Here is a 57,671-nt window from a genome sequence, read left to right as displayed (position 1 = left end):
TTCTCCGAGTCCCAATATTCTTCCTTGCCCTGCACCGGCGTGTTGATGCCGAACTCATACACAGGCCCATAAAGTCCATAGTTGGAAGACAGCGTAGCCGCCATCACCACGCGGGTGATGTGTGCCGGCTCGCCACCCGTCTGCAGCTCATGCGGCAGGATATCGGGCGTATTGGGCCAGAAATTAGGCCGGTAGAAGTCGCGCATCTCGGTCTGGGTGAGTTCGCGCATGTACTCCTTTATCTCATCGGCCGTGTTGCGCCACGTGAAGTAGGAATAGGATTGCGTGAAGCCGATTTTGCCGAGCCGCTCCATCACGCGCGGACGCGTGAAGGCCTCCGCCAGGAAAATCACCTGCGGGTACTGCTGCCGCACCTCACGTATGAGCCACTCCCAAAAATGGAACGGCTTGGTGTGCGGGTTGTCCACTCGGAACACGTATACCCCCTGCTCTATCCAATGCAGGACGATGCTCTTCAACTCTTGCCACAGGTTCTGCCAGTCCTCTGTCTCGAAGTTGACGGGCAGCACGTCCTGGTACTTCTTGGGTGGGTTCTCGGCATACTGCACCGTCCCGTCTGGCCGCCACTTGAACCAAGCTGGATGCTCTTTCACATAAGGGTGGTCCGGGGAACATTGGATGGCAAAATCCAACGCGACCTCAATGCCATGCTCACGTGCGGCATGCACAAAGCGACGGAAGTCATCCAGACTGCCCAGTTCCGGCAGGATGGCTTTGTGCCCTCCCGACTCGGCGCCAATGGCCCAGGGGGAGCCAGGCTCTCCCGGCTGTGAGGTGACAGAGTTGTTCTTGCCCTTGCGGAAAGCGTAGCCAATGGGGTGGATAGGCGGCAGGTAGATGGTGTCGAAGCCCATCTCGGCGATGCGAGGCAGCAGGCGCTCACAATCCTGGAAGGTGCCGTGCCGCCCGGCCTCCTGCGCCGCCGACCTCGGGAAAAACTCATACCAGGTGCTGAAAAGCGCCTTCTGACGCTCTACTTCTACTTGTAGGATTTTGTGGTAGGTAGTCACGTTTTGGCGGTCGCAGCAGGCATGCATCAGGTCTGAAACATCCTCGCTAGTGGCTAGCGCCACGGCATCGGCAACGGAGCCAGGATGGTTCAACTGCTCGGCCCACTTGCGCAGGCGCTTCTGCTGTCCAGGCTTAGCCGTGGCCGCCGACTCTTGCAGCAGCTGCGCGCCAATCTGCAGTTCTACGGTGATGTCCTGGTTGGCTTCAAACTTCTTCTTGAGGCCTTTCTGCCAGGTATAGAAATGGTCAATCCAACCCTGCAGGGTATACTCGTAGCTGCCCATGCTCTCCGGTGTAAAGCTGACCTGCCAGCGGTCGTTGCCCAGGAACTGCATCGGGAGTTCGTTCCATTTCTTCTTTTTGGAGTGGCGGTAAAGCAGCACGGCCTTCACCTCATCATGGCCATCCCCGAACACATCTGCGGTCACCGTTACCTCTTCCCCCACCACCCGTTTAATGGGGTATTGCCCACAGTTCACTTGCGGCTTCACATTTTCGATGATGACCCGTTTGGTTCCTTCCAGTGCTTCCATGTATGGTTTTTCCTGAGTTATTTATGATAGCTAATAGGTACTGAAAGGGCCGGTATTATGTTACGGACGGACCTGCGCCTCAGCCTCCGGAGAAACTGGAAAAACGGCTTTACGCTCTGTTACCGCCTGACTTGCAAGCTATACCTCCTACATTCTACCAGAAAAGAACAACCTTAACCACGGGAAGGGAGTTAAAAATTCTGCATTACTAAAATTGAATCAATGAGCATAACCCGTGAAGTTGGAGCGCACTTTACCTCAGGCCGTGGCACCACGTTTACCGTGTGGTCACCCGATGCCGAGCAGGTCGAGGTAGTCATAAAAGATAACGATAAGATAATCCCCCTGCAGCGGGAGGCTTTTGGGTACTGGACGGCACTGGCAGAGGAGGCAGGACCGGGAAGCCGCTACCTATACCGCCTTGATGGTGAGACGGAGCGGCCTGACCCTGCCTCCCACTCGCAGCCCGACGGGCCGCACGAAGCCTCTGAAGTAGTCGGCCACGCTGATTTTGGCTGGACCGACCAATATTGGGCCCCGCTGCCCTTGGAGCAGTACATCATTTACGAGCTGCATGTGGGTACCTTTACCGAGGAGGGCACCTTTCAGGGCATTATCCAAAAGCTGCCCGAGCTGCAGGATTTAGGCATAACCGCTATCGAAATTATGCCGGTGGCACAGTTTCCGGGCAGCCGCAACTGGGGCTACGACGGGGTATACCCTTCGGCGGTACAGAACTCCTACGGCGGGCCGCTGGGGCTGAAGGAACTGGTGGACGCCTGCCACGCAGCAGGTATAGCCGTGATTTTGGACGTAGTGTACAACCACCTTGGTCCGGAAGGAAACTACCTCAACGACTTCGGCCCTTACTTCACCGACAAGTACAACACCCCCTGGGGGAAGGCACTCAACTTTGACGACGCCCACAGCGACCACGTACGCAACTACTTTATACAAAATGCGCTAATGTGGTTCCGCGATTACCATTTCGATGCCCTGCGCCTGGACGCCGTGCATGCCATCCTAGACACAGGAGCCAAGCATTTTCTGCAGGAACTGCAAGAGCATGTGGAGCACCTGGAACAGCAACTCGGGCGACCTTTCCTGCTCATAGCGGAGAGCGACCTGAACGATGTGCGCATCATCAACCCCAGGGAGAAGGGCGGCTACGGACTGACAGCGCAATGGAGCGATGATTTTCACCATGCCGTACACGCTTTGGTGACACAAGAGGAGACCGGCTATTACCAGGATTTTGGGAGATTGGAGCAACTACAGAAAGTGATGCAGCAAGGCTTTGTGTACGATGGCCTGTACTCGGAGCACCGCAAGCGCACCTTCGGCAGCGATCCTTCTGCAAACCTGGCCCGGCAGTTCGTGGTCTGCTCCCAAAACCACGACCAGGTGGGCAACCGCATGCTGGGCGAGCGCCTCACACAGCTGGTCTCGTTTGATATGTTGAAAGTGGTGGCTGGAATGGTGCTGCTGTCGCCCTACACCCCGATGCTGTTCATGGGCGAAGAGTATGGGGAGGAGAACCCCTTCCTGTACTTTGTGAGCCACACCGATAAGGAACTGGCGGAGGCGGTACGCAAAGGTCGCAAAGAGGAATTCTCCGCCTTCGCCTGGCAGGGCGAGGCACCGGACCCACAGGCAGAGGAAACCTTCATCCAATCCAGGCTGACGCGCAGCTACGAGCATAACGAGCAGCACCGGCAGCTGCGGGAGTTCTACAAAGACCTTATCCAACTGAGAAAGACGGCTCTGGCCAAAACAGACAAGCAGCGGCCGCACGTGGAGGTGAACAAAGACTCCCAGGTGCTGCATCTCATCCACTCAGGTGGAGACCCCTATACCTATTGCTTGTTTAACATAAGCGACCAACCGCAGACAACAATCCTGAACACGCAGGTGGAGGCGCACTGGAAGCTGCTGCTCCAATCATCTGATGCAAGGTATGGCGGCACAGGTATGGGCGTGCAGCAGGAATCCCAGACCAATCAGGAGATAGAGCTGCCTCCGGCTTCGTTCACCGTTTTCCAAAGTAAGTAATCTGTATGAACCAGTACATCTGCATCCACGGCCATTTCTACCAGCCGCCCCGGGAGAACCCCTGGCTAAATGAGGTGGAGCTACAGGAGTCGGCGCGCCCTTACCACGACTGGAACGAGCGCATCACAGCCGAGTGCTATGCCCGAAACTCCGCCTCCCGCATCCAGAACGACAAGGGGCAGATTGTGGACATCATGAACAACTATGCCCGCATGAGCTTTAACTTCGGGGCCACTCTGCTGGAGTGGATGGAGAAGAAGGCCCCGGACATCTACCAGTCCATACTGGATGCGGACAAGGAAAGCCAGAGGCGCTTCTCGGGACACGGTTCTGCCCTGGCCCAGGTATACAACCACATGATTATGCCGCTCGCCAACGAGCGCGACCGGCACACGCAAGTCATCTGGGGCATCTATGATTTTAGGAAACGCTTCGGCCGCGACCCGGAAGGTATGTGGCTGGGCGAGACGGCCGCCAACACTGCCACCCTGGAGGTACTGGCGGAGCACGGCATCAAGTTCACCATTCTGTCGCCTTACCAGGCGCTCCGCTTCCGGAAGCTAGACGATAAGGAGTGGCAAGACGCCACCGGGGCAAGGATAGACCCGCGCAGGCCATACCTCAGTAATCTGCCTTCCGGACGCACCATTACACTTTTCTTCTATGACGCCCCCGTGTCACAGGCCATTGCTTTTGAAGGATTGCTGGAGAGCGGCCAGAAGTTTGCTCAGCGTCTCACCAGCACCTTCGACCAGGACAGTAAGGAACCCCAACTCATGCACATCGCCACGGATGGGGAGACGTACGGCCACCACCACCGCTTCGGGGAGATGGCCCTCTCCTACGCGCTGCACCACATCGAACAGGAACAGCTGGCCAAAATCACCATCTATGGCGAATACCTGGAGCTGCACCCTCCCCAATATGAGGCGGAAATCATAGAGGACACCTCCTGGAGTTGCTTTCATGGGGTGGAGCGCTGGCGCAGCGACTGCGGTTGCCACACAGGCGGTCACCCGGAATGGAACCAGGCCTGGCGTGCGCCCCTGCGCAAAGCCTTCGATTGGGTACGCGATACGCTGGAGCCGCTTTACGCGCAGGAAATGCATGCCCTGGGAGCCAACCCTTGGCAGACCCGCGACAATTACATACAGGTCATCATGGACCGGTCGGAGGAGCAAGTGCTAGAGTTCATCCGGACACACTGCAATCGAGAGTTGAGTAACTCAGAGCAGGTCAAGTTCCTGAAGCTGCTGGAGATGCAGTACCATGCCATGCTCATGTACACGAGCTGCGGCTGGTTCTTTGACGAGGTGACAGGTATAGAGACTATGCAGGACATCTTTTATGCGGCGCGGGCGCTGCAACTGGCACAGGACCTGAACGGGACAGATTACGAGGAGTACTTCCTGGAGCTGCTGGGGGAGGCGAAGAGCAACACACGCGATTTTCCTGACGCCGCAGCTGCCTACCGCCAAGTCGTCAAGACCACCATGCTGGACCTGTTGCGGGTAGGAGCCCATTATGCGGTTTCTTCTCTTTTCTCAGACCACTCCGAAAATCTGGATTTGTACAGTTACAAAGCCACCTCTGAGTATTATGAGCTGCAGGAGGCAGGACGTCAGAAACTAGCCATCGGCAAAGCGCTCATCCGCTCTCGCATCACGTGGGAGGAGGTGGATGTCTCTTTCAGCGTGCTGCACATCGGTGACCACCAGTTGTTTGGCGGCGTGCGCAAGTATGTGAGTGCAGAGGCCTTCGCTGCCCTGCACCACGAGCTGACCAACGCGTTCGATAAAGGCAACATCACCGAGGTCATCATGTTGTTCGACAAGCACTTCCAATCTCACAACTACTCCTTCTGGCACCTTTTCCGGGACGACCAGAAAAAAATACTGGACCAGGTGATGGAACAAACCATCCAGGCTCTGGAGCACGATTTCCAGCAGGTATACGATAACAACTACCCGCTCATGGCAGCCATCAAAAGCGTAGGTATGCGACTGCCACGCCCCCTGCAAATCTCCATCGACTACATTGTGAGCGCGCGTCTGCTGGCGGCTCTGGAGGCGCCCACTGTAGACCTGGATGCTATACAGAGGCTGCTCAAGGAAGTAGAGCGCATGAACGTGAAGCTGGACCTAGATGCGTTGAACTACGCCGCCACCCTTCACGTGGAGTCTACCATGGAGTATCTGGAGAACATGCCGGATGACACTTCGCGCATGGAGTACCTGACAGACCTGCTCACGCTGCAGCACGACTCCATGCTGATGCCGGAGTACTGGCAGGCACAGAACATCGCTTTCCGCATGCGTCAGACGGTATACCAGGAGTACCAGGAGAAGATGGCCCAGCAAGACGAGCATGCCACCGATTGGTGTAAAAAATTTGAAGCGTTGTACAAGAGTTTAAACCTGATTCCTTAAAATCCTTATGGTATACATCCCTTCGTCGACTTACAGACTACAGATATCCCCTAAATTCAAACTCAACGAAGTCAAGCAGCTTATCCCATACCTGAAAGAACTGGGTATAAGCACCGTCTATGCAGCACCCTTTTTCACGGCGCGGCCAGAGAGCGAACACGGGTATGATGTGGTGGACCCACATCAGATTAATCCCGATGTGGGAACGTTGGAGGAGCTACAAGAGATAGCCGACGAGTTGAAGGCCCATGGCATGGGTTGGCTGCAGGACATCGTGCCCAACCACATGGCCTTTCACCCGCACAACTTCTGGCTGATGGATGTGCTCGAGAAAGGCCAGAAATCCAGGTTCTATACCTTCTTCGACATTAACTTCGGCCACCCGGACTTCAAGGGCAGGGTGATGGTGCCCTTTCTGGGTGAGCCCTTGGAAGAGGTCGTGCAACAGCAGCAACTGAAGCTGTCTCTCGACGAAAATGGTTTTCACATCAGCTACTTCGACAATGCCTATCCCCTCAGCATCGACAGTTACGCGGACCTGCTGCAGCAAATCAGCCAACAGGTAAGCCAAGACGAAGCCAAAAATAAACTCGAAGCGCTCCTGCAGCAGTTGCTAACCAACACAGCCCAGGACGAAATCGACCACGAGGCCTGGCAGCAGTTCAAGCACTCCCTGTGGCAGACACTGGAGCAGCAGGCACAGCTGAAAAAGGCAGCAGAGCAGGTGGTGGAAGGCATCAACCAAGATTCCCAGGTGCTGACTGAGCTATTGGAGCAGCAGTACTACCTCCTCTGTCATTGGCAGGAGACCGAAAAGCGAATCAACTACCGCCGCTTCTTCACCGTCAACGACCTCATATGCTTGGGTATGGAGCACCAGGAGGTGTTCGAACACTACCACCGGTTCATCAAAGAACTTTGCGTGCGCCAACTGGTGCAGGGACTGCGGGTAGACCACGTGGACGGCCTCTTCGACCCAGACACTTACCTGGAGCGCCTGCGCGAGCGGATGGGTGAGGAGGTATACCTGGTCGTCGAGAAAATCCTGGAAGGGGAAGAAAATATGCCTGAGTATTGGCCCATACAGGGCAACAGCGGCTACGACTTCTTGGCCTGGGTCAGCAACCTCTACACCGATGCCGAAGGAGAACGCAAGCTCACACGCCTGTACCGCCGCCTGGTGCCCGACGCCCCCATCGACTACGAGAAACTGGTGTATGAGAAGAAACTCTTCATTCTGGAGCACCACATGCAGGGCGAACTGAAGAACCTGCTGCGCCTACTCCGCGACTCAGACCTGCTCCCTAGCGGCGCCGACGAAAAGAAATGGGCCGATGCCTTGTCGGCACTGCTGGCCTCCTTCCCGGTATACCGCATCTATGGCCATACCTTCCCCCTGGCTCCTGCCGCCATGGAGGTCGTGGAGGAAGCCTTTAAAGTAGCAAACAGACGTGCGCCAGAGGCCAAAGCTGAGTTGCAGCACCTCCGCAGCCTGTTTGAGTCTGATGACCAGGATTCAGAGGAGCTCCGGCGCCACAAGCTATACTTTGTGATGCGCAGCCAACAGTTCACAGGGCCATTGGCAGCGAAAGGCGTGGAAGACACCACGTTTTACAACTATAACCGGCTGATTTCGCTCAACGAGGTAGGCAACAGTCCGGATGTGTTCAACATCGCCCGCCGCGATTTCCACCAGCTCATGGAGTACCGGCTCCAGACCTACCCGCACTCCATCAACGCCACCTCCACCCACGACACCAAACGCGGCGAAGGCTCCCGTATGCGTCTGGAGGTGCTGAGCGAGTTACCCGACGAGTGGGAAAAGTACGTGACCGAGTGGATGGATTTGGCCCGAAAGCACAGCACTTCAGCCGGGCCAACGGCCAACGACTTGTATTTCATCCTACAGACGCTGGTAGGTGTGATGCCCCTAGAAGGCGCAGTAGACGACACCTTGGTGGAGCGTGTGCAGGAGTACTTGGTGAAGGCCTTCCGGGAGGCCAAGGAGAATACGAACTGGTCCGAGCCGAACGAAGCCTACGAGGAAGCCGCCAAGAACCTGGTGCAGAAACTGCTTCTGGAGGATGAGGCCTTCCTGGATTCCTTCATGCCGTTCTTCAGCAGGGCGGCGCACCTCGGCTGGATTTATTCCCTCTGCCAGACGCTACTGAAAACCACCTGCCCCGGTGTGCCCGATGTATACCAGGGATGTGAGCTCTGGGATTTCAGCCTAGTAGACCCTGACAACCGCCGCCCCGTGGATTACGATTTGCGCCGTGAATTCCTGCAGGACATCCAGGCCCGGGAAAATCAGGATACACAAGCGCTGTTAGCGGAAATGCTCCAGTCTCCTGAAGACGCGAAGGTCAAGCTATACCTGCTGTACAAGGTGCTCCACCTGCGCCAGGAACAAAAGGCACTCTTCGACAAGGGAAACTACATTCCGTTAACACTCAGTGGAAAGCACCGGAACCACGCCATCGCTTTTGCCCGCCAGCAGGAAGGGGCCTGGTGCCTGGTGGTGGTACCGCGCCTGCTTGCCTCGCTGGTTTCCGAAAGCGAGTTGCCGCTCGGGGAGCAGGTATGGGAGGACACGGCTGTTGTGTTGCCATCCGAGGCGCCGCAGCAATGGCAGCACCTGTTCAGCAACCACCAGGTAGAGGGGCAGCAGGAGATTCCGCTTGCCACCTTGTTCAAATCTTTTCCGGTAGCACTAATAACGTCTAAAACAGCATGATTATAAAAAAACGAAGCAGTGGTATACTGCTCCACATCACCTCTCTCCCCTCCCCCTATGGCATCGGGGATTTGGGTCCGGAGGCCTATCGGTTTGCAGACCTGCTGGAAGAGGCAGGGCAGCGCTACTGGCAGATTCTTCCGCTCAACCCAACCGAAATCGGCACTGGCAACTCCCCATACAGTAGCCACTCCGCCTTCGCAGGCAACCCCCTGCTCATCAGCCCGGACTTGCTGGTAGAGGATGGCCTGCTCATCAAAAAGGATATCAAACCGAATACCTCTTTCGATGACAGGAAAGTAGAGTTTGAGAAGGTGGCTGAGTATAAGAAACAGGTGCTGTACAAGGCGTACCAGAAATTCAAGGCGGGACAGGGCAGCCAGCTGAACGGTGCGTTCATCCGGTTTCAGGAAAAACACAAGGCCTGGCTGCCGGACTTCGCCCGCTTTGTGGTCTTCAAGCATCATTTTGGGCAACAGGCCTGGACACAGTGGCCTGCTGAGCTGAAGAACCGTGAGCATGAAGCTGTGGAGGAACTGGCCGCCGAACTGGCCGAGGAGATTGAGCGGGAAATATTCCTGCAGTTTCTCTTCTACCACCAGTGGGAAAGACTGAAAACCTACTGCAATTCCAAAGGAATCAGCTTCATCGGCGACATGCCCTTCTATGTCAGCCATGACAGCGCCGATGTGTGGTCACACCCTACTATTTTCAAGCTGGACAAAAAAGGTATGCCCACAGCCGTCTCCGGCGTACCGCCCGACTATTTCAGCGAAACGGGGCAATTGTGGGGCACGCCCGTCTTCAACTGGAAGGTGCTGCAAGAAGATGATTTTAGCTGGTGGATACAGCGCATCGCCCACAACCTGGAGCTGTTCGGCTTATTGCGCCTCGACCACTTCCGGGCCTTTTCGGCTTACTGGCAGGTGGCTGCAGGCGAAGAAACCGCCATTCATGGCAAATGGGTGAAAACCCCCGGAGCAGAACTACTCAGCCTTGTCAAGGAGAAGTTCCCTGAGATGCCCATCATAGCGGAAGACTTGGGAGAGATAGACCAGCCGGTGCGGGACCTGATGGCGCAGTTCGACCTGCCCGGTATGCGGGTGCTGCTGTTCGCCTTTGGGGAGGACCTGCCCAACAGCCTGTACGCACCGCACAACCACAGCCAGAACGCCATTGTGTATACCGGCACCCACGACAACAGCACCACACGGGCGTGGTTTGAGCAGGATGCCAGCAAAGAAGACCGCAAGCGCCTGAGTGATTACAGCGCACAGCAACTGACAAAGGAAAATGTGCATGAAGCCATGAACCGGCTGGCCTACATGTCGGTGTCGCAGTTGACTGTCATACCGATGCAGGACATTCTGGGACTAGGTAAAGAGGCCATCATGAACAAACCCTCGACCTCCAATGGCAACTGGCTCTGGCGCCTGGAGCCCGGCATGTTCACCAAACCGGTAGCCCACAAGCTCAGGAAAGAAGTGCAATTGTACGGCAGGTTGTAAGGTATTTCACGCGTCCGCGCCTGCTTAATAACAGCCGGCGCGAACGCGTGAAGCAAAACAGGTATATATCTTTTAAATATATAGCTTTTCTGTATATTGTTCTGCGTATAGGTACACCTCTGACAATAGCCACATGAAAAACAAATTCTCCCTTCCCCTACTGTTGGTTTTACTTCTCATTTCTACTCCACTTCTTGCTCAGGAAGTGAGTCAGACAGTGGTGCGAAACGGACTGAGCACCGGCACAGCGATAGGCGTGTCTATTGCCGTGGTCACTTCCTGGACGCGCAATCGTTCCATTTTGTGGGCTATCCTCCACGGCTTCTTCAACTGGTTTTACGTGATTTACTTCTCTCTGACCCGCTTGGAAGATGAGCGGTAAATAGGCATTAGGACTATACCTCCAGTTGGGTTTTCCCTGCGATTCTTCCTCCATATTTTTAAAAGCAACACTCTAGACGGGAGCTTGTTCTGTGTCACGTTCGGGTTCCGTAATAAGCTCCTGTCTTCTTTTTTATTTCCTCCGAAAATCTTACATTGATTCAGCTTTCGGGTATAGCCCGTGATACGTTTCACCCTAATCTACAGCAGCATGCCATTAGCTTCCACAGCATTACCACTGGGCACTGTAGCACCCAACTTCGCCCTCCTCGACACCGTTTCCGACAAGTTGGTCTCGCTGCAGGATGTGGTTTCCAGCAGGGCCACTGTCATCATGTTTTTGTGCAACCACTGCCCTTACGTCAGGCATATTCTGGATGAACTAGTAGCGTTGGCGCGGGAATACCAGCAGAAAGGAGTAAATTTCGTGGCCATCAGCGCCAACAATGCCGATGCCTACCCGGAAGATGGGCCGCAGCAGATGAAGGCTTTGGCCACTGAAAAAGGCTTTCCGTTTCCATACCTCTACGACCAGACGCAACAGGTAGCCCGTGCCTTCCACGCTGCCTGCACCCCCGAGTTCTATGTGTTTGACCGGAGCATGCGCTTGGCCTACCACGGCCAGTTTGATGACTCCCGGCCCCGTAGCCAGACTCCTGTCACGGGCCAGGATTTGCGCCAGGCGTTGGATGCCTTACTGGCAGGGCAAAGGGTGAGTAATGAGCAGAAGCCAAGCACAGGCTGCGGCATCAAATGGAAGCCACAGGCGGAGGCAGTGGATTAGGCTGCCCTTCCTCAATAAGCCCGGCCATGGCGTTGGCGTGGTCCAGGTACTGCGAGGTATAGGCATCGTTGGAGGCATGTATGTAGAGGGCCGTGTTTTCCTTCACCGTGTCGATGATGCCTTCATGCTCTCCCATCGGCAGCGCCGGACAACCCAGGCTCCTGCCCAGCCGACCATACTCCTCAATAAAATCCTCTGTGGCATACTCGGCCCCATGCATCACAATGCAGCGGTCCAGCGCGTTGGTGTTGAAATTCTCGTCCACCCCGTTCAGCTTCAGCGATTTACCATGTTTGCCGTAGTAAATGCCTTCCGTCACATAAAAGCCAATGCTGCTCATGTTGGACTTATGCTCATTGGAGAAATTCTCAGCCATCACTTCGCCGGAGTTTCGGCCATGCGCCACATAGGTATTATATAGCACGGTCTTGTTATCCAGGTCCACCACCCACAGCCGCTTCTCGTTCGATGACTTGGTGAAGTCCACAATAGTCAATATGCCTTTATCGGAGAGCTTGCCCTCGTGCTTCAGGCTGTAATAGCCCATTAGGGCCTTGTTGAACACTTCGTAGCGCAGGTCCGCGTCGTGGAGGTTCATCTGGTTGTAAAGGTCAAACGACACCTGCTCAAACCGCATGATTTTGAGTGTGCCTATCCGTCCCTTCGATTTCTTGTCCACCGTCACGAACTTACCTGCGGCCTGCGAGGCGATGGGTGATAGTATCAGTGGTGCGAACAAGGGCAACAGCTTTTTGGCTACCCGCTTCCGCTTGTTTTTCCATCTAGTTCGTATGTTTTTCCTTCTCACAATTGAAATCCCATTGGTACACAACCTGTTGTACGTATGGCACACCGCTCCGTTCTAACAGCACCTACTCTCAGACCTGATGACATAATGCATTCTCTATCAACCAAAAGGAATCAATATGGGTATTGTTTTTGTATCAATTGGAGAGACCACAGCATACCTTACTCAATTGAAAATGAGCAAATCAGGATACTTTCAGCTTTTGTATTTCTTTGTGGCTGTTGCGCTGCTGTCAGGCTGTGGCAGCCGAGAGGCCTTGCGCGGGGTGTTCAAGAATGAGTCGCCGTATGAGCGCTATGCCTCTTCGCTCAAAGCAGCCAAACTGGACCAGACAGCCATTGGGCGCGACTGGCTGGCCGCCGGAGAAAAGGCGCTGCAGACGGCCAACCCTGTCACATTGCCCTTCAAGGAGACAGGCTATTTCCCGGCCGATAATCCCAAGGCGCTGGGCTATCGTGTGGAGGCCAAACGAGGCGAAAAAATTGTGGTGAACCTGGAGGTGAAAGCGCGCGAGACCTACCGGGTGTTCATGGATTTTTTCGAGGCTTCGGCTGACCCTGCCCAGTCACCCAAGCCTGTAGCCCACGCCGATACGCTCACCACGGTGCTGAGCTATGTGGTGGACGAGGACCTGCCCCACATCTTGCGCGTGCAGCCGGAGCTGCTGCGCAGCGGGCAGTATACCATCACCATCCAGGCGCAGCCTACCATGGCCTTTCCTATACCTGGCAAGAGCAGCCGGAACATCGCCAGCATCTGGGGCGACCCGCGCGATGCCGGCGCCCGCAGCCATGAAGGTATCGATATCTTCGCACCCCGCGGAACACCCGTAATCGCCTCTGTGGCGGGAGTCGTCTCCAGCGTGCGGGAAACTCCCCGTGGTGGCAAAGTAGTGTGGCTCTCGGATGTAGACAGGGGCCAGAACCTGTATTACGCGCACCTCGACGAGCAACTTGTTTCAACGGGACAGCGCGTGGCAGTGGGCGATACCTTGGGACTGGTCGGCAACACCGGCAACGCTAAGGGCACCGGCCCGCACCTGCATTTCGGGGTATACCGCTACGGCCACGGCGCCACCAACCCCTACCCCTACGTGCATACGTCTGCCAAGCCTATACCTGCCGTCAAAGTAGACGCCAGCCACATTGGCAACTGGGTACGCGTGGCCTCCAAAATGGCGAATGTGCGCCTTCAGCCTTCCACCAAATCAAGCGTCTACAGCACCTTGAAACGGCATACGCCCCTGCAGGTAACGGGAGCGGCAGACAGTTGGTACCGTGTGCGTCTGCCCGATAATACGGAGGCGTATGTTGCCAGTACGCTGGTGGAAGGTATAGCCAAGCCCATTGCCGTCAAGAACCTGAAACAGGAGCAGCCCCTCCTGGACGACGCTCACCCACAAGCCGCGCAAATGGACAGTTTGCCTAGCGGTGCCGCAGTGCCTGTGGTGGCCTCATATGAACAGTTTCTGATGGTGCGGCCTGAAGGCGGGCGCTTGGGCTGGATACACGCGAACGAGTGATTTTTCTATAATTAAGACGCTTCAAAAACAGCAGCGGCCGGTTTTCTGCGTACAGCATTTATACCTATATTTGGACTATCATGCATGTTGTACACACATATTCAGGAAATATTTGAAGCTAGCGGCTATTGATATCGGTTCAAACGCGGTCAGATGCCAAATCTCCAGTGTGCTGAACCAGAACGGGAACGTCATTTTCAAACGAATAGAGTACATCCGCTACGCCATACGCTTCGGTGAGGATGTCTTCAGTGCTGGGTTTATCAGTGAAGTCAAAATCCAGAAGTTCATCAAGCTGATGCACGCTTTCCAGCTCCTGCTGGACGTGCACGACGTGGACTATTTCATGGTATGCGCTACCTCCGCTATGCGTACCTCTCAAAACGCCCCTGAGATTCTGGAACGTGTGCGGCAGGCCGTCGGTATGGAGATTCAGGTGATTGACGGCGAGGCGGAGGCCGACCTAATCAACAAAGTCATCGTCAATTTTCTGGACGAGCGCAATTACCTGCACATTGATGTGGGTGGGGGCAGCACCGAGTTTAACATCTATGTAAACCGCGAGAAGATGGCTTCGCATTCATTTGAGCAGGGATCCATCCGTCACATGCACGGCGTGGACTCGCAGGAGCTCTGGAATAACATGCGCCTCTGGATTGAGGAGAACTCGCGCAAATACCACCTGACCCGCGCCATCGGTACCGGTGGCAACATCAACAAAATATACGACCTTTCAGGCAAGCCAGTAGGCAAGCCCATCTTCCGGAAACAGATTGAGGAGATTGTGGCCAAAGTAGCTTCCCTGACCATGGAGGAACGCCTCACGGAGCTCCTCCTGAACCCTGACCGCGCCGACGTGATTCTGCCTGCCGCTGAGATATACCTGTCTGCCATGAAATGGGCTAAACTGGAGAGCATGATGGTACCGGCCGTTGGTCTGAAGGATGGCATGATTCACGCCCTCTACGAGCAACACCACCAGGAGCGGTTTGTGATAAGCCAGATAAGTAGGTAGTTCTGGCTAATGCTTGCTTGTGTAGCGGCGGCTATTGCTTCTCGCTCGTTTAATTGTTGTATAGCTTGCCCTGTCCGGGCGGGCCTTACTTTTTTTCTTGATGAAAATCGAGGGCCCCTACCCCCCAAAGTAAGCAAAAAATCAAGACGATTTTAAACTCGCTGACGCTCAGACACAAAATCGTCGGTAGGTGCACCGGGCCGATGCCGCCGCTCTGTTGCTACAGGGCAACTCTCCCCTTGAGGGGAGCCAGAGGGGTGTTAAGGCTATACCCGCCAGTGTTATGTGCTACAGTGCCTATTCCTGGGAATAGGCGATGGCAGAAAGTCCCCCTTTGAAGGGGGCAGGGGGGGGTTCATAGCGGTGGATATTCCCCTCATGAGAGGGACAGGGGTGTGTCAATTGTGAGCAGGTGCCATACCTGCTCATGCTCCAGTCATTCCCATACACGCTCTGTCATTCCGACGAAAGGAGGAATCTGTTACCACAGCCACTGCCGGTTCGAGCGGAGCGGGAACCGGCAGTGAAAGATGGGGATTATTTTGCACCTGGTGATTTCCTCTGCCCCTTGACTTTCTATAGAAAAGCCGCATCTGCGCTGGCGCTGGATGTGCGGCCCAGAAGGCGTGAGATTCCTCCTTTCGTCGGAATGACATAAAGAGGAATGACAAGAATGAAGCATTCTCTGAATTTCTGAACTCTAAGAATCCTAATCCAGGCAGGTATAGGTCGGAGAGTTAGATACCTATATCAACTCAACCTCTTCCTTCACCTCCTCAAACACCTTCTTGTAAAACACCTTGTGCACATCCACGATCTCCTCATTGACGGCGGGGCGCTTGCGGGCATACGTGCCGTCCTCGCGCATGATATAGGAGTTCTGGTTGTCGAGCAGGTTGTAGTGCAGAATGTTGATTGCCTCTTTCTTCAGCTCTTCGTTCACAATCAGGAACAGCGCCTCGATGCGGCGGTCAAAGCTGCGCACCATGATATCGGCGCTGCCGCCGTATACCAAGGGTTCGCCGTTGTTGTGGAAGTAGTAGATGCGGCTGTGCTCCAGGTACTCTCCTACTATCGACTTCACAGTGATGTTCTCGCTCAATTCCTCCCGGCCCGGACGCAGGCAGCAGATACCACGCACGATGAGTTTGATAGGCACGCCTGCCTTGGAAGCCTTGTAGAACTCATCAATCACCTCTTTGTCCTCCAGTGAGTTTATCTTGATGACGATGCCACTCTTCAGGCCTTTCTTGGCGTTGCGGGCCTCCTGGCGGATGAGCTCAATGAGTTGCGAGCGCATGCTTTTGGGGGACGTGAGCAGGTACTTGTACTCGTTTGGACGCGAGTGGCCGGTGATGACGTTGAAAAATTCCGATACGTCGTGGGCATACACATCGTTAGTGGTCAGCAGGCTCACGTCGGTATACAGGCGGGCCGTCTGCTCGTTGTAGTTGCCGCTGCCGATGTGCACGTAGCGCGTCACCTTCTCCCCTTCCTTCCGGATAATCATGAGCATCTTGGTATGCGTCTTGTACTTACTGATGCCGTAGATGACGAAGCAGCCAGCCTTCTCCAGTCGCTCTCCCTCCCGCAGATTGCGTTCTTCGTCAAATCGCGCCTTCACCTCAAACAGCACCGACACGTGCTTGCCATTCTCGGCAGCCTTCAGCAAGGCGGCCGTCACCCGCGACTGGTCGGCCAGGCGATAGATGGTCTGCTTGATGCCCAGCACGTAAGGGTCCTCGGCGGCGCGCTCCAGCAGTTGCACCACAGGCTCCATGTTGTTGTAGGGGTGGTGCAGCAGCACGTCGTGCTCCTTCAGGTACTGGAACATGTCCACTGATTCGCTTGGCAGACTGAGGGGCGTCACCGGCGCCGGCTGCTTGAAACCCTTATCTCGGAACTGGCGGTGGTTGATGATTTGCCACAGGCCTCTCAGGTCTATCATGCTGCTGATGGTGAACACATTGGCGTTGTCAATGGTCCAGCGTTCTTTCAGCACCTTCATCATGAAGGCCGATGGATTGCGCTCAATCTCAAGCCTCACCACGCGCCCTTTCTTGCGGGTCTTCAGCTTCGATTTAATCTCCTGCACGAAGTCCGCCTCGATGTCGTCCGATTCCTCCAGCGTGAAATCGCCGTTGCGGGTGATGCGGAAGAGGTTCACCGACACGATGTCCACGTTGCGGAAGAGTTTTTTGATTTTCCAGCGGATAATCTCCTCTATCGGAACGAAGATGATTTTGTCCTTGCGGTTGATTTCATAGAAACGGGCCAGGTTCTGCGGTATCTGCACAAACGTCACACGGTCCTGCGCCTTCTGCTCCTCGGTGGTGCGGGTCACCACACCAAAGGTGAGCAGCTGGTTCATGAGCAGCGGGAAGCCGTGGTAGTTGTCGTACACCATGGGCGTGAGCAGCGGGTATATCGTGTTCTTGAAGTAACCGTCCACTTTCTTCTGCTCTATCTCGGTCAGTTCGCCTACCTTGAGTATGTCGAAGCCGCTCTTGTCAAAGAGTTCCGCCAGCTCGTTGTTGAAGGTCAGGTACTGGTCATTGACGAAGCGGTGGGCGTAGTCCAGCAGTTTCTTACGGAAAGGCAGCTCCCGCAGCCCCGAATAGTCGAGTCGCTCCTTGCCGTAGTCAATGTAATTGTACAAGCTGCCCAACCGAATCATGAAAAACTCATCGAGGTTGGAGGCGGTGATGGCCATGAACTTAAGCCGGTCGAAGAGACTCCGGCTGGTGTCGCGGGCCTGGTCGAGCACGCGGTAATTGAAACGCAGCCAGCTCAGGTCGCGGCTGATGTACTTACTTCTCTTTATCTGGTCAGAGACCTTATTGACTAGCATGTTTTCAGGTGTTATGGGGCTGCCTCGCATGACTTCAAAAGTTGTGCCCAAAGGCGGACGAAGGTATAGGCACGGGTTGGCCGGCCCTAACTGCTAATATAGATTTTGTATATGAATTTGTCACGTGTTTTGCTGAAAGCTTGCACAATTGTTTTCAGGATTCCGAAGCGCTTCCATTTCCATTTGGCAGGTATAGCAGCAGGTATACGGCAAAAGCGCAAAACCTATCACTCGCCAGGTGGTATAAAATAAGTGCAGGCTCAAATTTTGCGAGCAGACTTAAAATCAGTCAGCAACTATTCAGGTATTTCTCCCCCATAACCGGTATAAAAGAAGTGACTTATAGCTCCAGACTGATTCACTGACAGAGAGTTTGAGTTAAATGGAAGAACCGCTGGACGTGCAGGTGAAGATGCGGGAGTAGGTATAGCTTTTAAATGATTGCGGCGGCATGAGCAGAAGGAGTCATAAGTGTACTCGATTTTCAGGTATAGCGGCCATCATGCTACTGCTTTTCCTTTCCGCGCCTTCATCGGCCGCTGTTTCTTTCAACCCAGATTCCTCCCGAGCGGCTATCAATTTGGGTTTAACGGGACACACTGGTTTCATCATTCCGCACTCCCGCGACATCCGGCACCTATCCAAATCTTACCCTTGGGGTATTGAGGCTGACCTGAGTCTGCATTTCACTAACGACAGGGCCTGGCTATACCTGCATGGCTACCCTCGTCTGGGAGCTTCGGTGGCCTTCTACAACTTTGACAACCCTGAGGTGCTGGGCAATGCCTATACCTTGTTGCTATACGTAGAGCCTTTCCTGTCGGCGCACAGACGATTCAGTCTGTCTTTCCGCTTGGGGGGAGGTCTGGCTTATATGGACAATACCTACCACCCAACCGATAATCCAGATAACCTTTTTTACAGCACCGCCATCAGTTTTCCGCTGGAGATTAGCCTGCTGGGCAACTACCGGCTTAGTGAGCGCTGGATACTGCGCGCCGGAGGCACCTATAAGCACATCTCCAATGGCGGACTCAGGCAGCCGAACAAGGGTATCAACTTTCCGTCGGCCACGCTAGGTATAAACTACGCACTGCGGCCGGCCACGTTCCCGGAGCGGCACCTGACGCAGGCGCGGGCAGTGCAACAGGAGCGGAATTTCCTGGTGGCGGTTTTCGGAACGGGCAAAGACCGTAAGGAGTTATCTTCCAAGAGGCTCGCTTTGGTGGGTATAGCCGCGAACGTGAGCCAGCCCATCGGGCGGCTGAGCGCACTGACCGGCGGGGCAGAATGGGTGGCAGATTACGCCCTGCGGCGGCAGCTGCAAAACAAGGGAGAAGACAAGGATTTCCAGCGCGGCGCCCTGCTGGCAGGCCACGAATTCCGGATTGGGAGGTTCCGGTTCAGTCAGCAATTGGGCGTGTATGTGTACGCTCCCGTCAAAGCCCGCGACCCGGTCTACCAGCGTTGGGGACTGGAGTACCACACCAGCAGCATGCCGTTCTTTGGCCTCAACCTGAAAGCGCACCGCCACGTGGCTGACTTTCTGGACGTGCGGGCAGGGGTGCGGTTTTAATGACAACATACCAAACCAAACAGCTACAGAACATGAATATGACGAAAAATCTGATTCTACTTATTGCCGCTTTCATGTTGAACATCAATTTGGCAGCAGGGCAGGCACTCCCGGAGGAGAAGACAATCACCAGCCTCAGCTCTTTCGGGGTGGAAGAAACACTTGACAGGCTTCGTGCCTCGCTGCAGGACTTGGGCATCAACCTAGTGGCGGAGGTGGATCATGCCAAAGCCGCCGCTGACAAAGGGCTGAAGTTGCGCCCTACCCACCTGCTCATCTTTGGTAACCCTTTGGTAGGCACCAGCCTGATGCAGGCCGACCAGCGCACTGGCTTGGAACTGCCCTTAAAACTGCTGGTATGGCAAGATGAAAATGGCCAGGTATACCTGAGCTACCATCAGCCAAATGACCTGAAACGTGATTATAAGTTGAGTGAGCAGCAAGCCGTGCTGGACAAAATGGGGAAGGTGTATGAGCAGCTGAAGCAGGCGGTGGAGAAGTGACGAGCTTTATACCACGTATCGAATGATATCGTACTCGGTGCTAACTCTATACTTTTTGTCTCTGCTTCTGATAAATTCTGTCAGTTCCTCAACTGTGGGATAATCATCTTGACCAATGAAGCACCTGGCGTCATCAATTAAGATAACATGATTGTACTTGTTGTCCGTAAGTATGGCAGTCAACTCCTCGAATATGGGGCAATTCTTCTCTCCTTTGGCTGTAATTCCCCCGGAGTAATGCCCATCCAGCCAAAACAGTGCAGGCTCCTGTAACTCTTTCACAATCTGATGAAGGACCTCGCTACTATCCCCTTGAATGATAGAAACATGCTTGTCGCTCTTGAACTTTCGCTTTGCGGCTTCGGCCAGCTCTTCGCCCAGTTCAACAGAGATGATTCTATCAAAATTTTCCTTCTGTGCCTGGACCATGTTGCCAGTATAGGTACCCGTCTCCACCAAGACCTTACAGCCGTACTTTTGCTGGTACTCCCGCACAATAGAATATTTTACGACATCAGGAGGAGGCAAGGGGTAGCCGCTTTTTTGCCAGTCTTTGAGCTGCTGCTTCTGTAACAGGCCCACCAGCCAACTCTTCAAAGCTCTAGGTATAAGTGACTTAATAACTTGCTGTACCTTGCCTATCATATTACTTTCTTATTTAACAAGTTTAATCATAATCCTAATAATCTAGCTCATGCTACATCAAAATTGGGATAACACTTTTTTACAGAACTCAGAATGTGAATCAAAGGCTGCAAGTACGTATAATGAGTAAAAGCCCCGTATCAAATTTAAATCACATCAGCAGCTTACAAATACAGAAACCACAACTGCCCACAAAAAAGCGGCTGCTCCCATAAAGGAGCAGCCGCTGCTGTTTTCTGCTTCAGAAATGGATTACACGTCTACGCGGGCGTACTTGGAGTTCCGCTCGATGAAGTCGCGGCGTGGGCCCACCTCGTCGCCCATCAGCATCGAGAACAGGTGGTCAGCCTCCGCGGCGGACTCAATCGTCACACGCTTCAGGCTCCTTACCTCTGGGTTCATGGTGGTGGTCCAAAGTTGCTCCGGGTTCATCTCCCCGAGACCCTTGTAACGCTGTACCCCCACACTGTCCTCTTTGCCTTTGCCGAGCTCCGCAATCGCCTCCAGGCGGTCCTGCTCGCTCCAGCAATAGCGCTCTTCCTTGCCCTTCTTCACCAGGTATAGCGGAGGCAATGCGATGTACACGTACCCTTTCTCAATCAGCTCCTTCATGTAACGGAAGAAGAAGGTCAGAATCAGGGTACGGATGTGGGAACCGTCCACGTCCGCATCCGTCATAATGATGATGCGGTGGTAGCGCAGCTTCTCCAAGTTTAGTGCCTTCTCGCCATCTGCTGTACCAAAACTCACGCCGAATGCGGTAATCATGTTCTTGATTTCCTCATTCTCGTAGATGCGGTGCTCCTGCGCCTTCTCCACGTTCAGAATCTTGCCTCGGAGCGGCAGGATGGCCTGGAACTGACGGTTACGGCCCTGCTTAGCAGAACCACCCGCTGAGTCCCCTTCCACCAGGTATATCTCGCAGTTCTCGGGGTTGCTGTCAGAGCAGTCGGCCAGCTTGCCAGGGAGGCTGGTGCTAGACAGCACGCTCTTGCGCTGCACCATCTCACGGGCCTTACGGGCAGCGAATCGGGCCTGAGCAGCCAGTATTACCTTCTGCACAATGATGCGCGCCTCCTTCGGGTTCTCCTCCAGGAACTCGTTCAGCATTTCGCCTACAGCCACGTCCACGGCACCTCCCACATCGGAGTTGCCCAACTTGGTCTTAGTCTGCCCTTCAAACTGCGGCTCCTGCACCTTCACAGATATCACAGCTGTCAGGCCTTCACGGAAGTCGTCACCGGCAATCTCAATCTTCACCTTGTCCAGCATACCTGACTTCTCAGCGTAGGCCTTCAGGGTACGGGTAAGCGCACGGCGGAAACCACCTACGTGCGTGCCACCCTCTATGGTGTTGATGTTGTTCACATACGAGAAGATGTTCTCGGTATAGGACGTGTTGTACTGCAGGGCAATCTCAACAGGCACCCCGTTTTTTTCACTCTCAATGTGAATAGGCTCCGGTATGAGGTTCTCGCGGGTCTCGTCCAGGTAGGCTACGAATTCCTTCAGTCCCCCTTCAGAGTAGAAAGTGTCTGACAGCACCGGCTGCCCCTCTTCGTTCAGCTCACGCAGGTCTTGCAGGTTGATACGGATGCCTTTGTTGAGGAAAGAGAGTTCTCGCAAGCGGCTGGCGATAGTATCGTACTTATACTCTGTGGTGGTGAAGATGGAGGCATCTGGCTTGAACTGCACTGTAGTACCCGTTTTGTCAGTCGTGCCAATCTCACGCACCGGATAAGCGGGCGCGCCGATGTTGTAATGCTGCTCGAACACCTTGCCGTTGCGGTGAACGGTGACGTGCAGGTCAGTGGAGAGTGCGTTCACGCAGGACACACCCACGCCGTGCAGACCACCGGAAACTTTATACGTGTCCTTGTCAAACTTACCGCCGGCGTGCAGTACCGTCATTACCACCTCCAGGGCCGAGCGGCCTTCTTTCTGGTGGAAGTCTGTCGGGATACCGCGTCCGTTGTCGGACACCGTGATGGAGTTGTCTGGATTTATAGAAACATTGATTGTATCGCAATGACCGGCCAGGGCTTCGTCAATGGAGTTGTCCACTACCTCCCACACCAGGTGGTGCAGACCCTTGATGCCGATGTCGCCGATGTACATGGCAGGGCGCTTGCGTACGGCTTCGAGACCTTCCAGTACCTGAATACTATCTGCTGAATAATTGTTATGCAATTGTTTTTCTTCCACTTCACTCATGTGTTTCAAAAGATAGATAATAAGGTAAAATTACCACTTTTATTCCGATTTAGCTATACTTTTAGTGGCCGTACTTTGGGTAGAAATCACGGGTATAGGCAGGGCGGGAGCAAGCACCTCTTTTTAAACAAAAAGCAAGGGCGTTTAGTGCCTGTATCACAGCATCTTATACCTAAAAAATGCAAAAAGACTACCCATCGAAACAGGTAGCCTTTCTGCAATTGAAAACAGGAATGGAAAAGATTCGGCGGCCAGGCAGACTAGCACCTGCGCCGGTAAAAAACACAAACATTACACACAAACAAACTTATTCCGTCAGCCGCGCCTTCACCTTTATCCGGCTGATGGTGCGGCGGTTGTATTCATAGTACTCGGGCGCGTAAGGAGGACTCTGGTGCAGCTCCTCCATACCTACAATTTCATAGCTCCGGCCATTGCTCAGGAAGTCGAGCTTCTGCCGGGCGTTGTCCAGCGCTTGCTGCAGGGACTCCCGCTGCACGGCCGCCTTGCGCTCCGGCTCCAGGTAGCTGCCGGTCACGTTCAGGTGGAACGGCAGGTTGCGCCTGAACAGGTCACGGGTGATGCGGTTGTAGGCGGCACTGTCTGCCACATTCAGGCTGTAGGTCACGCCCACCTGGAACTGGCTTCTGCTGATTTTGCGGCCCATCTGCTCCGGCATATGGTTGAGGTAGATGTTGTCGTTCAGCTTCACCATACCTTCCGTCTGCCGCTGCATGGAATCGGCCCATACCTGAAACCTGTCGTGCATGTCCAGCGGGCCATTGAACGTCAAATTAAGCCGGAATCCGGCCTCCGGCAGACTGCCTTCATACTCCCCTACCACTTCAATGTACTCTTCCTCTGCAGCTGCCCTACGGGTGTCGCAGCCGCTGACAATAATCAGAAGGATAGTAAGTGTCAGCACCTGTAAGTATGCCTTTTTCATAGAGAAGATAGGTAGCGTCTATATAGTGTTTCTATAACGAAAACCGTGCCAACAGATTGCATATAGGTAGGTACTCGATTAAAAAATAGTGACGCCCCTCTTCGAGGCCTAATCTTATTTTTCGCAGTTTTGCAGGTTCGTACGGATTGGCGCCGAGGGCGCCGCTGCAACCATTTGTCATTCTACATGAAAACCATTCTGCTCCTGCTCATCTCCAACATCTTCATGACCTTCGCCTGGTATGGCCACCTCAAGTTCAAAGACACGGTGCTTTGGAAAGTGATACTGGTGAGCTGGCTCATCGCCTTCTTTGAATACTGCTTCCAAGTGCCAGCCAACCGCATCGGGCACGGGCAATTCACGGCTTTCCAGCTCAAAACCATCCAAGAGGTCATCACGCTAGTAGTATTTGTGGCCTTCTCGGTGCTATACCTGAAAGAGGAGGTGAAGTGGAACTACATCGTGGGCTTCGTTTTCATCCTGCTGGCGGTATTTTTTGTATTCAAGAAGTGGTAGCCGGACGAAAGTTCGGTTGCTGGTCCACTAACCGATTTTATACCATCACCACCCGAAAAGGCGCTTTCACCTTGTCAGTCCTTGCTTCCCCTCCAAACCCCTAACTCTTGGAGGCCTGCCTCGTTGATAAAAGAGTGAGTACAATTTTTGAACTTAAAAAAGGAGGTAAACATGTCGATGAATTTTGAGAATTATCAAAAGGAGGCCAAAACATGGTTACACGAGCTTTGCGGCTACCTGGGCATAGACGACGAGCAGAAGGCGGCCCGCATCTTCCGCTCGGTGCTGCACGCTATCCGCGACCGCATTCCGGCCGGTGAGGCCATCCACCTGGCTGCCCAGCTCCCTGTTGTCTGGAAAGGCATTTACTTCGACGGCTTTACGCTGCGCGAGGAGCCGGTGCGCATACGCCACGATGAGGAGTGGCTGGAGTTCATCCGCTCCAAAGACGCCTTTGCGGAAAATGCTGATTTCCCAACCCTGGACCACGTGCACTATGCCTTTCAGGATGTGATGAAGTTCCTGCGCAGCCGCTTGTCCGAGGGGCAGTACAACCAGGTGGCACACGCCCTGCATTCAGAGATAGCCGTTCCTGCCTAGCGTGCAATCCTGAATCCATTGTTGAACCAGCCCGGTTGGTATACCGGGCTTTTTTGCATCCTCTAGCTGGGCCGCTAATCAATCACGTTACACTGGTTATTATTCTGCCGGATGCCGTACCTTTACAGGGACAACCAATTTACCGCTGGCGGGCTATACCTGCCCATCACGCACCCAAAAGAAACTACATGAAAAAGTGGCCCCTATACCTCGTCTTCCCCCTGCTGCTGGCCGGCTGCCAGAGCGGCCCCTCCGAAGCAGAGCAGCAGGAGGCGCTGGAGTCGGAGGTGATGCAGCTGCACGACGTGGCCATGGCCGACATGGGCAAGATATATCGCCTGCGCCGCAGCCTCACCTCCCTGCGCGATTCACTAGCACAACAATCTACCGATACAGCCACTGTTAACTTACTCAACCAGCAAATCACGCAGCTCTACAAAGCCGATGAAGCCATGATGAGCTGGATGCGCCAGTACAAAGCGCCTGACACGCTGGCCCACGAGCAGGCTATGCTATACCTACAGGAAGAACATACTAAAATGGCCGGTGTGAAAGCCTTGATGGACAGTACCATTGCCAACGCCAAACAATCCTATTCTCCCTATGAACAGAAGTAGCATTTCCAATTCCGGCTTTGTCATCCTGCTGGTACTGCTGGCGGGACTATTGCAAGGCTGCTCCGGCGGCCCTGACGCTAACTCCGAGCTACCCTACTTAGGTGAGCGGCAGGTAGTACAACGTGAATCAGGCGGCCAGCAGGTGGCCGACACGGTTTACCACCGCATCCCCGACTTCGCCTTCATCAACCAGGACAGCCAAGTGGTGACCAGCCTCACGCTGCAGGACAAGGTATACGTGACGGATTTCTTCTTCACCACCTGCCCCACTATCTGCCCCAAAATGAAGAGCCAGATGCTGCGCGTGTACGAGGCCTTCAAGGATGAGCCACAGCTAGTGCTCCTCTCCCACACCATTGACCCGGCGCACGATACGGTGGCCGTGCTGCGTGACTACGCCGAACGCCTGCAGGTGAGCAGCGACAAGTGGCACTTTGTGACCGGGGAGAAAGACAGCATCTACGACATCGCCCTGCAGTACATGGTGACGGCACAGGAGGACCAGGAAGAGCCCGGAGGGTTTGTGCACAGCGGCGCCTTCGTACTCGTGGACCAGAACCGGCACGTGCGCGGCATCTACGACGGCACTGACCCGGCCCAGGTAGACAAACTCATCCGCGACATACCTGCCCTGCTCGACAGCAACAAGAAAAAGAAAAAGAAGCAGGATGCAGATACCCAATAAGCTGCTCGCACAGGCCGCAGGTATGGCCGCGCTCCTCACCCTCACCCAATGCTTCACCGATAAACAGAACGAAGGGGAGCGTTTCTATACCCAGTACTGCGCCAACTGCCACATGGACGACGGCAGCGGCCTCCGCAACCTCATCCCTCCTCTAGCCGGGGCAGACTACCTAGAAAGCCACCGCGACGAACTGGCCTGCATCATAAAGCACGGCCAGACAGGCAACATTGTGGTGAATGGCAAAAATTACAACCAGGGTATGCCCGCCTTCGAACAACTCGACAAAGGCGAAATCACCAACATCCTCAACTACGTGCAGACCAGCTTCGGCAACAGCAACGAACGCTTCACCATCCGGGAGGTGGAGTTGCAGCTGAACAAATGCCGGCACCTGTTGGAACGGTAGCGTGAACTCCATAAAAGCCGGAATGGCGCTGCGACCTCAGTCACAGCGCCATTCCGCTTCATGCCTATACCTTGGCTTAGCGCCCGAAGTCATCCTGCACGCGCACGATGTCGTCTTCGTTGGAGGGGTTGTCTGCATCGGTGTGTTGCCAGATTTCGGCCAGCACGCCCCAATCATCGAGCCCAACCAAGCGGTGGCGCTCCCCTTGCCGGAGCGTAATTAACTCACCTGGGTGCAGCACCTGCAGCTGCCCTTCTGTGTCGGTTTCGCTTGTCACCACGCCCACAGTGCCTCGCACTACTTTCCATATCTCGGCGCGGCGGTGATGGTACTGCCACGAAAGGCGCTTTTGGGGTGCCACCAACAGTATTTTGGGGCTCAGCTTGCCTGCTATCTTCAGCTCCTCCACCGGCATGCTATCAAAGTAAGTATCCGCGAAAGCCTGTGCCTGGCTCTCATCTATCACAAAAAAACCGCCCCAGGGCCTGCTTTGGTCCTGGCTGCTGATATTGAATTGCTGCTCTTTTAATTGCTGCGCTGTCTCTTGGAAAAGGGTGTCTTTTGAAGTATCGGTCATCATGGTAGTGCTGGTTAATCAATCTCGTAGCTATCGTAGCAGGTATAAACGATGTTTAGAATCCTGTGTTACGGCAGAATGGGTTAACTCTGTTTTATGCAGGCAGCAATTTATTATTTTTCATCAGAAATGGTGATGGCGCTACCTGTTATTTTGGAGGAGCGGCATTAGACTGAGTGACAAAATCACTATTTAGGTTGAGCCGGGAATGTCTAATTAAAAATACTGTCAAGTCCTCGATTATGCGGGAATGCCCGTTTAGCTACAACAAAATCTAAAATAGTTATGATACTATATCTATAAAAGTATATATTTGTAATACTGTAAGAAGGATTGTTCTTATTCTGCTCCACCTGATTTGAGCAGAGTTTTGGATTTCTGCTCCAGCTATACCTCCATACCTTAATTTTCACCCATGAAAACTTTGTTCATTTGCCTGGCTTTTGGGTTACTCACCATTCCGGCAGCATACTCTCAGGTCAGGTCCAACTTAGTCATGGCTTCGCTGGAGACAATCGGGGGAACAACCGACGCCGGCAGTCTTTCCGGCACCAGAGAAACCACCAAGGCCCTCCATTTCATCCAGCCCGTGACTATCCGGTACAAGGAAGCTCCCTGGCACCTGATGCTGGTAGATGGCCCTGACGAAAAACAGGTGGTGCATTTCACCAAAGAGCAAGTGGATAGGATTGTTGCTATCCTGGAAAAGAAGGATGGGAAAACGCACTACCTGGAGGTGACCAACTTCCACGACGTGTATGCCGGGGCAGCAAAAGCCGAGGTCAATCAGCAGTTCCTTAGCAGCATGGCAACCGCCATCCGACAGAAGCACTGGTACAAAAACAACGCGGTGTTCATGGTGAGCTCCTTGCAGGTGGGAGAGCAGCACGTGGTCCGGTTCAAGCTGCCTTTCTCCAATGAGCAAAGGGTTTGCAGACACGTCAAAGCGATGCACAACCTGAAGGAAGGCTATTACGAAACTTCCCCTACCGATTTCATGAAGCTCCTGCTGCCGGAGACGGCCCCAACTGACATGAGCGTCAGCACGAGTAAATAAGCAGAGATATCTAAACCGAAAGAGCCCTCTCCGTTTTGAACGGAGAGGGCTCTTTCGGTTTTTTAAAAATATCACTGTTCGACATCAGACAGGTATTGCAGGAGAATGAAGCCCCTCATCTGGCAGGGCCATGGCAGTGTATATCGGTTTCTAGGCTTTTGTGGAGGTACAACTGTGTGGAAGCAGCACAGAAGTAACGATAGGGATTATACCTTTCCCTAGGACCAAGGTTTGCCTTTATACCTAAAGGGACATGTCCTAAACGTATGCAGGGAACGGTAAGCCAAAAACAAAAAAACAAAAAAAAGCCAGACAGCTTTTAGCTATCTGGCTTGATACTGTTGTGATCCCGTTTGGATTCGAACCAAAGACCTACTGCTTAGAAGGCAGTTGCTCTATCCAGCTGAGCTACGAGACCAGCGTCCTTAGGAGAGCGTTAGCTCTACCCTTAAACAAAAAATTTCGGAATTGCTTCCGAAATTTTTAAGTCGGGGTGGCAGGATTCGAACCTACGACCTCCACATCCCAAATGTGGCGCGATACCGGGCTACGCTACACCCCGAACTATGCTTCCAACTCCGGTCAGCGATTTGTGTCGCTGTTAATGTTGAACGCGGTGCAAAAGTAAGCGAAGAATTCTAATTGACAAAACAATTTCAATTTATTTTTTCGCTTGCGGAGAAGGGGGGATTCGAACCCCCGGTACCGTTTCCAGTACGGCAGTTTAGCAAACTGCTGGTTTAAGCCACTCACCCACCTCTCCGGGTCTCTCCCTGCTGAAGAGATTGCAAACATACTACATTAAATTTGAGCAAACAATAGCGCTTTACAAAATTTTAGCTCCCAAACCCTCTCCAGGGGCGCCCAGGCTGCATCTTACAAGACTAACTAATTGATTCTATTCGGCTTTCTTGCGCCGTCATTCTTCAAATTATTTTCAAATATTCTGTCCCTTGCCCTGTTTTCCACAACCGCACCTAGCTGATGCACCCAAAGACAGGCATGCTTGCCAGGTTGATGGCCTAGGCAAAAGCCCTATTCATTAGTTTTCCTTTGTTATATTTGTCATCGGGCATTACCAAACGCCCACATACATGACCTGGTACCAAACCATTACTCTGCTCGAGATTCTGTTCGGTGTGCTGTTCCTGGGACTGTACATCGGATACCTGCTGCGCGTGCGGCGGGTGGCGGCATTCTTTGGGCAGCGGCCGCATGGGGTGTGGGTGAAGTTCGTGCTGCGTCACGCCTACATCATCCTCCTCATCATCGCCATACTCGGCCCTTCTTTCGGGGCCATGAAAAAAGAAATCAAGACCATCGGCAAGGACATCTACATAGCAGTCGATTTATCGAACTCCATGGAGGCGACGGACGTGGCACCTTCGCGGCTCGACCGGGCCAAGCACGATATGCTGCGCCTCATCAGCCGCTTCAACTCCGACCGCATCGGGTTAATCGTCTTCTCCTCGGAAGCCTACCTGCAGAGTCCGCTGACTTACGACCAGAACGCCCTGCAGCTCTTCATCAACAGCCTGCGCACCGACCTGCTGCCCCACGGTGGCACCAGCTATACCCCGGTGCTGGAGCTCGTCTCCAACAAGTTTGGCCAAACAGCCACGCCCGAAGCAGACGAGGAGAAAGCCCAGATTCTGGTGCTCATCAGCGACGGCGAGGACTTCGACGGAAAGTTGAGCGACTGGGCGGATAGGCTGAACGAGCAGAACATACGGGTATTCGCGCTAGGTATAGGCACAACCGAAGGAACCACCATACCGGATGGAAGTGGCGTAAAGCGCGACCAGAGCGGCAACACGGTTATCAGCAAACTCAACCGCGAGGCGCTGGTGCAGTTGGCTGAAGCCACCAACGGACAATATTTCGAGGTGAATGAGCGTGTAAGTGAAATCAGCCGCCTCATCAGCTCCATCAACAACATTGAGGGCGAGCTCCGCGAAAGCAAAACCATTGATGTGACTGCCAACAAGTACGTATACCCACTGGCGCTGGCGCTGCTCTTCATTCTGCTGGATGTGCTTATAACGGTGAAACTGGTACGCATATGAAAACGCTGTTCACCATCATTTTCCTGATAAGCCTGTTGGGCGGAGGACTGCAGACAATATCGCGTATAAACGAGTACTCCAGCCTTGCCTCGCAAGCGTATAGCCGGCACGAGTACATAGAAGCCATTGCCGCTTACGAGTACCTGCTCACAGACCTGGAGGTGCAGGACGACAAGCTGCGTCTCAACCTGGGCCATGCCTATTTCAGGGCTGGGGAGCTGCAGCAGGCCCGTCAGCAATATTATATGCTGGCCAGCCATTCCTCTAAAGAAATCAGGGCTGTGGCGCTTTTGCAGCTGGGTAACATTTCAGCCAAGGGCAAACAATTCAAACAGGCCCTCGCCTACTTCCGCAGTGCACTTATTGCCGAGCCTTCCAATCAGGCGGCACGCTACAACTATGAGCTGCTCAAGAAATTCCTAGCGCAGCGCCCGGAGCTCGCCGACTCCGAGGAGGAGGAAACCGCTCCGCCCACCGGCGAGCAAAGTCAGGAACAGCAGCGCCCGGACAGCCTCGGCCAGACCCCTCCCCCTAGCGAGGAAGAGCATGCGCCTGAACCCAAAAACAAGCCTGACAGCACTGGTGACCAGGAAGAGGAAATAGAAAAACAGGAGCAGGCAGATGATGGTCAGCAGGAACAAAAAGGCTCCGGCAAAGGACAAGACCAGCCTGACAAAGGCAACAGCGAAAGAGCAGGCGAGCAGGAAAAAGAGGAGGCCAGTGGCCAGGAAAAGGGCGAAACCAAAGGGCTCAATCCCAACAACGCCTTTGACCAGTCACGGCCAGAACGTAGCCGCACCAACGACCAGAGCGCCGGAAATGACCCGCGAGCCCAGACCAGAAACAGTCGCCTGCGGCAGATGAACATCAGCCCGGACAAAGCCCGTCTCATGCTGGACGCAATGCGCCATGCAGAGCAACAGTACATACAGCAGCTGCCCAAAAAGCCCACCCGCAAACCAGACAGCTCCAAACCGGACTGGTAGGTTTAGGCAACGACAGGTATAGGAAAAGACACAGGGCGCTGCAGCGGGATTAAATATATAAGAGTGCACATCATTCCTCTAAAAGAAGACTCTGGATATGGAAAGAAACTACGAGAAAATATTGGAGAGCAAAGCGCTCATCCGCTTTGAGGATTGTGACCCTTTCGGGCACCTGAACAATGGCCGATACATTGACTACTACCTGAACGCACGCGAAGACCAGGTGCGCGACAACTACGGCCTCGACATCTACGCGTTGGCGAAGACGACGGGGAAAGCCTGGGTGGTGGCCGCAAACCAGATAGCCTACCTGCGCGAGGTGAAGTACATGGAAACGGTGAAAATCAAAACCTGCCTGCGCTGGTTCACCGGCTCAGACCTGCTGATGGAGGGCCAGATGGTGAACCTGGATACCGGTGCCATCATCTCCGTTATCTGGAGCCGTTTCACGTACATTGATGTGCGCAAAGGCCAAAAGGCCACACATGATGCAGAACTCACCGCACTATTCAGCAAAGTGGCCATATTGGGTGAGGGCAAGCCAGAAGCTTACTTTGAGGACCGGGTAAAGGAGCTGCGCGCACAGTCCGCGGGGTCACAGGCGTTGCCAGAGGCGTAGGCTTTACCTGAAACTCCAACCCAATATAACAACGCGAGAAGCATGAGAGAAAACCTGATGAAAGTGCTGGAGGTGCTCACGCTGGCCGAGAAAATCAAGTGTGAGATGCGCCATAGCTGGCTCTCCAACGGCCGGCAGGAAAGTGTGGCCGAGCATACCTGGCGCATGAGCCTGATGGCCGTTTTGCTGGAGCCATACCTGGAGCACCCGGTAGACATGGCCCGTCTGCTGAAAATGATAATCCTGCATGATTTGGTGGAAGCCGAGGCCGGTGACATACCTGCCTTCAACATAGTGAATGAAGAGACCAGACTGCTGAAGCAGCAGCGCGAACAACAGGCCATTGAGAACCTGCGCCAGCAACTCAGCGCACCTACCGGACAAGAGGTATACGAGCTCTGGCATGAGTTCGAAGACAAGCAAACTTACGAGGCCAAAGTGGCCAACGCTTTGGATAAACTGGAGGTGCAGATACAGCACAACCACGCCGACATGAGCACCTGGATTGAGATAGAACGGGAGTTCGTTTTCCTGATGGGACGCCACACTGCCTTCGACAAAGGACTGGAGGAATTCCGCGCTTTGATAGAGGAAATGTCGGTGCTGAAAATGGAGCAGGCAGGCATCTGCACCACCACCGTCAAAGAGCGAATGATGGCTAAAGGACAGCAGGCTTAGACCATATTTCTATACCTGTACACAACCTACTTTTTCATTCGGAGTATAAGGTATTCATGGTGCAAAATACAACTATGAAAAGGGGGCAGCTAGGTATAGCTGCCTTTGTTTTTTTATAGCCTTTCTGTCTTTGTATACTAGAGTTTTGAATGGGGTGTATGCGCCACCTCCAGCACGAAGCCATTCGGGTCGCGGAAGTCTACGGTATAGTAAGATGCGTTGTAGTGTGGCATCTCCAGCGGTCCCCGGATGATGTCAGCGTTCCTGTTTTGGAGCCACTCCCCCACCTGCTGCACCACCTCCCGACTAGTGGCATGGAAGCAGATGTGTCGCACACCCAGGCTATCGTGCAGAGCCACCGGCATCTCCTTGAAATATACCTCGTGCTGGCCGCAGCTGAAAGACGTGCGGTTGAGCGCATACCAGCCTATCAACGGGAACAGCTCATGGTAGAAACCAAGCGATTCTTCTAGATTTTTCACCCAAAACTCAATGTGGTTTATACCTGGTCCGTAGGTATAGCTCATAACTTTTTCAGCGTTTGTAGGAGCTGCGAAGCTACTGCGAAATAAGCAGTAAGAAAAGTGTAAGATTCTACCCTGAGTCAGGTATACCTGGAGGTTGGCTTTTACAGCAAGAGGGCGTCAATCTGGTGCGCCTGCACCATGTCTTCGCAGGCTGACCAGGTGAAGATGGTGAAGCGCCCATCCTGCGAGGCTACCAAAGCGAGCGCATTCCGCTGGTCGTGCACGAACTGGGCAGCTGACAAGTGGCGCGTTCCTCCGTTCAAAGCAGACGACACCACGGCAGCCACACCACCAATGACAGGCTCGGTCGTCAGAATCTTCTCCACTGGAGCACCCCCCTTCCTTCGCGCGATTTTGGTCCCGAATGCCAGCAGCTCATACCTGTCGTTGATGATAGTGGCTCCATCGATGGCGGTCAGCCCCGCCAGGTTATCCACTTCCTTGCGCAGCGCTTCTTTCCATAGGCTCTGGCTACCAAACTCCACTTGTGACTGTAACAACTCAGCCAGGCCGGTATAGGCAGGTTTCACCGCATACCGGATGGGGTGTATGATGGAGTCATGCCAGGCATAAGTATCGGCCGGCACTATCAGCAGCGAGCCGCCGTGTGCGTGGCGGCGCATGGACACAGCTAACTGCACCAGCACGTTGACGGAGTCGTCTTCGGTGGCACTATCCGAGCTGAGGAGCGATGTGAGCAGGCTCATGCAATCCGGTAGTCTGGCGCTGGACTGGTCCACCATCTTCACTTGGTCCCCTATGAGCACGGCTACGTTCGAGAACTTGCCAAAGCCCTGCTTGCGCCTGTACTTGACAACCAGCAAACCCGGCTCCGAGACATCCAACACAAAACAGAAGTTGGGGAGGTTTTGCGTGGAGCCCCAGATGTAGAGTTGTCCTTCCTCCTCCCATACCCCCAAATGAATGCCGGGCCGCTCCACACCCGGCGCCATTTTGGTGAGCGTGTAAGACGAGAACGGGAGGCGCTCCTCAAGTAAGAGTGGCATACTGGCTTCCTCTGGCGGCAGGTATGCCAGCGAAATTTTAGGCGAATACCCTTCCTCCCTCCGCAGGCTCGCCCAAAAGGCACGGTCTATCATCGTCTCGATGGTCTGTTTGGAGGGAGCCTGCGCCAGACGCTCCTCCCCTTTCTGCCGGGCCTCGTTGAGCTGTGCTTCGAAGTGTTCCTGCACACCGGCCGACACCATTCGCGCTGCCCGGTACGTTGCTTCTCCTGTCATGGTATTGGTTTACGGTCAGGAGTCAGAATGTTTCCTGAAGAAGGCGACCAGATTGTCGTTTATCTTTCTGTCGGTGCCCTATGTGGGGGTACGTCCTGAAATTTGCCAGTACGTTGCTCTTTCGGTATAGCAACAGGCTATAGCTGAATGAGAGCTTTCCTTAGAAAAACTGACCAGATTTTTAGCGTATACATCCGGCCATTGTATATACTTGCTTTCGCAACTATCCCCTACTTACCATGATACCTGAAACGCACTACCGCCGCCTGGAGCACCTCTACCACCAGGCCAACGTCCAAAGCCTGTTGCCGGGCAGCACCATCTCCGTCACCCACGGACAGGCAGAACTCACGCTTCCTGTTGACTCCAAGTACTTCCATGGGGCGCAATCCATTCATGGCTCCATCTACTTCAAGCTGCTCGACGATGCCGCCTATTTTGCAGTGGCTTCGCTGGTGCAGGATGTTTTCATTGTCACCTCATCCTTCCAACTCAACCTGCTGCGCCCTGTCAGCAGCGGACAGCTAAGAGCCGTCGGTAAAGTTCGTTCCGTCTCCAAAAACCTCTTTACCGCCGAGTCCACCTTGTACAACGACAAGGGCAAGGAAGTCGCCTTCGGCACTGGTCAGTTCATGCGGACGGCACAGCCGCTGCAGAGCCTGGAAGGGTATATGGAAGGTAGTGGGTTAGAGAGCTGAAACTAAAAAACCGCCCGGTAATCCCGATGCGGCTTTAGCGTTTCATAGCGAAAAGGCACTCTTAAAAAATCATTCCCAACGCTTATACAGCGTCAGAGAGGCTGCTGAAAGTAAAGTCACGCACCTTCAGCGGGGGCAGGATGTAGTTGATGTTTGACTCACCACTTACGACCCGCTCCGGGCGTCCCATCTCCTCCAAATTGTTGAGCATAATGATGGGACTTTCGTTGAAACGGAAGTTCTTCACCGGATGTTTTATTTTTCCATTCTCAATTAAAAAGGTACCATCGCGGGTGAGGCCCGTGAGCAGCAATGTCTGCGGGTCTACGGAGCGGATGTACCACAGACGCGTCACCAGGATGCCGCGTTTCGTGTTCTTAATCATGTCTTCTAGCGAAGCGTTGCCGCCTTCCATCAGGGCGTTGTTCGGCATAGGTATACCCTTTACGCCTTTCTTCTCGGCCCAGTAGCGGGAGGAGTACAGATTCTTCACCACACCGTTTTCAATCCAGTTCACCTTCTCCACAGGCCTGCCATCGGCGCTCCAGGTGGCGGTGGGCAGTTCAGGGTGCGTAGGGTCCGAATAAATGTTCACTTTCGCGTCCACGAGCTTCTCCCCTATCTTGGTTTTGCCTCCCTGCTTGCTCATAAAACTGCGGCCCTCGTCGGCGTTGCGGGCATCCATGTTGAAGAACATGTTCTCCAGCAAGACCGCCACCGCGGCCGGCTCCAGAATCACGGTATACTTTCCCGGCTCCAGCGCCACGGCCTTGGCAGAGCCTTCTGCCTTGTCCATGGCTATTTTGGAGGCGGTTGCCGTGTTCAGTTTCGAGATGTCGTTATACCCGCGGGAGGCGTAGCCTGAGCCGGTTCCCGCCTCGTTGCGCACTGTCACCGAGAACTCCACATCGGTGGCGGGGTGATAGGCGAATAACCCTTTGGAATTAAGCATGGCTTGGAAGCCAGCGTTGTGCTGGAGATAGCCGGCAGCCTTGAGTTTGCGCTCGCGTGCTGGCAGGATACTGGCCGCTGCCGCCTCTGCGCGCTGCTGTGGTGTGAAGCCTGCCGTGCTCTTGAAGAAGGCATTGGAGGTCTGGTATTTCTGCGGCCCCAGTATGGGCATGTACTCTGGATTTTCGGGCGCCAGCTGAGCCAGTTCCTCTGAGCGCCGCACCACTTTTTCCAGCGACGCGTCATCAAACTCATTGATGGTGGCTATACCTGTTTTCTTGCCGAAGGCGGAGTTTACCACCAGGCTCGTGGTGCTGTTCTCGCCGCTCGTAGACACGGCATTGTTGGCGTACCGGATGTTGCCGCTGTTGCTGCCCTGCAGGTTCACGACACACTCATCGGCCTTAGAGAACTTCAGCACCTTCTGCATGATTTCCCGAGCCTGCTGTTCTGTGTATATCATAATTTGAGTTATGAGTCTTGAGTTCTGAGTTTTGAGATGTCTTCCATTTGTGACTAATAATCACCGGCCAATCAAATTCGTGTAAATCGCGAGTTTCTGAAGAAGGAAATCCGGAGATGTAATACCATGTATGTTTCAGGTATAACTCGAGACTCAGAACTCAGAACTCAAGACTCATTTAGATTTTCCGTGCTGTGTTGATGACGTTCACGCCATTGAAGCGGGTGGTGGCGCTGCCGTGCGACACGGCGCTGACCTGCATCGGTTGGCCTTTGCCATCGAAGAAGGAGCCGCCCAACCGGTAGTCGCGCTCGTCGCAGATGGCGGCGCAGGAGTTCCAGAATTCCTGGGTGTTGCTCTGGTAGGCCACATCGCGCAGCTGCCCGGCAATCTGCCCGTCCTTAATCTCATAGTAGAGCTGCCCACCGAACTGGAAGTTGTAGCGCTGCTGGTCAATGGAAAAAGAGCCGTCGCCGATGATATAGATACCTTTCTTCACGTCCTTTATCATGTCCTGCACGCTCAACGGGTTCTTTCCCGCGGCCAGTGACACGTTCGGCATACGCTGGAACTGCACCGAACTCCAGCTGTCGGCGTAGCAGCATCCATGCGATTCCTTCTCTCCGATAATGTGCGCCTGGTCGCGGGTGGCCTGGTAGTTCACCAGCGTACCGTCCTTCACCAAGTCCCACTGCTTCGTTTTCACGCCCTCATCGTCAAACCCGACGGCGCCAAGAGAACCGGGCTGTATCTTATCGGCGAACAGTGTGACCTGCTTGCTACCGTAGTTGAAGTTCTTGCTTTTCCACTTGTCTAGTGTCGCAAAAGAGGTTCCGGCGAAGTTGGCCTCGTAGCCCAACACGCGGTCCAGCTCCAGCGGGTGCCCCACCGACTCGTGTATGGTCAGCCAGAGGTGCGAGGGGTCGAGCACCAGGTCGTATTTGCCTGCCTCGACTGACTTTGCTTTCAACTTCTCCACAGCCTGCTTTCCGGCGGCGGCGGCATCCTCGAGCATGTCGTAGTGTTTGCCGTAGAGGGTGGTCACGCTGGCGATTTTGCTTTCCTTGCGGCCGTCCAAATATTCATAGCCCATGCCCATAGGGGCACTCAGAGACTGGCGCGTCTCAAACTTACCGGAGGCCGGGTCAATGGCCGTAGCCGTGAAAACAGGCCAGATGCGGTGCACGTCCTGGTCGATATAAGAGCCGTCGGTGGAAGCTAAGTATTTCTGCTCGTTCACCAGGAAGAGCAGGGAGTTCATGTAGTTGGCCCCGTTCTTCATAGCGGCTGCGTTGGCAGCCAGCAACAGGTCAGCCTTCTCCTTGATAGGTATAGCCAGCGCATTTTTCTCGATTGGTGTTTTCCAACTCACCTCGCCATAGCCTTTCTGCGGCGCCAGCTGCACGGGCTGCTCCAGCAGCTTGGCATTGGCTTTGGCAATGGCGACGGCCTGCTTGGCCATGGCCGCTATGTTGTCCTTGGTGATGTTGTCGGCCGCCACGAAGCCCCAGGCACCGTCTGCTATCACGCGTATACCTGCGCCGTAGGATTCGGTGTTCACCGTGTTCTCCACTTTGTTGTCGCGGGTGATGACGTACTGGTTGAGGTAGCGCCCAATGCGTATATCGGCGTAGGTGGCGCCACTGGAGCGGGCGGAATTCAAAGCCACGTCTGCCAATTGCTTCTTCAGCGCGACATCCATCTGCCCCAATAGGGCCTCCGGCGCGACGGCATTCCCCAGTACAGGTATAGGCAGCATGAGCGCTCCCGCCCCCATCCCTGCCAGATACATAAAATCACGACGTCTCAAGCTTCTTTTCCATTAGTGAACAGATTTTCGAAACTAAATAACGGCTTTTACAAATACAAGTTTTTATTAAAATTTAACAAGTAATGAAATTTCGTACTTCCCCTGGATTTGCATTTAAGGTGAGTTTATAGTGGGTTCTCCTTCTTGGGAGATTATCCGCTCAGACTCACATTATTTTGAGCCTATGCTATACCCTACTGAGGGCTTAATACTTTGTATGTTACAACATTTAATCTACTGGCGTTAAAGCTGGATTTTCTGCTTACTCAATAAACAATCAGCTTTACTATTAAATTAAGGTTTTCTACCCAATGTAACTAAACAATTTTCTAATTGGTTGATTATACCTCGTAAGTAGTTTATATAAAATAAATACAAAATAATTATGAAAAACTTTAGCAAAAAATCAACCAGCATTCTGGCCGCCGTTGCCATGCTTTTCTCTTTTACTGCCTGTGAGCAAAATGAGGTGACTCCTGATGCAAGCATGTCCGCACAAGGCGTGGCGGAAGCTCATAAAACCAAGTCCATGAACCTGAACCAAACCTACACGGTGGAGTTGATGGAACTCAACAATTCGGGAGTGAGCGGCATGGCTACGATTGAACTGACTGGAGATATGGTGGACGTACATTTGCAAGCCGCTGGACTGACACCAAACATGGAGCACATGCAGCACATCCATGGCTTTACTGACAGTAACAAGAATGCTGTTTGCCCACCAATGTCTGCCGACACAGATGGAGATGGGCTGATTAGTCTGGTAGAGGGCGTTCCCTATTATGGACCAGTCCTGCTGGCACTCACTCCATACCCTACAGCCGACGCGGCCGGAAGCGTGAATTTCATGCGTGACTACGGCATCTCCAAAGTCGTGCGCCCGCTGCAGAACAACGTCATCGTGTTGCACGGCATGTATGTGGACGGCGTATATGATGCGACCATTCCAGTGGCCTGTGGTCAACTAAAGGTTATGAACAGAGGCAATTAATTCTGTTTACAACCCTACAGCACAACGGGCCGCTCCTTATGGGAGCGGCCCGTTGTGCTGTAGGGCTTATGAGTATGATATTGCAAGGCACAAGTGCGAGTCAAGCTGACACTATTTTCCTGGAACGAACCTGAAAGGCCGCTGGCTTCCATTGGCTTCTTGTAGCTGCTATGGTCAACAGTATAATAGCGGAGGAAAGCACAGGCAGCAATCCAATAGGGTTGAGCGGGAAGATAGGCAGGCTCAGTAAGATGATGCTCCAGCTAACCAGCATCAGTTGGCCGTGCACATAATATTTTCCCCGGCTCATCAGGCGTATGCGGCTGAGCTGGAAAGTGCTCAAAGCGGTGAAGGTAATCCCCATCAGTAGCATCGAGTAGAAGTGGAACGTGTATACAAACGTACCTGCCAGCATGCGCTCTATGTTCACTGCCAATACCGCGATGATGTGGGTCAGCCAGTTGAACAAGCCCCACAACGCCGCCACATTGACGAGCAACAAAGGAAACCTTTTGATAGCTGTAGACCTGTTGCGATACCAGAGACTGGTAAGCCTCCAACCCGCCACTATAGCCAGTACGACAAGGCCGGAATCAATGAGAACTGTGTTATCCATACATGCACCTAAGTTTGGTTAAAACGATTCGCAAACTTAGTTAAAGTTAAATTTTAACACCTATAGTCATACTTCATGAATTGTTAATGGAGCTGCCTGAAGGGTGAAAGTGCTGAAACAGCAGGCATAAAAAAGGGGGAACAGCCAATTGGCTGCTCCCCCTTTGTATGTTCTTGTCAACTCTTTCGTTACTCCTTCGGTGCGGAAGACACTTGTGGCTCTATCAGTTCGAAGCCGTATTCTTTACCTTTTTGCAAGGACGGTACCCCCTGTTCCATCCACTTCGGAACTGGGGCACCTTTGAGGTAGTGGTCGAAGAACTGTGACATGCGCACCGACAAATCTTTGCGGTTCTTACGCTGCACCAGGTTGTGGTCCTCTTCGTTGTAAACCAGCATCCATACTGGCTTGTTGAGGCGACGCAGCGCCATGAAGTATTCTATACCCTGGTACCACGGCACGGCACCATCCTGGTCGTTGTGCATGATGAGGAGCGGTGTCTTCACACGGTCTGCGTAGAAGAGCGGCGAGTTCTCGATGAACTGCATCGGCTTCTCCCAAAGCGTGCCCCCGATGCGGCTCTGCGTGCGCTCGTACTGGAACTGCCGGCTCAGGCCCGTGCCCCAGCGTATGCCGCCGTAAGCGGAAGTCATGTTTGACACCGGTGCGCCAGCCATGGCGGCCTTGAACATGTTGGTGCGCGTCACCATGTAGGCAATCTGGTAACCGCCCCAGCTCTGCCCCTGCAGCGCCATGTTCTTGTCATCCACAAAACCCTGCGCCACCAGGCTCTGCACACCCGGTATAATGCAGTCCATGGCGCTCTCACCTGGGTAACCGTCGGTATAGACGATGTCTGGCACGAACACCAGGTAATCGTTGCTCACAAAGTAAGGAATGTTGATGGTGGAGGCGCTCGGAGCGGGCTGTCGGTGCATGTACAGTCCATCAGAAGAGCGCTCGTAGAAGTACACCAACATCGGGTATTTCCTGTTCGGGTCGAAGTTCTCCGGCTTGAACAGCAGGCCCTCCAGTGGCACGCCGTCCGTCGATTTCCAATTCACCAACTCCACGTTGCCCCAGCGGTACTCGCTCATCTGCGGGTTGGCATTGCTCAGCTTCTCCGGATTGGCAAAGGTCAGGTCTGAGGTATAGAGGTCGCTGTATTCCCTGAAGTTGCCGCGGCGGAAAGTGATGCGGTCTGCGTACTTCGCCTTGCGGAAAGCCAGGTAAGAGTTGGGTGACATTACCAGTTTAGTAGGCTGCACTTTCTTGCTCACCTCGTCACGGAAAAAACCGGCTGTCTTGTCGCCGTAGTGGAAAGCGCTCAGGTATAGCGAAGCATTCTCCGGAATGAATTTCTGCTCATTATCGAGTTGCTCGTAGCGCAGGCGCAGCTTGTTCGTGCGGCCGTAATTGTCGGTCAGGTTCTCCGGTGCTTTCTTGCCGCTCGGGTCCAGTTTCCAGATGTCGAAGCGGTCGTATACCAGCAGGTAGCTGTCTTTCTCTACCCAACCGGCTGCGTCGTAGGAACCCGGCAAAACGGGCATGTCGTTGTCTTCTTCATAGAACGGCACGCCTATGCCCTTGGTCAGGTTCAGGTTTGACCTATTTTTGACAGACAAGGTATGCCAGCTGCTGTCGGTAGGCTCATACCAGTACACGTACTGCCCCTGCGGCGACAGGCGCGGGAAGCCGCGCGTCTCAGTGAGTATCTGCTTCTTCGTGCCTTTCTTGAGGTCAATCAGATAGGCGTCTTTCCGGGTGGGGGTGTCGTAGCCGATGGTCAGCTTGTACTTCTCGTCGCTCACGCCCAGCGCCACGTCGCTTTGCCCGTAGGCGTCCATGTATACGTCCGGCATCTCGAGGGTGGCCAGCTGCTGCATCTTCTTCCCTTTGAAGTCATACATGGCCAGGAAAGAGCGCTTCTGGTCGCGGGTCAGCTGCTTGAGCTGCATGGGCTGTATCAGCGGGTCTTTGTAAGACCAGATATCTAGGTTCACTTTTTCCTCCTCCAGCTTGGTGGTGTCTTTCTCGTAGCGTGTCGGGCGTGGGAAGGTGCCGAAAAACAGGCGCTTGCCGTCTTCGGAGAAGTTCAGGTTGCCGTGCTCGCTCACCATCCATGCGGCCGGCATACCTTTAGACACGGTGTCAGCCAGTGTGATGGCTTTGTTGTCTTTCCGGTTCCAGTAGAAGAGGCTGAAGTAGCGGATTTCGGCGCCCACGGTGTCTTTGGTCGCCACGTAAGCCAGCTGCTCGCCTGCCTTGTCGGTGCTGATACCTTTGTAGGTCACTTTGCCGGTATCAATGGGCATCACCTGCAGGTTGGCGGTGTTGAAGGCGTATACCCCGGCTGTGTGCAGCGAGTCCAGTTCGTCTTTTACGAAGTAGAGCATGTTGCCTTTCTCGGAGAACAGGTAATCTACTACCCGGTTGAATTTGTGCTCCTGCCCTGTCTGCAGGTTGCGCAGCACCAGCTCCGTTCCTTCTGATTTCTTCTGCTTTGGTTTGGCCGCCGGTTTGGCTGCCGCCGTTTTTTGAGCCGATGCCTTCTCAGCCTCAGGTATAGCCGGTTCAGTTTTCGGCTCTTCTTTTTTAGCGGCTTCTTTCTTGGCCGGCACCGGCTTCTCCAGTTGGTAGGCTACCCAGTTGCTTCCCTCCTTTGGCAGCTTATAGGATTTCACGCGGGGCACTTTCACCACGCTCATGTTCTCCAGCGCCACAATGGCGAGTGAGTCTTTGGGCAAATCGTCGCCTTTTTTCTTCTTCAGCTTGAGCGCGCGCACCTTGTTATACTCCGGCAGAATCTGGAACACGGCGTAGCGGCTGTCGTTGGTGAACTCCGCTTTGGTGCCGCGGCTGAAGGTTTGCATGGCTTTGGTGGCGTAGCTCTTGATGTAGAGGGCACCGTCGCCTTCCTGCGGGTCCACGTTGAAGAGCACGTATTGGCCGTTGTGGGAGATTTTGTCTCCGTTCACGCCTTTCCAGCTGTCGTACACGTCGTGGGTGAGTGGTTTCTTGGGGGCTTGCTGCTGTGCCTGGGCCTGCGTGATGCCAGCTCCGAGCAGCGCCATCCACAATAGGAGGTTCTTCATTGCAAAGGTATAGCTAAGGATAAGCGGATTGTTTTGTTTTTTAAAAGTAAGGATTTTCTGGCAAATGCGGTTCAAGTCTTAGAGGCTCCTGCAGAAGGAAGGTTTAATGGAGTATACTTTTTGCTCATATAAATGGGGGTTGTCTCATTGCCTGTGCGGACTGATTGCTTACAAGCTGCTTTTGAACTGTTGCTCCGGCTTTTGCTACTTGCCCACTGAGTTGTTGTATAGCCTGCCCTGGCCGGGCGGGCCTTACTTTTTTCCTTGATGAGAATCGAGGGCCCCTACCCCCAAAGTAAGCAAAAGAATCAAGACGCTCCTTTCTCGAGGGCCCCTACCCCCACTCGCTGAACGCTCGAACAGTGGAGCGTCAGAGGGTGCACCGCGCTCAGGCCGCTGCCACTTAGCTACAGTGGAAGCTCTCCCCTTGAGGGGAGCAAGAGGGGTGTTAAGGCTATACCTGGACTTCTCCTGCCATACCTTCCACTCCATTCTCCTATTTCTGTCATTCCGACGAAAGGAGGAATCTGTTACCCTACCCGCCGCCGGTGCGAGCGCAGCGGGAAACGGCGGTGAAACATGAGAGCTAGTTATAAAGGAAGCTCACAAAAAGCCGCATCTGCGCTGACGCTGGATTCGCTACCGGAAGAGTAATAGATTCCTCCTTTCGTCGGAATGACAACAATGAAAAGGAATGACAGTTAGGGCAGGGGGATGACAATCGTTCCCCATCCGCCTTGGAAAGAAAGGGCAGCTGAACCTAGCTCAGTAACCGATATCCCCTACCTCAACACTTTCACCAAGAAGCCGTTAATCCACACAAATCGCCTTTACCCTAACGATTGTTTGGTTTTCAGCCTGAATCCTGATAAATTCACACTCTATAAAACTATTAGACACAATATCACTATGCAAATCAAAGAAGTATATATCATTTCGGCTGTTCGCACCCCGATTGGCAGCTTTGGCGGGGCTTTCGCTAGCCTTTCCGCTACGGACCTGGGTGCAGCCGCTATCAAAGGCGCTCTCGAGAGAGCCGGTGTGGACAAGAGCCTTGTGCAGGAAGTGATTATGGGCAATGTACTGTCCGCTAACGTAGGGCAGGCTCCCGCGCGCCAGGCGGCTGTGAAGGCTGGTCTGGGTTATGAGGTGGAGTGTACGACTGTGAATAAGGTGTGCGCATCTGGCACCAAAGCCATCATGTTCGCGGCGCAGGCCATCATGCTGGGCCACAAAGACATCATCGTGGCAGGTGGTATGGAAAGCATGTCCAATGTGCCTTATTACCTCGACAAAGCCCGCTTCGGAGCCAAGATGGGCCACGGCCAGATGATTGACGGTCTGGTGAAGGACGGTCTGTGGGACGTATACAACGACTTCCACATGGGTAACGCGGCTGAGAACACCGCCCGCGAAATGAAAATCACCCGTGAAATGCAGGATGAATATGCAACGCAGTCTTACAAGAAAGTGGCTGCCGCCGCAGAGGCCGGCCTGCTCAAGGACGAAATCATTCCTATAGAGATTCCGCAGCGTGGCAAAGACCCTATCCTGGTGACAGAGGACGAAGAATTCAGAAAGGTCAACTTCGAGAAGATGGCCGGTCTGCGCCCTGTGTTCGACAAGGAAGGCACTGTGACGGCCGCCAACGCCTCTACTTTGAACGACGGCGCTGCTGCCCTCCTGCTCATGAGCAAAGAGATGGCTGAAGAGCTGGGTGTGAAGCCGATTGCTAAAATCCGTGGCTTCGCAGATGCAGAGCAGGACCCTATCTGGTTCACAACCACACCAGCCCTGGCTATACCTAAAGCGCTGAAAAACGCAGGTGTAACACCAGAGGAAGTGGATTTCTATGAAATCAACGAGGCCTTCTCGGTGGTGTCCATCGCCAACAACCAGAAGCTCGGTTTGGAAGGCGGCAACGTGAACGTGTTCGGTGGTGCGGTCTCCCTGGGTCACCCACTTGGCGCCTCCGGAGCCCGCATCGTGGCTACGCTTTGCAACGTGCTCGACAAAAAAGGTGGAAAAATCGGTGTGACCGGTATCTGCAACGGCGGTGGCGGCGCGTCTGCCCTCGTGATTGAGAAAATGTAATTCGCCGGTAACGGTATATTTTTTGCAGGAAGCCCTACGTTAGGACGTAGGGCTTCTTTGCTTATAACTTCGCCTGTATAGTAAACTGTTTCTTATACTTTTGGTGTTTACCTCTACTAAAGAACGCATGTCATTAGAGATTGAACTGGCTAAATTTTGGGAGTGGGCTAACATGACGCCCGACACCTATACAGAGAACAGAGGGCTGGGAGAATGGGAAGTGGAGTACCCTGCCTGGGACGAGCTGTACAAAGCGGCGAATGAGGCACTGGAACAGCTTGACCGCGATTTCGACCACGATTTAGCCCAGTTCCTCGTTTATGCGCTGGCGATAGATAATGAGTCGGGACGGGTACTGAGGAGCGTAGAGGAGAAACTGGAGAACAAGCTTCGGTTTGTGCGAAAGGCTGTTTATTCTGACCAACCGCAGGCCAGGTGGCAAATGGCCGAACTGCTTGGAAACACAGAAGTAGAGGGTGGTGAAAAGATGCTCCTGCACCTGATTAACCAGGAAGACGACAAGTATGTCATCAGAAGAGCCTTGATGAGCCTGAGCAAAGTCAACCACGCAAAAGCGGTTGAGTTGGCGCAGAAATATGTAAGAGACGCAGACCCCTTCCTGAAATTAGTCGCTAAAGAGATTACCAAAAAGAAGGTATAGCCTTCTACCCTAGTAACCGTAATATTTATTCCTATGCCAAAATTCCTTTCCACTTTGCTGGTACTGGCGCTGGTGCAGACAGCGGCATACGCGCAGACGAAAGTCACCACCTTCCACGACGAGGCCATGACCGCCGTCAAGGAGGTATACTTCATCACTCCCGATTCCTCCATAGTAGGCCACTATACCCGCTACTACCCTACCGGAGAGCGGGAGGCATTCGCCAAGTTCGTGGAGGGCAAGAAAGACAGTGTCTTCACGGAGTTCTACCCCAATGGCAAACCCAAGCTGCAGGTAACCTATGTGCAGGACCAGAAGCAGGGTCCGTTCAGGGCCTTCCACCCGGACGGTCGCCTCTTGCAAGAAGGCAGCTATGACAAAGACCAGCAGAGCGACGTGTTCCGCACCTTCTATGCCGATGGCTCCGTCCGCAAAGAAACCTCTTTTGTCAACGGCTTTCCCGAAGGACTGGTGCGCGAGTATTATCCGAACGGCAAACTCAAATCAGAGATAACCTATAGCAACAGCAAGCAGAACGGACCTGCCAAAACCTATTTCGAGAACGGCAACCTGGAGACAGACGCCACCTACCGCAACGGCATGCTGGAGGGCTCCTATAAAACCTACCACGACAACGGCCAGTTGGAGACAGAGGTGGTGAACGTGGCGGGCCAGCGCAATGGCAGCTTCAAGAGCTACTACCGCAGCGGCAAGTTGAGCACTGAGGGCAGCTTCGTGTCCGGCAAGATGCACGGTCCCTCCAAATCCTACTTCGAGAGCGGGAAACCCAGAGGTATGGTCACCTACCGCAACGGACAGATACAAGGCCTTTCGCAGGTGTTCTATGAAGACGGCAAACTCAAGGAGGAAGGAACTTACAGCAATAACGGCGACGACCGCAAAATCACCACCTACTACCCTTCCGGAAATATAAAGGCAGAAGAGCAGTATAAGAACAAGCTGCGCACCGGCAACTGGAAAGAATATTTTGACGAGCCCGGCAAAAAGGTATCGGTGGCCGAAAGCTACAACGCCGACAAACTGGTAGGCGAGCGCCTGGTGTACCACGAGAATGGTCAAATCAAAGAGAAGTACAAATACGAGAGCGGGAAAATCCTCAGCAGCCAGGAGTTCTACCCAAGCGGTAAACTGAAGTCCGAGACGAGCTACAAGGATGGGTTACGCTTCGGTTCGCACAAGCAGTACTTCGAGGATGGAAAAGTGGAGGTATTGGGCCAGCACCGCAACAACAAAGCCACCGGCACCTGGAAGTACCACAACCCGGAAGGCAAGGTATACAACACCATCCTGTACCGTAACGGTGCGGTCGTGGAAGAGAAATCAAAGTAAACCACCTTACTCATAATCTCATAAACCCTTGCTCAACAGGCAAGGGTTTTTTGTTTATCTTAGACGATGCACTACAGAGAAGCCAACACCGCCGACATACCCCAGCTCCAACTCGTCCGCCACTCCGTCAGGGAAAATATCCTGTCAGACCCTGCATTGGTGACTGACGAACTCTGTGCGCTATATCTGACCGAGCGCGGTAAAGGGTGGGTATGCGAAGTGGATGGTCAGGTGACGGGGTTCTCTATCGTGGACCTGCAGAACCACAACGTGTGGGCGCTTTTCCTGAGACCGGAGCACGAAGGCCAAGGTATAGGCAAGTGCCTCCACGACCTGATGCTGGACTGGTACTTCCGGAAGACGAAAGAAACCATCTGGCTGGGCACAGACCCCGGCACCAGGGCCGCGCTATTTTACCGAAAGCAGGGCTGGAAAGAAGTTGGCCTGCATGGCAAAGGGGAAATCAAATTTGAGATGTCGTATGCGGTATGGCAGGCAAAGAAGCCTGCACTTTAGGTCACGCGAGCCCCTCCATATTCACCTCGGCTATACCTTAGCAGCCTGGTCTTTCTCCCTTTGCCGCCTACTTTTAAGGGTTGGTTCCCGTATAGACGGAACACATCATTAACCAACCCCTATTACAATGCTTGAAGAGCTCTGGTACAAAAACGCCATTATTTATAGCCTGGACCTGGAGACGTTCATGGACCTGAACGGCGACGGCGTAGGTGACTTTGAAGGTCTCACCCGCCGCCTCGATTACCTTAACGCCATGGGCGTTGACACCATCTGGCTGGCTCCTTTTCAACCCACTCCCAACAAAGACAACGGCTACGACATCTACGACTACTACGGCGTGGACCCGCGGCATGGATCCAGCGGCAACTTCGTGGAGTTCATGCACCAGGCCAACAAGCGCGGCATCAAAGTCATCATCGATTTGGTGGTAAACCATACCTCTGACCAACACCCCTGGTTCCAGAATGCCCGCAGCAGCGAAGACGCCCTACACCGCGACTGGTACGTGTGGTCCAAAGAAAAGCCTTCCGATTGGGACGAAGGAATGGTTTTTCCGGGTGTGCAGGAATCCACTTGGACGTTCGATAACAAAGCCAAAGCCTGGTACTACCACCGCTTCTACAAATTCCAACCTGACCTCAACATGGATAATCCCAAAGTCAGGGAAGAAATCAGCCGAATCATGGGATTCTGGCTGCAACTGGGGGTAAGTGGTTTCCGGGTAGATGCCGTGCCCTTCATGATTGAATCGCCCAAACCCGGCGCGGCAAAGCCTACGCTCAACTTCGAGTACCTTCGTGAGATGCGCCGCTTCCTGCAGTGGCGCCGGGGCGATGCCATCTTGCTCGGAGAGGCCAACGTGCTCCCCGACGAGAACAAGACATACTTTGGAGAGGAAGGCGACGGTATCCAGATGATGTTCAATTTCTATGTCAACCAGCACATGTTCTACGCCTTGGCCACCGGTGACATTGAGCCGCTTGTGGACGCGCTGGAGCAGACCCGCACGCACTTCCCTACGGTGCAGTGGGCGCACTTCCTGCGCAACCACGACGAGCTGGACCTGGGCCGCCTGACCGATGAGCAACGCGAGAAGGTTTTCGCACGTTTTGGCCCGGATAAAAACATGCAACTCTATGACAGAGGCATCCGCAGGAGGCTCTCCACTATGCTCGGGAATAGGCAGCAGACGGAGCTCGCCTACAGCCTGATGTTCTCACTTCCCGGCACACCCGTCATCCGCTACGGCGATGAATTAGGTCTGGGCGATGACCTGAGCCTGAAGGAGCGGGACGCTGTGCGTACGCCCATGCAATGGACAGATGACTTCCAGGCCGGTTTCTCGAAGGCGGAGAAGCTGGTACACCCGGTCATTGACAAAGGCCCTTACTCCTACCACCACGTTAATGTGGAGGCGCAGCGCCGTGAACCCAACTCGCTGCTGAACTGGATGACTGCGCTCATACGCCTGCGTCAGGAATGTACCGAGATAGGCTGGGGAGAATGGCAGATACTACAGACCAACAAGGCCAGCGTATTATGTATGCACTACAGTTGGCAAGGCAGTTCACTCCTCATTCTGCACAACTTCGACGAGAAGGCCCACGAAGTGGTGCTGGACCTGAAGCAGACCCGCAAGGAAGAGCAGGAAAAGGAAATCCGGCTGGTGGACCTGATGGTCAACTACGAGAGCGAAGCAGACGACAAAGGCAAGCACTTCATCACGCTCGAAGCCTACGGCTACCGCTGGTTCCGGGCAGGCGACCTCAACCACCTGATGCGTAAAAAGTAAGCCGGGAAGGGGGCCGCTATACCTGTGCTCCCCGCTTACTGCCCTTGCAAATCGAATTCATCCGTAGGCAGCACCTCCACCTTTCTGCCCATCTTCTTCTGGATGATTTTGAAGTGGTGGGCATCCTCAGGGGTGATAATCGATATGGCTTCTCCGGAGGCCTCGGCGCGTCCGGTCCTGCCAATGCGGTGCACGTAATCTTTGGGGGAGCGGGGCAGCTCATAGTTGATGACGTAAGGCAGAAACTTGATGTCTATACCTCTGGATGCCAGGTCTGTGGCTACGAGCACGCGCAGCTTTCCTGCCTTGAATTGCCTGAGCGCTTCCGTTCTGCCGCCCTGGCTCTTGTCGCCATGAAAAGCGGCCGCCTCTATGCCGTGCTTCTGCAGCTTGCCCGCCACGTTGTCGGCTGTGCGTATGGAGGAGGCGAACACCAGCACCTGCTGCATGTCGTTTTGCCGGATGAGGTAGCGCAGCAGCGGTCCCTTCTTTTCGGGGGCCACCTGGTAGGCTACTTGCTTGATGAGGTCCGGTACAGAGGCCTCTTCCTGTATGCTTATTTTCAATGGGTCTGATAAGGAAGCTGCCACCAGGCTGTCTACGTCGCCGCTGAGTGTGGCCGAGAAAAGCAGGTTCTGGCGCTTGGCTGGCAGCAAGGCCAGTATCTTATTCACCTCCTCCTGAAAACCCAGGTTGAGCATCTTGTCCGCCTCGTCCAGCACCAGCACTTCTACTTCTGAGAGCTGCACTGCGTTGCTGGAAATTAGGTCCAACAATCTGCCGGGAGTGGCAACAAGCACGTCTGTACCGCTGAGCTTCATCATCTGGGGGTTGATGGACACGCCCCCATACACCGCCAGCGTTTTTACCTGCCGGTCCAGCCGGTAGCCGAAGTTCTTGAAAACCTCCTCTATCTGCACCGCCAGCTCGCGGGTAGGCACCAGCACCAGGGCGCTGACAAACCGGTTCCGCGTAGGGCGCTTCTTCTGGAACATCTCCAATAGGGGCAAAGCGAAGCTGGCTGTCTTGCCCGAGCCAGTCTGGGCTATACCTAAAATGTCCCTTCCTTTCAGAACGGCAGGTATAGCTTCCGTCTGGATAGGGTAAGGAGAAGTATAGCCTTGTTCCTGAATGGCTTTGAGAATAGGGGCCGACAAGCCGAGCGATGCGAATGACATAGTAAAGCGCTGTAAAGACCGGCCAACCTGCCCGGCGACGCCAAAGGTACGAATATTCTGGCGCAGCCGCTTTGGTTTTACTTCGGCTGCAATGCTGCATTCTCCTTCGGAACGAGTGCCACCTGGGTATCCCGCTGCGCCAGGTAATGGAGCAGGGCGTAAATGAAAAGCACGACTCCACTCATCTCCATCAGTTCTTCTAGGCAATACAGTATCCGGTTGTAGAGATGGTCGATGCCATACCGCTTGTAGAGGTACCCTTCAAACAGCTCCAGCCCGAGCGCACCTGTCACAAACAGGGCTCCTGCTATGAAAACCAGTCTACGGGTGAACGGCGGAAGATGCAGCACAAACCTTAGGAAATAGAACATCACAGCCACTGTAAGTACAGCGTATGGCACCACCCAGGCCCAGTGCAGAAAGCCAGACAGGTCGTTGCCCAGTTGTGGCCGCACAAACTCAGCCACGTGTTCATGTAACTGCACGTTCTCATCCACTGCCAGGAAAACGAACAGCAGCCCCAGCAGGAGCCATTGCCTGGTATACCTGGTTTTGCCCTGGTGTCTTCGCTGTTTGTATATCAGGAAGAGTATAGCAGCGGATAGCAGCAGAATGATCGAGGAGAAGAAGGCAGGTATGTTGCTCTCGCCATTGAAATCGAAGTAGCGCACTAGTATGCGGGTAAACCTGGCCTCCGATTGCACAATGTTTTCCAGTACGATGCCGGTGATATTGGCCAACAACAGGATAAAAACAACCACGCCCAGCCACTTGACTACTCCCTCAGGAGTCACGAATACCTGTTTTTTGTTCTCCAACGTAGAAGTCTGATACATAGGCCTGCTTGGGTTAAGTAATTGAATTGCACTCAAATCACTCCGCTTATACCTGAGTTCTGGCTTCGCTGTTGCCTTTACGCTTCAACCGTACAGCGCTTTGTAACTGCCCCTCCTCCAAATCCATACCTGAAAACTCGCCTGTACACCTAGCCATCTCATGAAGCCATGCTCTATCTGCTGACCGCATTCTGTCTGACTGTCACGATTACCTGGGGTGGCTGCCGTTTCAAAGACACCCAGCCTCCACAGTGTCTCCGCCAAAATCGATGAATTCATCTTCTATACAAATTCACAAACCATTTTTTCCACAGCAATAGGCCAGCTGCTGAATAAGTTAACAAGTTATCCACCAAACATACCCCCAGGGTTGATTTTTTATTACTAATTCTTCAAATTATCTTCGTAATCCAAACCCCCGAGTATGACGACACTAAACGGACAGAACGCAGCTATTCGAAACGACTGGAGCCTGGAGGAAATCAAGGCGATTTACTACAAGCCCGTGCTGGAGCTTATTGTAGAGGCAGCCACTGTGCACAAGCAACACCAGGCTACTGGTGAGGTGCAGGTATGCACCCTGCTATCCGTGAAAACCGGCGGCTGTCCCGAAGACTGTGCTTACTGTCCGCAAGCGGCCCGTTTCCATACCGATGTGGAGGTGCACAAGCTGCTGAGCCAGGAGCAGGTGCTCACGGCGGCGCAGCGTGCCAAAGATGGCGGTTCCACCCGTTTCTGCATGGGTGCCGCCTGGCGCGAGGTGCGCGACAACCGCGACTTCGACAAAGTGCTGGACATGGTGAAGGGGGTGAACGAGATGGGCTTGGAAGTATGCTGTACCCTGGGTATGGTGAACGAGTACCAGGCCGAGAAGCTGAAAGAGGCTGGTTTATATGCCTACAACCACAACCTCGACACGTCAGAGGAAAACTATTCAAACATCATCACGACCCGCACCTACGACGACCGTCTCGACACCATTGAGAACGTGCGGAAAGCAGGTATATCGGTTTGCTCGGGTGGAATCATCGGGTTGGGCGAGACGGATGAAGACCGCATAGGCATGCTCCATACCTTGTCTACTTTGGTGCAGCACCCAGAGTCGGTACCGGTCAATGCGCTGGTGCCCGTGAAAGGGACGCCGTTGGAGAACCAGCCGCGTGTTTCGGTTTGGGAGATGGTGCGCATGATTGCCACGGCCCGTATCCTGATGCCGAAGACAATGGTGCGCCTCTCGGCTGGCCGTGAGCAGATGAACGTGACCGAGCAGGCACTTTGCTTCCTGGCCGGCGCGAATTCTATTTTCACAGGCGAGAAGCTGCTGACGACTCCAAACCCGGATTTCGATGCCGACAAGGCCATGTTCGACTTGTTAGGTTTGACTCCACGGAAATCATTCAAAGAAGAAGTGCAGCACGTGTGCTAAATAGACAGAAGACAAAAGACTTTTTGTAGATTGACTCACCGTCTTTGATTGCTCTGTCCTTTGTCAAATATTCCTTTGTCTCAAAAATTACAGCAGAAGCTGGCGGAAAGGGCGGCGCAGAACACTCTGCGTACGCTCAAAACCACTACTGGCCTCGTTGACTTCTGCTCGAACGATTACCTCGGCCTTGCCCGCTCTGAACGGTTGCGGGCGCTTATCCAGCAGGAAGAGGAACATTACAGACACTTGCCATTGGGAGCGACAGGCTCCCGACTGTTGTCCGGTAACCACAGCCTTTTCGAAGAGCTGGAAGATACCATCGCGTCCTACCACCAGGGGGAGGCGGCACTGCTTTTCAACTCGGGCTATACCGCTAACGTGGGGCTGCTGTCTGCCCTGCCGCAGCGTGGCGACACCGTGTTCTATGACGAAGCCAGCCATGCCTCTATGAAGGACGGCCTGCGGCTGAGTTATGCCAAAACCTACAGCTTCCGGCACAACAGCGTGGAAGACCTGCGGCAGAAGCTGAAGCATGCGACCGGGCAGGTATACGTGGTGGTGGAATCAGTATACTCCATGGATGGTGACCAGGCTCCCCTGCGGGAACTGGCTCAGCTATGTAACGCACAAGGAGCCACGTTAATTGTTGACGAAGCCCATGCCGTGGGTTTATACGGCGAAAAAGGAGAAGGCCTGACTGTGGCCCTGGGGCTGCAGGAACAGGTATTCGCGCAGGTCATCACCTGTGGCAAAGCCATGGGCTGCCACGGTGCCGCCGTGGTAGGGCCCAGAGTGCTGCGTGACTTTCTGATTAACTATAGCAGAGCATTCATTTACACGACAGGCCTGCCTACGCATGCGCTGGTAGCCCTGAAGTGCGCCTATACCCTGCTGCCCGAACTCAAGCCGGAGCGAGAGCGCGTGCAGCAACTCGCTACCCGACTGTACCTGAAACTGAACAAACTTAGCGGCATACGCTGCACCCCGGAAAACAGCATGATACTGTCTGTTTTCCCGCAACAGCCCCAGCAGCTCAAGGCGCTAGCGGCTGCGCTGCAACAAGATGGCTTTGATGTGCGACCCGTGCTGCCCCCTACTGTGCCTGCTGGCACGGAAAGGCTTCGCGTGATTGTGCATGCATATAATACAGAAGATGAAATTGACGGCCTCGTGCAGGCCTTAGCGAAAGGGACATGAAACGATATTTTGTAACAGGCATCGGTACGGACGTAGGCAAGACTGTTGCCGCAGCCATACTCACCGAAGCCCTGCAGGCCGATTACTGGAAACCCGTGCAAGCGGGCGGCCTTGACTTCACCGACACAGACATGGTCAAGAGTCTGGTCTCGAATGAGCAATCCGTGTTCCACCCGGAAGCCTACCGCCTCAAAATGGCCTCATCGCCACATAAGGCGGCGGCGGCCGAAGGTATAGAGATTGACGTCCACGGCTTGACACTGCCCGACACACAGAACAACCTGATAGTGGAAGGCGCCGGAGGCTTAATGGTGCCCCTGAACAAGCGCTACCTGGTACTGGACCTGGTGCAGCAGTTGGGGCTGGAGGTGATACTGGTCTCCCGCAACTACCTGGGCAGCATCAACCATACCCTACTCACGGCAGAAGTGCTGCGCTACCGCAAAGTACCGGTGGCCGGCATCATCTTCAACGGCGAGGAGAACCAGACATCCGAGGACTTCATTATCAAGTATACCGGTTTGCGTCGCCTTCCCTCTATCCGGCAGGAAGCGGATTTCTGTCAGGAGACGGTGGCCGAATACGCAAGGGAATTCGTGCCGTACCTGTAAATCATTCCACTTTAAATTAAGTACAGCCTTACACATTGCCTATCGAGTAGACTCTACTATACCTGACGTTTCGAAAATTCTCTAACTCTGCTTATGGATTCAGCCAGACTGCTCCAGGCTTTGTCGCGCCCACTGACCAAAATAGGTGTGCAGAAGCTTGCCAAACAGGCCGTCTCCGGGCAAAACTTTGTGCAGGACCTGCTGACGTTTTCTTTTCAAAAAGTCAGAACTGTCGCCTTTCGGGCCTCCTGGGTGCTGGAGCATGTTGCCTATACCTACCCGGACCATTTTGCGCCATACCTGCAGGAGTTTATAGCACGATTACCTGAGCAGCACAACTTGAGTTGTCAGCGGCATTTCACCAAAATCCTGATGTGCTGCACAAGCCCGGTAGCAGCGCCTGTATATAAACAAGCTTGGCTGACTGTAACGGAGCATGCAGCAGTGGTTGAAACCGTGTTTGAATGGCTGATAGCCATCCGCACACCCGTTGCTGTGAAGGTAAATTGCCTGGATGTGCTGGTAAACCTGCGGGCTGAATTCCCTTGGGTGAAAGAAGAGTTGGAGGCCCAGATTACGTTTCTTCTGAAAGACGGGTTGCCGGCCATGCAGAGCCGGGGCAAGAAACTACTGCAGCGCCTTTTATCCAGCAATCAATAGGCAAATACCGTATCCTTTCCTACTTTCGCACAAACCGCTCTGTAAGACATGCCTACCTCCGATTCACTAGCCCTACGCGACCACAACTTCATCTGGCACCCCTATACGCAGATGAAGACCGCTGCCCTTCCTATACCCATCGTGCGGGGAGAAGGCGCGCTGCTGTATGCCGAGGATGGGAAAAGCTACATTGATGCGGTGGCTTCCTGGTGGGTGAACCTGCACGGACACGCGCACCCCTACATCGCCCAGAAAGTAGCCGAGCAGCTGCAGACGCTGGAGCACGTCATCTTTGCCGGTTTCACGCATCCGGCCGCCGTCACCTTTGCGGAGCGCCTGATTGAGATTCTGCCTCAGGGCCAGAGTCGCATCTTTTACTCCGACAATGGGTCCACGGCGGTGGAGGTGGCCTTGAAGATGGCGATACAATACTGGCAGAACACGGGCACGCCCAAAAGGAAAATCATTGCTTTCCGCGACAGCTACCACGGCGATACTTTTGGGGCCATGGCCGTAAGTGCCCGCAGCGCCTTCACCGCTCCCTTCTGGTCCTACCTGTTTGAGGTGGCTTTTATTGATGTGCCTATACCTGGACGGGAAGAAGAGACAGTAAAGCAACTGGAGGAATTGGCACAAGACGGAGACATAGCCGCTTTCATCTACGAGCCGCTGGTGTTGGGCACGGCCGGTATGGTCATGTATTCCCCGGAGGTGCTGGACAGGCTGCTGGAAATTTGCCAACAATTTGATATACTGACCATTGCCGATGAGGTGATGACAGGCTTTGGGCGCACCGGCCATACCTTCGCCAGCGATTACGTGCCACGCAAACCCGACATAGTGACGCTTTCCAAAGGCCTCACAGGGGGTACCATGGCACTGGGCGCTACTTCCTGCAACGAGAAAATCTACGAGGCCTTCCTGCACGACGACAAGCGCAAGACCCTGTTCCACGGCCACAGCTATACTGCCAACCCTGTGGCATGCTCCGCTGGCCTCGCCAGCCTGGACCTGTTACTACAAGATGGAACGCAGCAGGACATCAACCGCCTCAGCCTACGCCACGAGACCTTTGCGCAAGGTATAGCCACTATGCCAGGTATAGCCCAGGTGCGGCAACAGGGCACCATTCTGGCAGTGGAATTCGAAGCGGGAGGCACCTCCTACTTCAGCAAGTGGGGCGATACCCTGTATAGCTTCGCCCTGGAACAGGGTGTCATACTGCGTCCGCTCGGCAACATCATCTACATCATCCCCCCCTACTGCATTACCGATGAGCAACTGGATAAGGTATACCAAACCATCTTGGGAATGCAGGAACTGGTTACTGGCAAACGCTACTTCGAACCTCCAACAAACACAACCTTGCACGATTGATATGGACGCACCTATACCTCGATTGGCCTAGAGCCAATCTGATAAGAAAAAGTGCGCTGGAGAATCAGAATTAATTCTCTATTCATCATTCAAAAGTATCCCTCTGCCACTACCTTTGTATACAATTGGAAGCAGCGAAGGAACATATCGTCATCAGGGGGTGCGGCGTCATTTCGCCACTCGGTTCGGACGATGCCACATCGGCAGAGGCGTATCTTGCAGGCATACAAGCTTTCAGCACCATCCTGCACCAGGGCCAGCCTACTCCCGTAGCCTCGCTCCCGGCTGAAGCTGAGCAAAAGCTGCAGCAACTGGTGCAGTCCAACCCGGATTACAGGCACCTGGACCGCTCCGTGCTACTGGCGATATACGCCGCCCGGCAGGCCACTGAGCAGGCGGGGTGGCTATCTCGGGACACAGATTCCCAGCAGGAGGGCTTGGCGGTCAACATCGGGTCCTCGCGTGGCGCCACCGGCCTGTTCGAATCGCACTTTGAGGCGTTTCAGCAAGAGCGGATTTCCCCTTCCTCCTCCCCCACCACCACCTTAGGCAACCTCTCCAGTTGGGTGGCACAGGCGGTCGGCGCCGGTGGGGCCCAAATCAGCCACTCCATCACCTGCAGCACAGCGCTCATGGCGGTTGCCAACGGGGCTGCTTGGCTTCGGGCAGGTATGGCAGAGCGGTTCCTAGCCGGAGGGACCGAGGCCCCGCTGACCGATTTCACCATCGCCCAAATGAAAGCCATCGGTATCTACTCCAAATTACACAACCACCCTTATCCTTGTCAGCCATACGCGCTGGAGAAGCAGAACACCTTTACACTGGGTGAAGGCGCCGCCGTGTTTGCTCTTGAAAAGGCCGATACAGCTGACCTTGCTGCGGGTGATATAGTGGTTGAAGCCATAGGGTTGGGTTTTGAGCGAATCGGGAGCAAAACAGGCATATCAGCACAAGGGCAGAACTTTCAGCAGGCTATGCGCCATGCCCTCAGCCAACTGCCTTCACAAAACCAAGGCGTTGATGTGATTATTACCCACACCCCCGGCACTTACGCAGGCGACAAAGCCGAATTGGCAGCTATAGAGACTGTTTTCAGTGTGCTTGCACCGGCCATCACCACAAACAAATGGCTGTTGGGCCATACGCTAGGTGCCTCCGGAGCTTTGAGCATGCACTATGCCCTGTATCTGCTGCGTAGCCAACGCCTTGCTCCTATACCTTATCCGGCTGCTATA

48 protein-coding genes and 3 tRNA genes (2 of these 51 running past the window's edge) are annotated in these 57,671 nt (G+C 54.0%); 33 read left to right on the top strand and 18 right to left on the bottom strand.

Translation table 11 applies throughout. The features are described 5' to 3' along the window. Positions 1-1,565 carry the 5' portion of an alpha-1,4-glucan--maltose-1-phosphate maltosyltransferase gene (locus B051_RS21425; RefSeq protein ID WP_018479147.1) on the bottom strand. 457 nt of this gene lie to the left of the window's left edge, so only the first 1,565 of its 2,022 coding nucleotides appear in the window; it begins with the start codon at positions 1,563-1,565; the stop codon falls past the left edge of the window. Between the two features lie 222 nt (positions 1,566-1,787). Between B051_RS21425 and treZ the strand changes: the two genes are divergently transcribed. From treZ to B051_RS0115555, 6 genes are all read left to right on the top strand, one after another. After that, the gene (gene treZ / locus B051_RS0115580) at positions 1,788-3,617 is read left to right on the top strand and encodes a malto-oligosyltrehalose trehalohydrolase (protein ID WP_018479146.1); all 1,830 of its coding nucleotides are present in this window, start codon (positions 1,788-1,790) and stop codon (positions 3,615-3,617) included. Positions 3,618-3,622: 5 nt separating this feature from the next. Continuing rightward, positions 3,623-6,046, top strand: a complete 2,424-nt coding sequence (locus B051_RS0115575; protein WP_018479145.1) for a DUF3536 domain-containing protein — start codon at positions 3,623-3,625, stop codon at positions 6,044-6,046. A 7-nt stretch (positions 6,047-6,053) separates the two neighbouring features. Further along, positions 6,054-8,783 carry a malto-oligosyltrehalose synthase gene (treY, locus tag B051_RS0115570; RefSeq protein WP_018479144.1) on the top strand — a complete coding sequence of 910 codons (2,730 nt, stop codon included), beginning with the start codon at positions 6,054-6,056 and terminating at the stop codon, positions 8,781-8,783. After that, positions 8,780-10,291: a 4-alpha-glucanotransferase gene (gene malQ, locus B051_RS0115565; RefSeq protein WP_018479143.1), complete on the top strand. Its 1,512-nt coding sequence runs from the start codon at positions 8,780-8,782 to the stop codon at positions 10,289-10,291. Before treY ends, malQ begins: the two co-directional genes overlap by 4 nt. A gap of 133 nt (positions 10,292-10,424) precedes the next feature. Further along, positions 10,425-10,673 (top strand): hypothetical protein, encoded by a 249-nt coding sequence (locus tag B051_RS0115560; protein ID WP_018479142.1) that lies wholly within the window; start codon positions 10,425-10,427, stop codon positions 10,671-10,673. Between the two features lie 210 nt (positions 10,674-10,883). After that, entirely contained in the window at positions 10,884-11,456 is a 573-nt protein-coding gene (locus B051_RS0115555; RefSeq protein ID WP_018479141.1) for a thioredoxin family protein, read from the top strand. Here the strand turns inward: B051_RS0115555 and B051_RS21420 are convergent. Beyond that, positions 11,422-12,195 (bottom strand): murein L,D-transpeptidase catalytic domain family protein, encoded by a 774-nt coding sequence (locus B051_RS21420; RefSeq protein ID WP_018479140.1) that lies wholly within the window; start codon positions 12,193-12,195, stop codon positions 11,422-11,424. The genes B051_RS0115555 and B051_RS21420 overlap by 35 nt on opposite strands. Before the next feature lie 244 nt (positions 12,196-12,439). On the opposite strand from B051_RS21420, the gene B051_RS22960 reads away from it, so the two are divergent. Together B051_RS22960 and B051_RS0115540 are read left to right on the top strand one after the other, a co-directional pair. Then, on the top strand, positions 12,440-13,786 hold the full coding sequence (locus B051_RS22960) for a peptidoglycan DD-metalloendopeptidase family protein (RefSeq protein WP_018479139.1): 1,347 nt from the start codon (positions 12,440-12,442) through the stop codon (positions 13,784-13,786). A gap of 112 nt (positions 13,787-13,898) precedes the next feature. Further along, complete coding sequence (locus tag B051_RS0115540) at positions 13,899-14,801, top strand: Ppx/GppA phosphatase family protein (RefSeq protein ID WP_018479138.1); 903 nt, start codon at positions 13,899-13,901, stop codon at positions 14,799-14,801. 745 nt (positions 14,802-15,546) lie between these two features. Here B051_RS0115540 and ppk1 read toward each other — a convergent pair. Then, positions 15,547-17,652 carry a polyphosphate kinase 1 gene (gene ppk1, locus B051_RS0115535; RefSeq protein WP_033316972.1) on the bottom strand — a complete coding sequence of 702 codons (2,106 nt, stop codon included), beginning with the start codon at positions 17,650-17,652 and terminating at the stop codon, positions 15,547-15,549. 502 nt (positions 17,653-18,154) lie between these two features. On the opposite strand from ppk1, the gene B051_RS0115525 reads away from it, so the two are divergent. Beyond that, positions 18,155-19,228 (top strand): acyloxyacyl hydrolase, encoded by a 1,074-nt coding sequence (locus B051_RS0115525; protein WP_018479135.1) that lies wholly within the window; start codon positions 18,155-18,157, stop codon positions 19,226-19,228. Positions 19,229-19,260: 32 nt separating this feature from the next. Continuing rightward, positions 19,261-19,731, top strand: a complete 471-nt coding sequence (locus B051_RS0115520) for a DUF302 domain-containing protein (RefSeq protein WP_018479134.1) — start codon at positions 19,261-19,263, stop codon at positions 19,729-19,731. A 6-nt stretch (positions 19,732-19,737) separates the two neighbouring features. On the opposite strand, the gene B051_RS22045 is transcribed toward B051_RS0115520, so the two are convergent. From B051_RS22045 to B051_RS0115505, 3 genes are all read right to left on the bottom strand, one after another. After that, positions 19,738-20,376: an SAM-dependent methyltransferase gene (locus B051_RS22045; RefSeq protein WP_018479133.1), complete on the bottom strand. Its 639-nt coding sequence runs from the start codon at positions 20,374-20,376 to the stop codon at positions 19,738-19,740. A 252-nt stretch (positions 20,377-20,628) separates the two neighbouring features. Next, positions 20,629-22,590 carry a DNA topoisomerase (ATP-hydrolyzing) subunit B gene (gene gyrB, locus B051_RS0115510; RefSeq protein WP_018479132.1) on the bottom strand — a complete coding sequence of 654 codons (1,962 nt, stop codon included), beginning with the start codon at positions 22,588-22,590 and terminating at the stop codon, positions 20,629-20,631. Between the two features lie 307 nt (positions 22,591-22,897). After that, positions 22,898-23,536, bottom strand: coding sequence for a hypothetical protein (locus B051_RS0115505; protein WP_018479131.1), 639 nt, complete (start codon positions 23,534-23,536; stop codon positions 22,898-22,900). A gap of 186 nt (positions 23,537-23,722) precedes the next feature. On the opposite strand from B051_RS0115505, the gene B051_RS0115500 reads away from it, so the two are divergent. The 5 genes from B051_RS0115500 to B051_RS0115480 all read left to right on the top strand — a co-directional run bounded on the left by B051_RS0115500 (position 23,723) and on the right by B051_RS0115480 (position 26,360). Then, positions 23,723-24,052, top strand: coding sequence for a DMT family protein (locus B051_RS0115500; protein ID WP_018479130.1), 330 nt, complete (start codon positions 23,723-23,725; stop codon positions 24,050-24,052). 171 nt (positions 24,053-24,223) lie between these two features. Further along, on the top strand, positions 24,224-24,652 hold the full coding sequence (locus tag B051_RS0115495) for a DUF2267 domain-containing protein (RefSeq protein WP_245539643.1): 429 nt from the start codon (positions 24,224-24,226) through the stop codon (positions 24,650-24,652). Between the two features lie 188 nt (positions 24,653-24,840). After that, positions 24,841-25,269, top strand: a complete 429-nt coding sequence (locus B051_RS0115490; RefSeq protein ID WP_018479128.1) for a hypothetical protein — start codon at positions 24,841-24,843, stop codon at positions 25,267-25,269. Then, entirely contained in the window at positions 25,256-25,954 is a 699-nt protein-coding gene (locus B051_RS0115485) for an SCO family protein (RefSeq protein WP_018479127.1), read from the top strand. Before B051_RS0115490 ends, B051_RS0115485 begins: the two co-directional genes overlap by 14 nt. Further along, the gene (locus B051_RS0115480) at positions 25,938-26,360 is read left to right on the top strand and encodes a c-type cytochrome (RefSeq protein ID WP_018479126.1); all 423 of its coding nucleotides are present in this window, start codon (positions 25,938-25,940) and stop codon (positions 26,358-26,360) included. The genes B051_RS0115485 and B051_RS0115480 overlap by 17 nt, the downstream gene beginning before the upstream one ends. A gap of 76 nt (positions 26,361-26,436) precedes the next feature. Here the strand turns inward: B051_RS0115480 and B051_RS0115475 are convergent, their stop codons facing one another. After that, positions 26,437-26,940: a cupin domain-containing protein gene (locus B051_RS0115475; RefSeq protein WP_018479125.1), complete on the bottom strand. Its 504-nt coding sequence runs from the start codon at positions 26,938-26,940 to the stop codon at positions 26,437-26,439. Positions 26,941-27,352: 412 nt separating this feature from the next. On the opposite strand from B051_RS0115475, the gene B051_RS0115470 reads away from it, so the two are divergent. Next, positions 27,353-27,994 (top strand): hypothetical protein, encoded by a 642-nt coding sequence (locus tag B051_RS0115470; protein ID WP_018479124.1) that lies wholly within the window; start codon positions 27,353-27,355, stop codon positions 27,992-27,994. A 344-nt stretch (positions 27,995-28,338) separates the two neighbouring features. On the opposite strand, the gene B051_RS0115465 is transcribed toward B051_RS0115470, so the two are convergent. The 3 genes from B051_RS0115465 to B051_RS0115455 form a co-directional block, all read right to left on the bottom strand. Beyond that, positions 28,339-28,412, bottom strand: a tRNA-Arg gene (locus B051_RS0115465). A 70-nt stretch (positions 28,413-28,482) separates the two neighbouring features. Continuing rightward, a tRNA-Pro gene (locus B051_RS0115460) sits at positions 28,483-28,556 on the bottom strand. Between the two features lie 114 nt (positions 28,557-28,670). Beyond that, positions 28,671-28,757: transfer RNA gene (locus B051_RS0115455), tRNA-Ser, on the bottom strand. Between the two features lie 331 nt (positions 28,758-29,088). On the opposite strand from B051_RS0115455, the gene B051_RS0115450 reads away from it, so the two are divergent. The 4 genes from B051_RS0115450 to B051_RS0115435 all read left to right on the top strand — a co-directional run bounded on the left by B051_RS0115450 (position 29,089) and on the right by B051_RS0115435 (position 32,343). Next, positions 29,089-30,060 carry a VWA domain-containing protein gene (locus tag B051_RS0115450; RefSeq protein ID WP_018479123.1) on the top strand — a complete coding sequence of 324 codons (972 nt, stop codon included), beginning with the start codon at positions 29,089-29,091 and terminating at the stop codon, positions 30,058-30,060. Further along, on the top strand, positions 30,057-31,046 hold the full coding sequence (locus tag B051_RS0115445; RefSeq protein ID WP_018479122.1) for a tetratricopeptide repeat protein: 990 nt from the start codon (positions 30,057-30,059) through the stop codon (positions 31,044-31,046). The genes B051_RS0115450 and B051_RS0115445 overlap by 4 nt, the downstream gene beginning before the upstream one ends. Positions 31,047-31,143: 97 nt before the next feature. Next, positions 31,144-31,665: an acyl-CoA thioesterase gene (locus B051_RS0115440; protein WP_018479121.1), complete on the top strand. Its 522-nt coding sequence runs from the start codon at positions 31,144-31,146 to the stop codon at positions 31,663-31,665. A gap of 42 nt (positions 31,666-31,707) precedes the next feature. Beyond that, entirely contained in the window at positions 31,708-32,343 is a 636-nt protein-coding gene (locus B051_RS0115435; protein WP_018479120.1) for an HD domain-containing protein, read from the top strand. A gap of 137 nt (positions 32,344-32,480) precedes the next feature. Here the strand turns inward: B051_RS0115435 and B051_RS0115430 are convergent, their stop codons facing one another. Beyond that, positions 32,481-32,870 carry a VOC family protein gene (locus B051_RS0115430; RefSeq protein WP_018479119.1) on the bottom strand — a complete coding sequence of 130 codons (390 nt, stop codon included), beginning with the start codon at positions 32,868-32,870 and terminating at the stop codon, positions 32,481-32,483. Between the two features lie 101 nt (positions 32,871-32,971). After that, a complete protein-coding gene (locus B051_RS0115425) occupies positions 32,972-34,111 on the bottom strand; it encodes a putative sensor domain DACNV-containing protein (RefSeq protein ID WP_026236445.1) in 1,140 nt (379 codons plus the stop codon). A 239-nt stretch (positions 34,112-34,350) separates the two neighbouring features. Here B051_RS0115425 and B051_RS0115420 point away from each other — a divergent pair, with 239 nt between their 5' ends. Then, positions 34,351-34,809 (top strand): PaaI family thioesterase, encoded by a 459-nt coding sequence (locus B051_RS0115420; RefSeq protein WP_018479117.1) that lies wholly within the window; start codon positions 34,351-34,353, stop codon positions 34,807-34,809. A gap of 82 nt (positions 34,810-34,891) precedes the next feature. Here B051_RS0115420 and B051_RS0115415 read toward each other — a convergent pair whose 3' ends face one another. Together B051_RS0115415 and B051_RS0115410 are read right to left on the bottom strand one after the other, a co-directional pair. Further along, positions 34,892-36,223, bottom strand: coding sequence for a TldD/PmbA family protein (locus tag B051_RS0115415; protein WP_018479116.1), 1,332 nt, complete (start codon positions 36,221-36,223; stop codon positions 34,892-34,894). A gap of 178 nt (positions 36,224-36,401) precedes the next feature. Next, positions 36,402-38,033, bottom strand: coding sequence for a TldD/PmbA family protein (locus B051_RS0115410; protein ID WP_026236444.1), 1,632 nt, complete (start codon positions 38,031-38,033; stop codon positions 36,402-36,404). 385 nt (positions 38,034-38,418) lie between these two features. Between B051_RS0115410 and B051_RS22040 the strand changes: the two genes are divergently transcribed. Beyond that, entirely contained in the window at positions 38,419-39,024 is a 606-nt protein-coding gene (locus B051_RS22040) for a hypothetical protein (RefSeq protein ID WP_018479114.1), read from the top strand. Positions 39,025-39,124: 100 nt separating this feature from the next. Here B051_RS22040 and B051_RS0115400 read toward each other — a convergent pair whose 3' ends face one another. Beyond that, on the bottom strand, positions 39,125-39,640 hold the full coding sequence (locus B051_RS0115400) for a hypothetical protein (protein ID WP_157578940.1): 516 nt from the start codon (positions 39,638-39,640) through the stop codon (positions 39,125-39,127). Positions 39,641-39,828: 188 nt separating this feature from the next. Then, positions 39,829-42,735 carry an alpha/beta hydrolase family protein gene (locus B051_RS0115395; protein ID WP_018479112.1) on the bottom strand — a complete coding sequence of 969 codons (2,907 nt, stop codon included), beginning with the start codon at positions 42,733-42,735 and terminating at the stop codon, positions 39,829-39,831. Between the two features lie 909 nt (positions 42,736-43,644). Between B051_RS0115395 and B051_RS0115390 the strand changes: the two genes are divergently transcribed. From B051_RS0115390 to B051_RS0115370, 5 genes are all read left to right on the top strand, one after another. Next, on the top strand, positions 43,645-44,829 hold the full coding sequence (locus B051_RS0115390) for an acetyl-CoA C-acyltransferase (RefSeq protein WP_018479111.1): 1,185 nt from the start codon (positions 43,645-43,647) through the stop codon (positions 44,827-44,829). Positions 44,830-44,956: 127 nt separating this feature from the next. Beyond that, the gene (locus tag B051_RS0115385) at positions 44,957-45,490 is read left to right on the top strand and encodes a HEAT repeat domain-containing protein (RefSeq protein ID WP_026236441.1); all 534 of its coding nucleotides are present in this window, start codon (positions 44,957-44,959) and stop codon (positions 45,488-45,490) included. A gap of 33 nt (positions 45,491-45,523) precedes the next feature. Further along, a complete protein-coding gene (locus B051_RS0115380; protein ID WP_018479110.1) occupies positions 45,524-46,840 on the top strand; it encodes a toxin-antitoxin system YwqK family antitoxin in 1,317 nt (438 codons plus the stop codon). A 66-nt stretch (positions 46,841-46,906) separates the two neighbouring features. Beyond that, positions 46,907-47,356: a GNAT family N-acetyltransferase gene (locus tag B051_RS0115375; RefSeq protein WP_018479109.1), complete on the top strand. Its 450-nt coding sequence runs from the start codon at positions 46,907-46,909 to the stop codon at positions 47,354-47,356. 127 nt (positions 47,357-47,483) lie between these two features. Continuing rightward, the gene (locus tag B051_RS0115370) at positions 47,484-49,151 is read left to right on the top strand and encodes an alpha-amylase family protein (RefSeq protein WP_018479108.1); all 1,668 of its coding nucleotides are present in this window, start codon (positions 47,484-47,486) and stop codon (positions 49,149-49,151) included. A 35-nt stretch (positions 49,152-49,186) separates the two neighbouring features. Here B051_RS0115370 and B051_RS0115365 read toward each other — a convergent pair whose 3' ends face one another. After that, positions 49,187-50,329, bottom strand: a complete 1,143-nt coding sequence (locus tag B051_RS0115365) for a DEAD/DEAH box helicase (protein ID WP_018479107.1) — start codon at positions 50,327-50,329, stop codon at positions 49,187-49,189. A gap of 77 nt (positions 50,330-50,406) precedes the next feature. Continuing rightward, entirely contained in the window at positions 50,407-51,165 is a 759-nt protein-coding gene (locus B051_RS0115360) for a hypothetical protein (RefSeq protein WP_018479106.1), read from the bottom strand. A gap of 424 nt (positions 51,166-51,589) precedes the next feature. Here B051_RS0115360 and bioB point away from each other — a divergent pair, with 424 nt between their 5' ends. The 6 genes from bioB to B051_RS0115325 all read left to right on the top strand — a co-directional run. Next, positions 51,590-52,591, top strand: a complete 1,002-nt coding sequence (bioB, locus tag B051_RS0115350) for a biotin synthase BioB (RefSeq protein ID WP_018479104.1) — start codon at positions 51,590-51,592, stop codon at positions 52,589-52,591. Between the two features lie 69 nt (positions 52,592-52,660). Further along, positions 52,661-53,788: an aminotransferase class I/II-fold pyridoxal phosphate-dependent enzyme gene (locus B051_RS0115345; protein ID WP_407636257.1), complete on the top strand. Its 1,128-nt coding sequence runs from the start codon at positions 52,661-52,663 to the stop codon at positions 53,786-53,788. After that, the gene (gene bioD / locus B051_RS0115340) at positions 53,785-54,399 is read left to right on the top strand and encodes a dethiobiotin synthase (RefSeq protein ID WP_018479101.1); all 615 of its coding nucleotides are present in this window, start codon (positions 53,785-53,787) and stop codon (positions 54,397-54,399) included. The genes B051_RS0115345 and bioD overlap by 4 nt, the downstream gene beginning before the upstream one ends. Positions 54,400-54,492: 93 nt before the next feature. After that, positions 54,493-55,059, top strand: coding sequence for a hypothetical protein (locus tag B051_RS22035; protein WP_018479100.1), 567 nt, complete (start codon positions 54,493-54,495; stop codon positions 55,057-55,059). 48 nt (positions 55,060-55,107) lie between these two features. Beyond that, positions 55,108-56,436 (top strand): adenosylmethionine--8-amino-7-oxononanoate transaminase, encoded by a 1,329-nt coding sequence (gene bioA / locus B051_RS0115330; RefSeq protein ID WP_018479099.1) that lies wholly within the window; start codon positions 55,108-55,110, stop codon positions 56,434-56,436. Between the two features lie 125 nt (positions 56,437-56,561). Further along, a protein-coding gene (locus B051_RS0115325; RefSeq protein ID WP_018479098.1) for a beta-ketoacyl synthase N-terminal-like domain-containing protein crosses the window boundary here: on the top strand, positions 56,562-57,671 show its 5' portion. 102 nt of this gene lie beyond the right edge of the window; only the first 1,110 of its 1,212 coding nucleotides appear in the window; the start codon lies at positions 56,562-56,564; its stop codon lies off the right edge, out of view.

Source organism: Pontibacter roseus DSM 17521 (genome assembly GCF_000373265.1).
GTDB lineage: Bacteria > Bacteroidota > Bacteroidia > Cytophagales > Hymenobacteraceae > Pontibacter > Pontibacter roseus.
The sequence above is the reverse complement of the archived record's forward strand: the minus strand, read 5'-3'. Positions and strand labels throughout refer to the sequence as shown.

Excerpts from the sequence above, each read along its gene's own strand:
- B051_RS22045 (WP_018479133.1), bottom strand. The coding sequence starts at position 20,376 with ATGATAGGCAAGGTACAGCAAGTTATTAAGTCACTTATACCTAGAGCT.
- B051_RS0115430 (WP_018479119.1), bottom strand. The coding sequence starts at position 32,870 with ATGAGCTATACCTACGGACCAGGTATAAACCACATTGAGTTTTGGGTG.
- B051_RS0115445 (WP_018479122.1), top strand. The coding sequence starts at position 30,057 with ATGAAAACGCTGTTCACCATCATTTTCCTGATAAGCCTGTTGGGCGGA.
- B051_RS0115500 (WP_018479130.1), top strand. The coding sequence starts at position 23,723 with ATGAAAACCATTCTGCTCCTGCTCATCTCCAACATCTTCATGACCTTC.
- B051_RS0115375 (WP_018479109.1), top strand. The coding sequence starts at position 46,907 with ATGCACTACAGAGAAGCCAACACCGCCGACATACCCCAGCTCCAACTC.
- B051_RS0115380 (WP_018479110.1), top strand. The coding sequence starts at position 45,524 with ATGCCAAAATTCCTTTCCACTTTGCTGGTACTGGCGCTGGTGCAGACA.
- B051_RS0115505 (WP_018479131.1), bottom strand. The coding sequence starts at position 23,536 with ATGAAAAAGGCATACTTACAGGTGCTGACACTTACTATCCTTCTGATT.
- B051_RS0115475 (WP_018479125.1), bottom strand. The coding sequence starts at position 26,940 with ATGATGACCGATACTTCAAAAGACACCCTTTTCCAAGAGACAGCGCAG.
- B051_RS0115365 (WP_018479107.1), bottom strand. The coding sequence starts at position 50,329 with ATGTCATTCGCATCGCTCGGCTTGTCGGCCCCTATTCTCAAAGCCATT.
- B051_RS0115420 (WP_018479117.1), top strand. The coding sequence starts at position 34,351 with ATGATACCTGAAACGCACTACCGCCGCCTGGAGCACCTCTACCACCAG.
- bioB (WP_018479104.1), top strand. The coding sequence starts at position 51,590 with ATGACGACACTAAACGGACAGAACGCAGCTATTCGAAACGACTGGAGC.
- B051_RS0115400 (WP_157578940.1), bottom strand. The coding sequence starts at position 39,640 with ATGGATAACACAGTTCTCATTGATTCCGGCCTTGTCGTACTGGCTATA.
- B051_RS0115490 (WP_018479128.1), top strand. The coding sequence starts at position 24,841 with ATGAAAAAGTGGCCCCTATACCTCGTCTTCCCCCTGCTGCTGGCCGGC.
- B051_RS0115560 (WP_018479142.1), top strand. The coding sequence starts at position 10,425 with ATGAAAAACAAATTCTCCCTTCCCCTACTGTTGGTTTTACTTCTCATT.
- B051_RS0115395 (WP_018479112.1), bottom strand. The coding sequence starts at position 42,735 with ATGAAGAACCTCCTATTGTGGATGGCGCTGCTCGGAGCTGGCATCACG.
- B051_RS0115425 (WP_026236445.1), bottom strand. The coding sequence starts at position 34,111 with ATGACAGGAGAAGCAACGTACCGGGCAGCGCGAATGGTGTCGGCCGGT.
- B051_RS0115435 (WP_018479120.1), top strand. The coding sequence starts at position 31,708 with ATGAGAGAAAACCTGATGAAAGTGCTGGAGGTGCTCACGCTGGCCGAG.
- treZ (WP_018479146.1), top strand. The coding sequence starts at position 1,788 with ATGAGCATAACCCGTGAAGTTGGAGCGCACTTTACCTCAGGCCGTGGC.
- B051_RS0115440 (WP_018479121.1), top strand. The coding sequence starts at position 31,144 with ATGGAAAGAAACTACGAGAAAATATTGGAGAGCAAAGCGCTCATCCGC.
- B051_RS0115525 (WP_018479135.1), top strand. The coding sequence starts at position 18,155 with ATGCTACTGCTTTTCCTTTCCGCGCCTTCATCGGCCGCTGTTTCTTTC.
- B051_RS0115450 (WP_018479123.1), top strand. The coding sequence starts at position 29,089 with ATGACCTGGTACCAAACCATTACTCTGCTCGAGATTCTGTTCGGTGTG.
- B051_RS22040 (WP_018479114.1), top strand. The coding sequence starts at position 38,419 with ATGAAAAACTTTAGCAAAAAATCAACCAGCATTCTGGCCGCCGTTGCC.
- B051_RS0115390 (WP_018479111.1), top strand. The coding sequence starts at position 43,645 with ATGCAAATCAAAGAAGTATATATCATTTCGGCTGTTCGCACCCCGATT.
- B051_RS22960 (WP_018479139.1), top strand. The coding sequence starts at position 12,440 with ATGAGCAAATCAGGATACTTTCAGCTTTTGTATTTCTTTGTGGCTGTT.
- B051_RS0115360 (WP_018479106.1), bottom strand. The coding sequence starts at position 51,165 with ATGTATCAGACTTCTACGTTGGAGAACAAAAAACAGGTATTCGTGACT.
- treY (WP_018479144.1), top strand. The coding sequence starts at position 6,054 with ATGGTATACATCCCTTCGTCGACTTACAGACTACAGATATCCCCTAAA.
- malQ (WP_018479143.1), top strand. The coding sequence starts at position 8,780 with ATGATTATAAAAAAACGAAGCAGTGGTATACTGCTCCACATCACCTCT.
- B051_RS0115480 (WP_018479126.1), top strand. The coding sequence starts at position 25,938 with ATGCAGATACCCAATAAGCTGCTCGCACAGGCCGCAGGTATGGCCGCG.
- ppk1 (WP_033316972.1), bottom strand. The coding sequence starts at position 17,652 with ATGCTAGTCAATAAGGTCTCTGACCAGATAAAGAGAAGTAAGTACATC.
- B051_RS0115415 (WP_018479116.1), bottom strand. The coding sequence starts at position 36,223 with ATGATATACACAGAACAGCAGGCTCGGGAAATCATGCAGAAGGTGCTG.
- bioD (WP_018479101.1), top strand. The coding sequence starts at position 53,785 with ATGAAACGATATTTTGTAACAGGCATCGGTACGGACGTAGGCAAGACT.
- B051_RS0115495 (WP_245539643.1), top strand. The coding sequence starts at position 24,224 with ATGTCGATGAATTTTGAGAATTATCAAAAGGAGGCCAAAACATGGTTA.
- B051_RS0115470 (WP_018479124.1), top strand. The coding sequence starts at position 27,353 with ATGAAAACTTTGTTCATTTGCCTGGCTTTTGGGTTACTCACCATTCCG.
- B051_RS0115485 (WP_018479127.1), top strand. The coding sequence starts at position 25,256 with ATGAACAGAAGTAGCATTTCCAATTCCGGCTTTGTCATCCTGCTGGTA.
- gyrB (WP_018479132.1), bottom strand. The coding sequence starts at position 22,590 with ATGAGTGAAGTGGAAGAAAAACAATTGCATAACAATTATTCAGCAGAT.
- B051_RS0115575 (WP_018479145.1), top strand. The coding sequence starts at position 3,623 with ATGAACCAGTACATCTGCATCCACGGCCATTTCTACCAGCCGCCCCGG.
- B051_RS0115385 (WP_026236441.1), top strand. The coding sequence starts at position 44,957 with ATGTCATTAGAGATTGAACTGGCTAAATTTTGGGAGTGGGCTAACATG.
- B051_RS22035 (WP_018479100.1), top strand. The coding sequence starts at position 54,493 with ATGGATTCAGCCAGACTGCTCCAGGCTTTGTCGCGCCCACTGACCAAA.
- bioA (WP_018479099.1), top strand. The coding sequence starts at position 55,108 with ATGCCTACCTCCGATTCACTAGCCCTACGCGACCACAACTTCATCTGG.
- B051_RS0115520 (WP_018479134.1), top strand. The coding sequence starts at position 19,261 with ATGAATATGACGAAAAATCTGATTCTACTTATTGCCGCTTTCATGTTG.
- B051_RS0115555 (WP_018479141.1), top strand. The coding sequence starts at position 10,884 with ATGCCATTAGCTTCCACAGCATTACCACTGGGCACTGTAGCACCCAAC.
- B051_RS0115370 (WP_018479108.1), top strand. The coding sequence starts at position 47,484 with ATGCTTGAAGAGCTCTGGTACAAAAACGCCATTATTTATAGCCTGGAC.